This window comes from Stenotrophomonas sp. GD03877 (genome assembly GCF_029840555.1).
GTDB classification, from domain to species: Bacteria; Pseudomonadota; Gammaproteobacteria; order Xanthomonadales; family Xanthomonadaceae; genus Stenotrophomonas; species Stenotrophomonas geniculata.
The window spans coordinates 112,054-167,939 of the sequence record NZ_JAOCCT010000008.1 but is presented as its reverse complement, the minus strand read 5'-3'; the positions used below and the strand labels follow the sequence as shown (position 1 = coordinate 167,939).

Here is a 55,886-nt window from a genome sequence, read left to right as displayed (position 1 = left end):
GCCGGCCTGTATTGGGCCATGAGCCACGCCACCGGCCAGGGCGAGGACGTGATCGCCAAGCTGCTTCGCAAGGTGCTCTACGTCGGTGCGTTCGCCTACATCATCGGCAACTTCAACTGGCTGGCCGGCATCGTGTTCCGCTCGTTCGCCGGCCTGGGCCTGACGGCCACCGGCTCGGCCATCACGATGGAGAACTTCCTGCAACCGGGGCGGCTGGCGAAGACCGGCATCGACGCGGGGGCGCCGATTCTGGAACAGATCGGCGACATGGCTGGCTTCCCCGAAGTGTTCACGAACATCGACCCGATCGTGGTGATGTTCCTCGCGTGGCTAGTGGTGATCCTCTGCTTCTTCGTGCTGGCCGTGCAGCTTTTCATCACGCTGATCGAGTTCAAGCTGACCACGCTCGCCGGCTTCGTGCTGGTGCCGTTCGCCTTGTGGAACAAGACCAGCTTCCTGGCCGAGAAGGTGCTGGGCAACGTGGTATCGGCCGGTATCAAGGTGCTGGTGCTGGCCGTGATCGTCGGCATCGGCTCGGGGCTGTTCGCCGAATTCCAGACCGTGCCGGATGAGCCTTCCATCGACCATGCCCTGGTGGTGATGCTGGCCTCGCTCGCTCTGCTGGCACTGGGCATCTTCGGCCCCGGCATCGCCACCGGCCTGGTGTCCGGGGCGCCGCAGCTTGGCGCGGGCGCGATGGCCGGTGCCGCTGTCGGCGCTGTCGGCACGGGCGTTGCCATCGGTGCCGCCGCGACCGGCGTAGGTGGTGCCGTAGCAGCCGGGGCGCGCATGGCGCCAGCCGCCGCCAAGTTGGCCGGCGCTGGGGCGCGTGCCGCCACGTCGGCGGCAGGCAGCGCCCGGTCGGCGTTCCAGGCCGGCTCCGCCGCTGCGGGCGGCGGGGCCAAAGGCGCGGCGGCTGGTCTTGGCAACATCGCCAAGACCGGCGCACAGGCCGCTGGCCGCCGTGCCGCGTCGGGCGCGTCCGCCGCCGGGCAGAAGATGACCAGTTCCTTCCGTTCCGGCTGGAACGGATCTTCGGGCGATGACGGCGCAGGGGCCGCGTCCGGCCAATCCGCCGCAGGCGACGGCGCGGACGGCGCCGCCGGCTCGCAGAAGCAAGAGCAGCCCGCCTGGGCCAAGCGGATGCACCGCCGCCAGCAGATCACCCATGCCGCGACCACCGCCGCCCACACGCTTCGCGGTGGCGACGGCGGCGGCTCGGGGCAAGGCCCGAGCCTGCGCGATTCCGATACCTGACCACCAAGGAGAACCCTTATGCGATTCAAGCGACCGCAGGTGCGCTATGCCGATACGCCGCAGCCTGCCACCCCGTATCAAGCCGCCGCCCAGGTGTGGGACGAGCGCATCGGCTCGGCCCGCGTGCAGGCGAAGAACTGGCGTTTGATGGCCTTCGGTTGCCTGGTGCTGGCGCTGCTGATGGCCGGCGGCCTGGTCTGGCGCTCGGCGCAGTCCATCGTGACGCCCTACGTCATCGAGGTCGATCAGGCCGGACAAGTGCGTGCGGTCGGCGAGGCCGCCACGCCATACAAGCCGGCTGATGCGCAGATCGCCTACCACTTGGCGCACTTCGTCAGTCTGGTGCGCTCGCTGTCCATCGACCCCATCGTCGTGCGGCAGAACTGGCTCGATGCCTACGACTACACCACCGACCGCGGCGCGGCCGTGCTCAACGATTACGCCAGCAAGAACGATCCGTTCGCCCGCGTCGGCCGCGAATCGGTGACGGTGCAGATCACCAGCGTGGTTCGCGCCAGCGACACATCTTTCAACGTGCGCTGGACGGAACAGCGGTACGTCAATGGCGCACCCGCCGGCACCGAACGCTGGAACGCCGTGCTTTCCACCGTCCTGCAAACCCCGCGCACCGAGCAGCGCCTGCGCAAGAACCCGCTGGGTATCTACGTCAACGGCCTGTCGTGGAGCCGCGAACTGGATTCTTCCGAAGGAGCCAAGCCATGAACCTGCCTTTCCGCTTTTACGCTTTGCCGTTGATCCTGCTGGCCTCGACTGTCCTGTTCTCGGGCTGCGCCACTCAGGGCAAGCCGCCGCCAACCATCTCGCTCGATGAGCCGGTGCAGGCCCAGCCGCTGCCCGAACCGCCCCAGCCGGTGGAGGTTGTTGCCATTCCCGAGCCGCTGGCGCTGCCGGCGCAGCTAAAGCCGCTGCCGGAGGTGGACGAGGCCAAGCCCGCGCCGGAACCGGCCGACGAGACCGTGCGCGTGTCGAAGGCCAATGCAGAGGCGCGCATCGCGCCCACACGCGAAGGCTACGTCAATGCGATTCAAGTCTGGCCCTTCACCGATGGCGCGCTCTATCAGGTCTATGCCGCGCCGGGGCGTGTGACCGTGGTTTCGCTCCAGCCCGGCGAGGAACTGGTGACGGTCGCGGCCGGCGATACCGTGCGCTGGATCGTGGGCGACACGTCCAGCGGCAGCGGCGACGAGTTGCGCGTCAATGTGCTGGTCAAGCCGATCCGTTCCGGGTTGAAGACGAACCTGGTCATCACCACCAGCCGCCGGACGTACCTGCTGGAACTGACTTCGACGGAAAGGGCGTGGATGGCGTCGGTGTCCTGGGACTACCCGAAAGACCGGATGCTGGCCTTGCAGCGCCAGTCGCAGGCCGCACAGGCGACCGCGCCGGTGGATACCGGCCTGTCGCTGGAGAAGATCCGCTTCCGCTACGCGATCAGTGGCAGCAATCCGCCGTGGAAGCCGCTACGCGCCTTCGATGACGGCGAGAAGGTCTATATCCAGTTCCCGGCGGGCATCGCCCAGGGCGAGCTGCCGCCGCTGTTCGTGATCGGCGCGCAGGGCGACGGGCAACTGGTGAACTACCGTTTCCGCTCGCCGTACTACATCGTGGATCGGCTGTTCGGCGCCGCCGAACTGCGCCTGGGTGGAGACAAAGGCGACGTGGTGCGGATCGAGCGCACGGATGGCGTGGCACGGAGGAACTGACCATGACCCAGGACGACACTCCCGACCTCGCCACGCCGCAGGCGGGGAAGATCGCGCCCGAGGCGGTGGCGCTGCGCGCCCAGCCGCGCCCGGTCACGCGCCTGAACCGGCGCACGCTGGCCATCCTCGCCGGCGTCCTGTCGGTCGCCGTGCTCGGCGCGCTGATGTGGTCGCTGCAACCGCAGCGGCGCGGTGCGGGCGAGCAGACCGAGCTTTACAACGTCGATCGCGTCTCGAAGTCGGAAGGGCTGGATGCGCTGCCGACGGACTACTCCAAGCTGCCGCCGGCCTTGCCGCCCACGGTGCCGGAGCTGGGGCCGCCGTTGCCCGGCGATCTTGGCCCGGCCATCGTGAACTCGCAGCAGCCGGTGACGGCCGCCTACGCGGCCCCCGGCCACGACCCCAACGACGCGCTGCGCAAGGAGGCCGAGTCAGCCGCAGCCTCGCCGGTGTTCTTCCGTTCGGGTGCGCAGGACGCCGCGCCGGTGGCGCAGTCGCAGGTCGCCGCCGCGCCGGGCTTCGCCGCCAATGCGGCATTCGACCCGATGGCGGCCGGGCCGGCCTCGACGGCGGCCCAGCCCGCCGACCCGACGGCCATACAGAACCGGCAAGACCAGAAGGAGGCGTTCCAGCAAGCCGGAACCACGGAAACCCGTAATTCCGGCAATCTGACCCTGCCTGCCTCGCCGTATCAGGTCATGGCCGGAACGGTGGTCGCCGGGGCGCTGGTGACGGGCATCAAGTCGGACTTGCCGGGCGACGTGATCGCCACGGTGACGGAGCCGGTCTATGACACGGCCACCGGGCGCTTCCTGCTGATCCCGCAGGGTTCGCGCATCCTGGGCCGCTACAACAGCCAGGTCAGTTACGGGCAGAGCCGCGTTCAAGTCGTCTGGAACAGGATCATTCTGCCCGACACGTCTTCGCTCACGCTCGACAACCTGGCCGGCACTGACCCGGCCGGCTATGCCGGCCTGGAGGATGGCGTTGATTGGCATTGGGATCGCATCTTCGCCGGTGCGGTGCTAACCACGCTGCTGGGCGTTGGCGCCGAGCTGGCCGCGCCGGAGAACCGCCAGGACGGCGACCGCATCATCATCGCCGGGCGCGACAGCGCGCAGGACAGCATCAATCAGGTCGGGCAGGAGATGACCCGGCGCAACCTCAACATCCAGCCCACCTTGACCGAGCGGCCGGGCCTGCCGGTGCGGATCATCGTTGCGCGCGATTTGACGCTTCGCCCCTACCAGCCGCTCATGTTCAATCGAGGAACATCACGATGAGCACGCCAACCAAGAAATTGCGGCTGGGGCCGCTGCCGTCCAGCAGCAGCGTCAAGCTGACTTTTACATGCCCGGCCAGTCTGAAAGACGAACTCGACCGCTATGCGCAGCTCCATGCGCAAACCTATGGCGAATCTGTCGATGCAGCGACGCTGATCCCGCACATGCTGGAAGCCTTCATGGCGGGGGATCGGGGATTCAGGAAAATCCGAAAATAGATATATAAATTTAGCATCTTAAGAGGACTCGGAACTCATCTCCAATCCGAGCTTAGCTCTGACTCTATAACTGGCAAGTACCTATAAACTTGCTCTCGATCACTATTTTTCTCTTCATCGCTTAGGCTTGTATATGGGGTGGCTATTTGCTTTTCCCAACGCTCTGCAAGCTTGGCGGGAATTATAAGCGAGCCATCTTCTTGACGCACACATTGCTCATGCAGATAGCTTTGCCAATGAGCCCAGCGTTCATGTTCAATAGCGGCTAGTTTCTCTATGAGATCTTTGCGTGACAATAGAGATAAGTTGTCTGTCATTTCAAGACCTATATTAAGCCTTCTTTTACGAGATTCCAATAATGCTGACCTAACACTGTTAACTCGCAAGCTTTTCTCTGCATGGCAGCGTGCCACATATGGGGTGCGCCAACAGGCCGAACAAGATTAACTTTTACATATCGCTGAAGGATGGCGAATATAGCGTTATTCACTGGATTGGGCGCTGGAATGGTTGGGTCATTGCGCTGTTCCTCGGAGCGTTCCGGCTCATATGAGGGATCTAGGGGTAATTGATAATCTGCACTCGGGAAATGCCTTATTATGGCCTGGAGATCGGCCAGGCCAATTGGAGGTGCAGCCTTCCTTAGAGAAACAAAAGTTTTAACGTTTGTCTTAAATACAGGACGCTGCGCCCATGGGCCAAGTGATTGATCAATGTGAGCGTAGACGCTACCTGGGGTAACATCGCCAACAAGGTTCGCAGCAGCCCCGCCAAGCGCATCAACAAATAAGTTTGTAAAAACACCAGAGCCGCCGCCCGGAGCTTCCATGGCATATTGCTCTGCTGTTGATGCAGTGAGGATTGTTGTTCCTTCTTTTATTTCAGCAAATCCGGCCAGATTCGAGGTGTCTCCTGCAATACCACTATGGCAGCTGTCCAGAATAATGACTTTATTCTTTGCCCTAGAGTTGTTGGCTAGAGTCATAACTTCCGACAAAGCAAGTCCATCATCGCCCGTTCTGCAATCTCCTGCGCAAAGGAAGCCGCCGGTATCCTCAATGTATCCATGCCCGGCAAAATAGAACAGCGCAATATCTGCATCGCCGCTAAAAAGCTCTCGTACAGCATCTTTGAGGAAATGCTTTTCAACAATGTCGGCTGGACCTGTTCCAGTTATCACTCGGGGAGTTGCAAAATTGACAGTCCCATCGGCGTGTCGCTCCAAAACCGCCTTGACAGAGTGGGCATCGTTAACGCAGCCGCTGAGGGAATTTATATTTGCGTAATGATCAATCCCTACTATTAGTGCTTTGCGCATGACCTTGACCTATAGCGAGTCGATAAAATCGCTAATATTCTTGTCACTCCACGCATAAGTGGTAACGCCAGAAATTTGTGTTCGATCTGTCGAATAGGCCCAGATTCCACGAATCGGCTTATTTTCCTCTTTGGCGCATTGAATTTCCCATTTCTGACCGCTTGAATTGAGAGAATTTTTGCTCACCAGCACTATTACACCGTGAGACCGTCTGATGCGAGTGCGGACGCGATCTTTCCAATCCTTGTCATACGGTTCTTTAACCGACATATCTACAAATTCGTAAGGAGCTCGTGGACTCAACGATTGTCCTTTAAGGAAATCCCTCTGCCTCTCGTCCTCGATAGCGAATGCAATGAAAACTACTTTTTTATCAGCCATTTTTCCCCCTATGGTGACCGGAAAGATACAGTGAACTTTTGCTGCTCTTGACTATACACCTTGTTGCATGTCCCTCAAACGGTGTTGCGGACACTTTTTATGCATTGGAGCAGAAGTCAAAGCCGATCTCGCCGGCTCAGGTCAAGCTGTTGATTAGGGTTCGGGGCTACCGCCATCCTTTGAAGGTTCCGCCAACGCTGCACGTTCTTAGTTCTGGAGCGCAGCCAACCATTGGGCTATGATGACCGAATAAGCCCACCGTCCCTTGGCAATCGTCACCGCTACAGCGCGACCCGGCTTGCTTTCCCAGGGCTCTCATGTGGCTCCCAGCCCACAACGCCGCATCCCCTGCAAGCGGCACGAAACAGAGCTAACCTATTGCCCCGTATATGGTTTCAAGCCTCGCGTGATTTGCACGAAGGGCTTGACACCGGCCCTTTTTTGTATCCAGCGCCCGGCGCGCCCGCATGACGGGACCTTGCCGGACCGCACACGTACAATGGCCGCGCTGCCGGCCCACCTGCAGCCCCCCCACCTGCCGCTTCGGCGTAGACCGATGCCGGCGCTGCATGCCGTTGCCGCAGCGTGCGACACCTGCAAGGACCACCGATGAGTTCCTCCACTTCCGATTCGCCGTCGCTGCTGCACGGTCGCGTCCTCGCGTTTGCCGCGATCCTGCTGGCAGCAGTCAACCTGCGCACTGCGGTCACCTCGATCACCCCGCTGCTGGACGTGCTCGGCCAGCAGTTCGGCTTCGGCACCACCATGACCGGCGTGCTGGGCATGCTGCCGACCGCCTCGTTCGCGCTGTTCGGCGTGGCCACGCCGGCACTGGCGCGGCGCCTGGGCCTGGAACGCACCACCCTGCTGGCAATGGTGATGGCAATGGCCGGCCTGCTGCTGCGTTCCAGCGCCGGCAACGTCGGTACGCTGTTGCTGGGTTCGGTGCTGGCGCTGGCCGGCATGGGCATCGGCAACGTGGTGGTGCCGCCGCTGGTGAAGCGTTACTTCGCCAACAAGGTCGGCACCATGAGTACGCTCTACATCAGCGTGCTGCAGCTGGGCACGATGCTGCCGGCGCTGCTCGCGGTGCCGATGGCCAACGCTGCCGGCTGGCGCGTGTCGCTGGGCATGTGGGCGCTGCTGGCACTGGCCGCCGCACTGCCCTGGCTGGTGCTGGCCAAGCGCGCGCCGAAGCCGCAGGCCGACGCCACCGACCCCACCGCGCAGCCGCATGGCAAGGTCTGGCGCACGTCGCTGGGCTGGAGCATGACGCTGATGTTCGGCATGACCTCGCTGATGACCTACTCGATGTTCACCTGGCTGCCGCGCATCGTGGTCGAGGCCGGTGGCACGCCCGCGTTCGGCGGCGTGATGGTGGCAGTGTTCTCGGCGCTGGGCCTGCTGCCGTCGCTGGTCATTCCGTCGATGGCGGTTCGCATGCAGAACCCGTTCCCGCTGGTGCTGATCGGTTTCTTCTCGTTCGTGATCGCCTTCACCGGCCTGCTGCTGGCCCCCATGAAGGCGCCGCTGCTGTGGGCCTGCCTGCTCGGCGTCGGTCCGTCCACCTTCCCGCTGGCGCTGACCCTGATCAACCTGCGCACCCGCACCCCCACCGGCTCGGCGGCGCTGTCCGGGTTCATGCAGGGTGTGGGCTACAGCTTCAGCTGCCTGGGGCCGTTCCTGGTCGGCTGGCTGCACACCGTCAGCGACGGCTGGACGATCCCGTTCAGCTTCCTGTTCGGCTGCGCCACCCTGATGCTGTGCGCCTCCTGGGTGGCCTGCAAGCCACGCAAGCTGGAAGACCTCTGGTAAGCCGTTGAGGGGCCGCACGCCGGCCCCGCCTACCGCTCGTCAGCCCGTTTGCGCATTTTGACGCCGGGCTGACAATTCCGGGCGGATAGTGCCCACGAATGCCCATCCTTGCCGTGTGCCGGCATCGGGCATGGGGGCGGCAGCGCCGCCCAGGCCACCACTCGGTGTGCGGGGGACTCTCGTTTCAGACAAGACATTGCAGGTCGCTGTCCTGGTTCCGCCCATCCCTGCTGGATGGGAGTTCGCGAGGGGAGTGACGCAGGCCACGGCCATCCCAAAATCTGGCATGTGATGTGCGTCACATTTTTCAGGTTGTCTGGTTCGGAAGCCAAGGGGGTCCCCAATGGTTGTCCACCGCCGGCTGGCGCTCTGCGTCGGCCTTGCCTGTACCGCCCTGGCCTGGGCCAGCAGTGCTGCCCCGCCCGACCGCGAGGCGGCCCTGGCCGAGATCGGCCGCTACCGCGACCAGGCCCGCTGGCTGGATGCCCTCGGTGCGATCGAGCGCGCCAGCCAGCAGCAGCCCAACGACGATCTGCTGTTCAAGCTGCGCGTCCTGACCCTGGGTGACATCGGCAATGCCTGGCGCGCCTGGGAGCTGCTCCAGCAGCGCCCGCAGCTGTTCGACGCTGCACAGAAGCAACGCATCGAAGGCGACTACCTGGCCAAGCTGGTGGTCTGGAGCCTGGCCTACAGCAGCAGCGAAGACAGCCGGCTGGAAGAGGCCGAATCAACCCTGGCGCGCATGCAGCGCTACGTCGGCGCAGAGGGCACCCCACCCGCGCAGGCGCCACTGCGCATCCGCCTGGACCGGCTGATCCTGCTCAACCGGCTGGGCCGCCATGCGCAGGTGCGCGAGGAAGCCCGCGCACTGCAGGCCGAAGGCCATGCCCTGCCCGACTATGTGCTGCCCGCAGTGGGCGATTCGTTGATGGGCACCCTGCATCCTGAGGAAGCCATTCCGGTGCTGCAGGCGGCCGTCGCCGGCGATCCAACGCGCGACGCCTCGCATTCGGAACTGGCTTACGCCTACCTGGAAAGCGAGCAGCAGGAAAAGGCCGTCGACCTGCTGCAGGCATGGCGCGACAAGGAACCTGCCTGGCGCTGGAGCAACGGAAAGTCGCCGTATCCAAACTGGTCGCGCTACGAGGCCGACCTCAACCTGGCGATGGTGCGCGCTTACAGCGGTGACCTGCCCACCGCGCAGCGCGATCTGGAATCGATGGTCGACATCGCACCGGGCAACGGCGGCCTGCAGAGTGCGCTGGGCAGCGTCTACATGATGCGCGGCTGGCCACGCAGGGCGCTGCAGCGGCAACAAATGGCGCATGCACTGGACCCGCGCGACATCGAGCCACGGCTGGGCATGCAGGAAGCCTACGTCGCTCTGCAGCGCGATGACCTGGCGCGACCGCTGCACGACGATCTGCTTGCACGCTACCCCACCCAGCCCGCCGTCGAACGCATGGACCAGGCCTGGCGCGCGCATCGCGGTTGGCAGCTGAAGGCATGGACCGACATCGGACGCAGTTCCGGCGGTGGTGGCACCTCGCCGCTGGGCAACGACGACCGCCGCTATGGCATGGAGATCCAGACACCTGTACTCGACGATCGCTGGCGGCTGTTCGCCTTCGCCGACCGGCGCTCGGTCGATTTCCAGGACCAGCGCATCGACCCGCTGTGGCTGGGCGCGGGCGTACGCTACCGCTTCAGCCGGCTGGATGCGGAAGCAGCGGTACTGCGCGCCAACGACCACATTGGCGATACCGGGCTGCGCGTCGGCGTGGGCTGGCAGTTCAACGACTACTGGCATGCCGGACTGATCGCCGCACGCAATGATCCGGAAGCATCGATGCAGGCGCGCGTGGCCGGCATCACCGCTGACAGCGTCAGTGCGCAGGTCGACTATCGGCGCAGCGAACGCACGCACTGGGTGTTCGGCGCCAGTCGCTTCCGTTACGACGATGGCAACCATCGCGAACTGTTCAGCACCGCCCTTGAACAGCGCCTGCTGACCCGCCCACGGTGGCTGATCGATGGCCTGGCCAGTGCCTACACCAGTCGTGGCAGCCGCGACGATGCCCCCTACTTCAACCCGAAGCGCGACCGCATGGTCGAGATCGGCCTGCGCATCGACCAGCAGCTGTGGCGCCACTACGAACGTCACTTCCGGCACCGGCTGACCGTCTCGCTGGGCGACTACTGGCAGGACGGCTTCGGCAGTGCGCTGGTGCCGTCGGTGTCGTACATGCACGAGTGGCAGCTGGGCCAGGGCCGCGTGTTCGAGTATGGCGTGCGCTGGTCGCGGCCGGTCTACGACGGCCATCGCGAACGCCATATCGGCTTCGAAGCCGCACTGCGCTGGGGAGACTGACATGGCCCGCATCCTGCGACTGATCGTGCTCCTGCTGCTCGCCAGCGCACCGCCGGCATTCGCGCAGCAGGCCCTGCATCTCGATGCGATCGACAACGGCCTGCTGATCCTCAGCTACCACGACATCCGCGACCAGGTCGCAGCCAAGGGGGATGCCGATACCTATGCGGTGAGCACGCAGAACTTCGCCGCCCACCTGGACTGGCTGGGGGCACACGGCTACCACCCAGTGTCGCTGTCGCAGGTGATCGACGCCTCCCAGGGACGCGCCACGCTGCCTCCGAAACCGGTACTGCTGACCTTCGATGACGGCCTGCGCAGCGTCTACGACAAGGCCTTCCCGCTGCTGCAGGCCTACCGCTATCCGGCGCTGGTGGCGGTGATCACCGACTACGTGGACATGGCACCGGGCCGCACCATCGACTATGGCTACCGCCCGTTCGGCCGCGACGACTTCATCACCTGGGCACAGCTGAAGCAGATGCACGACAGCGGCCTGATCGAGGTGGCCAGCCATACCGACGATCTGCATCACGGGGTGCTTGCCAACCCGCAGGGAAATTCCACCCCTGCTGTCGTGACCCGCATCTACAGCCCGGCTACGCACAGCTACGAGAGCGAGCCACAGTACGAGCAGCGCCTGCGCGCCGATCTCGGCCGCAGCGTGCAACGCATCCAGCAGCACCTGGGCGTGCGCCCGCGCGCCATCGTCTGGCCCTATGCCGCCTACAACCAGCTGAGCAACGACATCGCCGAGCAGCTGGGCATGCCGGTGTCCTTCGATCTGGAAGGCCGCAGCACGCCGGTGGCCAGCGACCTGCATGGCCTGGCGCGCTTCCTGGTCAGCGACAACCCGACCGTGGAGGGGCTGGCCTACGAACTGCGCCGCGACGTCGCGCTCGATGGCATCCGCGCCCTGCAGATCGACCTGGATGATGTGTACGACCCCGACCCCGCACAGCAGGCGCGCAATCTGGATGCACTGATCGAGCGGGTCAAGCGCATCGAGCCGACGCACGTCTACCTGCAGGCGTTCGCCGATCCGGACGGCAACAACACCGCCGATGCACTGTACTTCCCGAACCGCCACATGCCGATGCGCGCGGACCTGTTCAGCCGCGTTGCCTGGCAGCTGAAATCACGCGCGGGCGTGAAAGTGTATGCGTGGCTGCCGGTGCTGGGTTTCGAGCTTCCCGACCCGGTGCAGCGCAAAGCGCTGGCGATCCACAACGGCGATCCTGACGGCATGTACCGGCTGGACTTCACCAAGCCGGAAGCGCGCCAGATCATGCTCGACATCTACGAGGACCTGGCGATCAATTCCTACTTCGAAGGCCTGCTGTTCCATGACGATGGCTATCTGCGCGACACCGAGCTGCCCACGCTGGCGGCCGGCGATGGAGGCAGCGCACGCACGCAGGCATTGATCGACTTCACCCTGGCACTGCGCAACAGCGCGCAGCGCTGGCGACCGAAGCTGGCCACGGTGCGCAACCTGTACGCGGAGCCGGTACTGCGCCCGCAGAGCGAAGCCTGGTTCGCGCAACGCCTGGACCTGTTCAACAAGGCCTACGACCAGACCGCACTGATGGCGATGCCGTGGATGGAAGGCAGCAAGCGTCCGGAACGCTGGCTCGACCAGCTGCTGGCCGCGGTGCGTGCGCATGACCCACAGCTGCAGCACACCCTGTTCGAACTGCAGACCGTCGACTGGCGCAGCGGGCAACCGATTCCCGCCGAGCGCCTGCGCGCGCAGATCCGCCAGCTGCAGGCGCAGGGCGTGCACCACTTCGCCTGGTACCCGGACGACTTCATCGCCGACCAGCCCTCCACCCGCGATGCCCGCGCGGCCATGTCCGCCGGCAACTTCCCGTACCCGGAGAAGTGACATGGACATGCATCCGTTGCTGCAGGTCCTGTTCCAGTTCGCCTTCTACTACCCGATGGTGATGGCGTTCTTCTGGATGTCGGGCGGCCTGTATTACTACTTCCGGCGCGAACGCCATTCGCGTCCACGCAACGACCCGCCGCTGATGGTCGATCCACCGTTCGCGAGCCTGCTGATTCCCTGTCACAACGAGTCCGCGAACCTCGACGACACGCTCGGCGCGGCGCTGGCACAGCGCTACCCGGCCGACTACGAAGTGATCGCCATCGACGACGGCAGCAGCGACGACACCGGTGCGCGGCTGGACGCCCTGGCGGCAAAGCACCCACGTCTGCGCGTGCTGCACCTGGACCGCAACCTGGGCAAGGCCAATGCGCTGCGCATGGGTGCACTCGCCGCGCGTTCGGAGTACCTGGTGTGCATCGACGGCGACGCGATGCTGGAGGAGCACGCGCTGCACTGGATGATCTGGCACCTGGTAAGCGGCAACCGGGTCGGCGCGGTGACCGGCAATCCGCGCATCCGCAACCGCTCCACGCTGCTCGGGCGCCTGCAGGTGGCCGAGTTCTCCTCGATCATCGGCATGATCAAGCGCGCGCAGCGGGTGTACGGGCGCATATTCACCATCTCCGGCGTGATCGCCGGCTTCCGTCGTACCGCCCTGCATCAGGTCGGCTGGTGGTCGGACGACATGGTGACCGAAGACATCGACATCAGCTGGCGCCTGCAGCGGGCGCACTGGGACATCCGCTACGAACCCAACGCACTGTGCTTCATCCTGATGCCGGAAACGCTGAAGGGGCTGTGGAGGCAGCGGCTGCGCTGGGCCCAGGGTGGCGTGGAGGTGATGCTGCGCCACGCCCGCTCGCTGCTGCACTGGAAGGAGCGGCGCATGTGGGGCGTACTGCTGGAGTACGTGCTGAGCGTGATCTGGGCTTACACCATGTTGTTCATCGTGGTGCTATGGGCGCTGGGCAAGTTCATCGAACTGCCGCCCCAGCTGCATATCGCCAGCCTGCTGCCGGAATGGCATGGCGTGATCCTGGCCCTGGTCTGCCTGCTGCAGTTCGCCAGCAGCCTGATCATCGACCGTCATTACGAAACACAGATTGGACGCAACTACTTCTGGGTCATCTGGTACCCGATGGCGTACTGGTTGATCAGCCTTTCCACCACCCTGGTGGCGTTGCCGAAAACCCTTCTGCGCCGTCGCGGCAAGCGCGCCACCTGGACCAGTCCCGATCGGGGGATCCGATGAACGCACAACGCCCGTCCAACCGCTTCGACTCGCGGATGATCCGCAAGCCGCATCGCCAACCACGCTTCCAGCGCACCGCCTGGGGCTTCGTCACCCTCGCGTTCTGGGGGTTCTACTTCTACCTGTGGGCACCGTTGGTGACCCTGGTGTCGTGGCTGATCGGTGGACAGCTGGCCTGGCGGCAGCTGTACGAACGACAGAACCAGTTCGACCCGTACGTGCTGGTGGCGCTGCCGCTGATGCTGCTGTGTGCCAGCGTGCTGCTGATCGGCTGGGCCGAGTACAACCGCGCGCGCTTCCGTGGCCACGACCGGCGCCTGCCGCGGCCGCTGGCCAGCCTCAACGAAGTGGCCGCCGACCTGGGGGCCAGCACCGGCCTGGCCGAGCGCCTGCTCGGCTGCAAGGCCGCCACGCTGCACATGGACGATCACGCGCGGCCGATCGGCATCCGCCGCGAGGTGGTGTAGCCCGACAACCCGGTGGGTGCCGACCCTGGTCGGAACTTGCCTTGGTAGATGCCGACCTTGGTCGGCGCTTGGGCCTGGTGGGTGCCGACCTTGGTCGGCACCGGGGTCTACCGCGAAGAGCATCCATGCATGGCGTGGATCTACTTGCGCGTCTGCCCCTCACCGCGCACGACAAATCGTTCGACGGTGAGTGCCTCCAGGCCCATCGGGCCGTAGGCGTGCAGGCGCGTGGTGGAAATACCGATCTCGCTGCCCAGGCCCAACTGCCCACCATCGGAAAAGCGCGATGAGGCATTCACCATCAACACCGCCGAGCGCAGCGCGCTGACGAAGCGCTCGGCGTGGCCCGCGTCTTCGGTCGCAATCACTTCGGTGTGGTCGGAGGTATAGCGGCGGATGTGCGCGATGGCCGCATCGAGGTCATCCACCACCCGCACGGCCAGCACCAGATCCAGGAACTCGGCGGCGTAATCCGCATCGGTGGCTGCGGTGCTACCCGGCAGCAACGGCTGCGCAGCCTCGTCGGCGCGCAGCTCCACGCCGCGCTCGCCGAGCGCCTGTGCCACGCGCGGCAGGAACGCTTCGGCCACATCGCGGTGCACCAGCAGGGTCTCCAGCGAATTGCAGGCCGACGGACGACTGCACTTTCCGTCCACCAGTAGATCGATGGCTTTGCCGAGGTCGGCGCTGGCATCCACGAACAGGTGGCAGACACCCTTGTAGTGCTTGATCACCGGCACCCGCGCATGCTCGGCAACGAAGCGGATCAGGCCTTCGCCGCCGCGCGGAATCGCCAGATCGATCAGTTCATGCAGCTGCAGCAGTTCCAGCATTGCTTCGCGGCGCAGGTCGGTCAGCACGGTCACCGCCGCCGGTGGCACGCCATTGGCCTTGAGCGCGCCCGCCAACGCCTGGGCGATGGCTGTGTTGGAATGGATCGCTTCGGAGCCACCGCGCAGGATCACGCCATTGCCGGCCTTCAGGCACAGCGCAGCCGCTTCGGCGGTCACGTTCGGGCGCGCCTCATAGATCATTGCGATCACACCCAGCGGCACGCGTACCTTCTGCACGCGGATGCCGTTTGGACGCACATCGTCGCGGGTGATCTGGCCGACGGGATCGGGCAGCGCGGCGACCTCACGCACGGCTTCGGCCATCGCGAACAGGCGTGCCGGGTCCAGCGCCAGGCGGTCGAGCATGGCGCTGCCAACGCCCTTGTCGCGCGCGGCGGCGAGGTCACGTGCATTACCGGCAAGGATCAGCCCGGCATTCACTTCTAGCGCCTGTGCCATGGCCAGCAGCAGCGTGCGGCGGGCCGCACTGTCGAGGCCGGCAACGATCTGGGCCGCGTCACGGCAGGCACGCGCCTGCGTTTCGATGTCGCTCATCGGGGAGTCCTTCAAACCGGTCATGGCAGCACCAGATCGTCGCGATGGACGACGCTGCCGCCGTAGTTGTAGCCCAGCACGGCCTCGATGTCGCGCGAATGGCGGCCGGCGATCCGGCGCACATCATCGGCCGCGTACTGGCTGACGCCGCGCGCGACGCAGACACGGCCCTGCGGCGCGTTCCAGCACACCTGCACCATGTCGCCACGGCGGAACACGCCCTCCGCGCCGGTGATGCCACCGGGCAGCAGCGAGGCGCCCTTCTCGCGCATGGCCTGCGCCGCGCCGGCATCGATCACGATCGCGCCCTCGACCAGCGGCGCGTGCCGCAGCCAGTGCTTGCGTGCGGCCTCGCGGCTGCGCGCAGCGTGGATACGGGTGCCGAACAGGCGATCCTGTGCCAGCGCGCGCACCACATCGCCACTGCGGCCATTGAACAGATAGGTTTCGATACCGAGGCGACCGGCCTTGGCCGCCGCCTCCAGCTTGGTCCGCATGCCACCGGTACCAGCCCGTGAGCCGGCGCCACCGGCCATCGCCAGCACCTCGTCACTCAGTTCCGGCACGTCGTGCAACGGCCGCGCGTCGGCCACGGTGCGCGGGTCGGCGCTGTACAGGCCGTCGATATCGGTGGCGATGAACAGTGCATCGGCATCGACCAGCGCCGCCACGGTCGCGGCCAGGTTGTCGTTGTCGCCGAGCTTGAGCTCGTCCACCGACACGGTGTCGTTCTCGTTGACCACCGGCAACGCGCCCAGCCGCAGCAGTTCGTTGAGGGTAGCGCGTGCGTTGAGGTAGCGGCGGCGGTTGCGCAGGTCGTCGTGGGTCAGCAGCACCTGCGCCACCGGGCGCTCGAAGAAGCGCTGCCAGAGCCCGATCAGCTGGGCCTGGCCGAGCGCGGCCAGCGCCTGCCGCGCCGCCATCGCCGCACCGGGCTCATCGGCCCGCGGCAGGATCGCGCGCCCGGCAGCGACCGCGCCGGACGACACGATCACCACCTCGCGCCCGGCCAGTACATTGGCCGAGACGAACTGAGCCAGGCCCAGCGCGTGGCGTGGCGACAGGCCACCGCCATCGGCAGCCAGCAGGCTGCTGCCGACCTTCAGCACCGCACGCCGCCATGGTGGCAGCGCTTGTTCGGGGAACGGCGAGGCGACATGGGCAGCGTGCTGGATCATCGGTCAGGCTCTCAGCGAGTGTTCCATTCGTGCACGGTCAGGTCGGAGGCCTGCATCGTCACCAGCGGATCGGTGGCGACGATGGCCTGTGCCTGCGCCAGGCTGTCCACGTTGCACAGCACATAGGCGCCACCGCTGCCATCGGCGAAGCCGCCGGTCAGCTGCAGCTTGCCCTGCGCCTGCAACGCATCGAGGAAGTCACGGTGCGGCTGCACGGCAGCGGCATTGAAATCGGGCCGGCGCATGGCCAGCACCAGGTAGACCGTGCCCGCCATCAGGACAGCGCCTGCCAGCGCGCGCGCAGTTCATCCAGGCGCAGGTCGGCCGCCGACCCCGGCGACACACGGGCGGCCAGGCTGCCTTCCGGCGTGCGCCCCTGCCCTGCACTATCGGCACCGGCCGCAGCGGCCTTGTAGGCCTCGCGGAACGGCACGCCAGCCACGGCCGCTTCCACGGCAACGTCGGTGGCATACATGCCCGAGTCGATCGCTGCGCGCAGCCTGTCGTCACGCCACTCCAGGTTGGCCAGCAGCGCCGGCAGCAGCTCCAGCGCGGCCAGGCCGCGGCCGAAGCCGTGGAAGATGGCGCCCTTGGACGACTGCAGGTCGCGATGGTAGCCCGACGGCAGCGACAGCAGCTGTTCGATCTCAGTGCGTGCGGCGGCGACGCTGGCATGGGTGGCGCGCATCAGCTCGATCACATCCGGGTTGCGCTTGTTGGGCATGATCGAGCTGCCGGTGGTGTACTGCGCCGGCAGCGCGACGAAGCCGAACTCGGCGCTGGTGAACAGCGACAGGTCCCAGGCGATGCGGCGCAGGTCCAGCGTGGCGCCACCGAGCGCTTCCAGTGCGGCCAACTCGAACTTGCCGCGCGACAGCTGCGCGTAGATCGGCGAGATCTGCATGCGCGCGAAACCGAGCGCAGCCGTGGTGTGTTCGCGGTCCAGCGGCAGATTGACGCCATAACCGGCGGCGGTGCCCAGCGGGTTGGCATCGATCAGTGCATGGGTGTCACGGGCGCGGATGGCATTGTCGATGAAGGCCTCGGCCCAGCCCGCCCACCACATGCCGGCCGAGGACACCACGGCACGCTGGATGTGGGTGTATCCGGGAATCGTCAGGTCCTTCTCGGCCTGTGCGCGGTCCAGTGCGACCTTGGCCACCTCGGCGCTGAGCTGCGCCACGCGCTGCAGCTTCTCCTTAAGCCACAGGCGGGTGGCGACCAGGATCTGGTCATTGCGGCTGCGGCCGGTGTGGATCTTGCGGCCTGCGTCGCCGAGGCGTTCGGTCAGGCGCGCTTCGATCGCCGAGTGGCCATCTTCGTACTGCGTATCCAGCACGAAGCGGCCTTCGCGGAAGTCCTGCGCCAGGATCTCCAGTTCGCGCAGCAGGCCGGCCAGCTCGTCGGCGCTGAGGATGCCGATGTGCTGCAGGCCCTGTGCGTGCGCGGCGCTGGCGGCGATGTCGTGCAGGAAGAACTCGCGATCGAGGATCACGTCGTCGCCGGCGAGGAAGGTCTGGATCTGGGCGTCGACGGCGACGCCGGGCTTCTGCCAAAGAAGGTCTGCCATGGGGGCTCCGGAATGCGTGTTCAGTGCGGGATCGACGTCAGTTCGTCGATGCCCAGCGCGAGGTTGAGGTTCTGCATGGCCTGGGTGGCCGCGCCCTTGAGCAGGTTGTCCAGCGTCGCCACCACCACGACCCGCTTGCCGCCCGGGGCCAGGGTGAAGCCACCGACCTGGGCACCGTGGCGACCGGCAATGCGGCTGACCCACGGCGCTTCATCCACCACTTCGATCAGGGGTTCGCCGGCATAGGCCTGCTGGAAGCGCTCGACGATCTGCTCGCGGGTCTGCACCCGGTTCAGCCACAGATTGGCGGTGAGCGTGATGCCACGGAAATGCGGCGCGACGTGCGGCATGAACTCGACCGCCACGCCCAGCTGCACGGACACCTCGCGCTCGTGCACGTGGTTGGTCAGCGCATACGGCATCAGGTTGTCGGCCAGCAGTTCAACGTTGTTCTTGTCCGACGGCGTGGTACCGGCACCGGAGTAGCCGGAGACACCGAAGCACTGCGGCGGACCGGCCAGCAGGTCCAGCAGCGGATGCACCGCCAGCTGCATTGCCGTGGCATAGCAGCCCGGGTTGCTGATGTGCTTCTGGCCGTTGTAGCGGCCGCGGGTCAGCTCCGGCAGGCCGTAGTACCAGCTGTTGTCGAAGCGGTAGTCGGCCGAGAGATCGACGATGACAGTGTCCGGCTTCGCGGTTTCAAGCGCGGCCACGAACGGCGCGGCCAGGCCATTGGGCAGGGCCAGGATCACCGCATCCACGCCCTTGGCGGCCACCGCGTCGGCGTCCAGGTTCTCGTACTGCAGGTCACCCTGGAATTCCGGATGGTGATCGGACAGGCGCTGCCCGGCGCGCTCGCGCGAGGAGACGAAAGCCAGCTTCAGCCGCGGATGGGCGGCCACCAGCTTGATCAGCTCGGCACCGGTATGGCCGCGGGCACCGACGATACCCAGGGTGAAAGTCGAATCGTTCATGCGTGACTGTCCAGGCGGTACTGCAGGTGGCGCTTCACGCCCTGCCATTCCGCATCGATGATGGAGAAGATGACGGTGTCGCGCGGCGTGCCGTCGGCATGCCGCTTGTGGTTGCGCAGCACGCCGTCCTGCTTGGCGCCGAGGCGGGCGATGGCGGTACGCGAAGTAAAGTTGAACCAGCTGGTTTCCAGCACCACGCTGATGCAGCCCATGGCCTCGAAGGCGTGCTGCAGCAGCAACAGCTTGGCTTCGGTGTTGGCGCCGGTGCGCTGCACACGCGGCGCATACCAGGTGTAGCCGAGACTGAGCTTGGGCACCCCGGCATCCATGTCGTAGAAGCGCGTGCTGCCGATGATCTCACCCGCCGCATCGCGGATCACGAAGGGCAGCACCTTGCCTTCAGCCTGCGCCTGCAGCGCGGCCTGCACATAGTGCTCGACCCGCTGCGGTGACGGCACCTGGGTGTACCAGAGCTGGTCCAGGCCGCTGCCTTCAAGCGCATCGCGCAGGCCCGGCACGTGCTCCATCTGCAGCGGCTGCAGGGTTACGTGCTGGCCGCGCAGGGTGGGAACCGTGTTCCAGGCATCGAGGTTGCTCATCGCTCAGCCCTGCAGGCTCGGGGTGCGCTGCGCGCAATGATCGACATAGGTCTTGATCCGGTCGATGCCATCGGCACCGAACCAGAACACCTTCCACTGATCCTGCTTGTAGCAGCCATCGGACTCGGCGTAGTAGAAGTGATTGATCGGGTTGCCGTGGCGCGAGCGCCAGAACAGCTGCGGGGTTTCCTCCAGCATCACGTTCCATACTGCGCGGCCCAGGCCCTCGCCCTGCGCGTCGTCGAGCACGGCGAACTTGTCCAGGTACACGCCCTCTGCCTCGTCGGTGAGGATCACCGCGGTGCGGTAGTTCTCGCTGACATAGGCACGCAACAGCTTGGTCTTCTCGAAGTAGTCCGGCACCAGGGTGCGGCCGAAACTGGATTCGATCAGGCCCTTCAGGCGCGGCAGGTCCAGTTCGTCCCAGGCGGTGGCGCGCAGTACTTTCTCGCCCTTGCGTACCAGCGTGCCCGAGCCCTTGTGGGTGAACAGTTCCTTGGCCAGGTCGGCCGGACGGGTGATCGACACCGACGATTCCAGCGGCAGGCGATCAAGCAGATCCTTGATCTGTTCGATCTTCACCTTCATGCCGCCGTGGATCCACGGCTGCGCGATCAGGTGGTCGTACTCGGTGGACAGGTTGATCGAATCGATCACGTTGCCCTGCTCGTCCAGCAGGCCGCCGGTGCCGGTCAGGAAGATGATCTTGTACGGCTGCAGTTCCTGCACCAGCTCGTTGGCGGCGAAGTCGGCGTTGACGTTGAGGATCTGGCCGCCGGCGGTCTCACCCAGGCTGGTGATGACCGGGATCGAACCGGCGCGCAGGCTGGCCTCGATTGGCGCCAGGTTGACCTTCTTCACCTCGCCGACCAGGCCGTAGGTGTCCACGTCCAGGTACTCGGCCTCGAACACACCACCGGTGATCGAGGTGGCGCGCGCGCCGTTCTGCTGCAGCGCCTCGACCAGGCGCAGGTTGGACTGCTGGAACACCCGGCGCACGATCGCCAGCGCTTCCGGCGAGGTCACGCGCAGGCCGTTCACGGTCTGCTTCTCGATGCCGGCGGCCGACAACTCGGCATCCAGCTGCGGGCCGGCGCCGTGCAGCACGATCGGGGTCAGACCGACCTCCTGCAGGAACGACAGCGAGGAGGTCAGCGCGTCGAGGTCGTCGCGCAGCACCGCGCCGCCGACCTTGACCACGGCGAAGCGCTTGGCATCCAGCTGCGAAAAGCGCTTGAGGTACTGGCTGATCTCCTTCGCGCTGGCCATGCTGGAAAGCAGGCGCACGATGGTCTGGCGGGTCTGGCGGTGGGGCTGGAGGGCAGGAGACATTTCGGTTTCGTCGGAAAGGGAAGAATCAGGCGCCGGCGGCGATGATGCGGTGCACGGCGTCGGTGTAGCGCTGCAGCTGCTCCAGCGTCACGAACTCGTCGGCGGTGTGGGCCTGGGCGATGTCACCCGGGCCGAACACCAGCGTGGTGTAGCCACCGGCCGAGAACAGCGAGGCCTCGGTCCAGAAGTCCACGGCATTGCCGATCGGCAGCTCCAGCGCATCGGCCACGTCGCGTGCCAGCAGGCGGCGGTTCTCGGCCTCGGCGATGTCACCGGCCGGCAGGCTGGGGCCACGGAAGGTTTCGGTGAACAGCGCGGCTTCCGGTTCGGCAAAACCGGCGAAGGTCGCCAGCAGGCCATCGATGTCCATCGACGGCAGCGGACGGAAGCCGAAACGCACTTCGGCGGCCGGCGCGATCATGTTGGCCTTGATCCCACCTTCGACGCGACCGATGTTGAAGCGCAGGCCGGTCAGCCCGCCGAAGCGCGCAGACGCCAGCGATTCCACATGGTCCAGCGCGCGGTTGCCCCAGCGCATGGCCTGGTGCAGCGCGCTGGCGGCGGCATCCTGCTTGCCCGAGGCATGCCCCGCGCGGCCAGCGAACTGCATCAGCACCGAGCTGATGCCACGGTGCGCCAGCACCGCCTCGCTCATGGTCGGCTCGGCCACAAGCACCGCTTCGTACGGAATGCCGCGGGCCAGGAACGCGGCGATGCAGCGCGGATCGTTGGCTTCTTCATCGCTGGAGAACAGGAAGGCCGCGTCACCGTCGCTGGCATTGGCTGCGGCCACCAGTGCGGCGGCCGCGCCCTTGATGTCACACACGCCCAGGCCGACCACGCGGTCGTCCAGGCGCCGCATCACGTGCGGGTCGGCACTCCAGTGCGGCGAATCGGGCACGGTATCCAGGTGCACGTTGAACAGGTACCTCGGCGTCCCGCGCACGGCGTACAGGCTGACCGCACCGGCGCCGTGGTCGATCACCTCGACGTTGAAGCCGGGCAGGTTCGCGCGCAGGTAATCGAAGATGCCACCGGTGGTGATCGCACGCGGCGGGTTGCGGGTGTCGAAGGACACCAGCGCCTGCAGGTGCGAGATCGTCTGTTCAAGCATGAATCAAAGATCCTGTGGAATTCCGCCGGGCATGGCCCGGCGCTACCGTAATGCGTCTGGTGGAGAGCCCCCTTCTTGTTGAAGGGGGCGCGCCAACGGCGCAGGGTTAAGACGGAATGCGTGGTCAACCGCTCAGCGGTTGACTTGCGCGTAAAGCGTCGAACTCATGCCGAACAGCTTGATGAAGCCCTCGGCCTCTTCCACGCCCCAGTCGGCCGACTGCGCGTAGGTGGCACCCTTGGTGTTGAGCAGGTGCGGCGACTTCACCGCCACTGCGTCGACGCGGCCACCACGCGTTTCCAGCACCACTTCACCGTTGACCTTGGCCTGCGAGGACTTCAGGAACGCTTCGATGTCGGTCTTCAGCGGGTCGTGGTAGAAGCCTTCGTACACCAGCTCCACCCACTTGCGTGCCACGTCCGGCTTGAAGCGGTTCTGCTGCTTGGTCAGTACGGCGTCTTCCAGCGCGCGGTGCGCGGCCAGCAGCGAGACCAGGCCCGGCGCCTCGAACACGATGCGACCCTTCAGGCCGATCACGGTGTCGCCGGTGTAGACGCCGCGGCCAACGCCGTACGGAGCGAACAGCTTGTTGAGCTGGGCCAGGATCTGGTCACCCGGCAGCGCCTTGCCGTTCAGTTCGACGGCTTCGCCTTCGACGAACTTCAGGGTCACGGTCAGGGCCTGTTCCGGCCACTCGCTCCGCGGTGCGCACCAGCCACGGGCGCCCTCGCCCGGGGCTTCCCAACGGTCGATCTCGCCGCCGGACATGGTCAGGCCCAGCAGGTTCTCGTTGATGGTGTAGGCCTGCTGCTTGGCGCGCACGCCGAAGCCACGCTCTTCCAGGTACTTCTGCTCGTAGGCGCGGGTCTGGGTGTGTTCCTTCTGGATCTCGCGGATCGGCGCGATGATCTGGTAGTCGCCCAGGGCCTTCACGGCCAGGTCGAAGCGGACCTGGTCGTTGCCCATGCCGGTGCAGCCGTGGGCGATGATGTTGGTGCCAAGTTCGGCGGCACGCTTCAGCGCGGCATCGACGATCAGGTAGCGGTCCGAGACCAGCAGCGGGTACTGGCCCTGGTAGCCTTCACCGGCCCACACGAACGGCTTGACGAAGCCTTCCCAGATGGCCGGGCCACCGTTGACGGTAACGTGGCTGGCCACGCCCAGCTCGGCGGCGCGCTTTTCGATGAAATCGCGCTCTTCATCATCCACGCCGCCGGTGTCGGCGAACACGGTGTGCACGTTGTAGCCGCGCTCCTGCAAGTACGGCACGCAGAAGCTGGTATCCAGGCCGCCGGAGAAGGCGAGAACGACGTCTTTGCTCATGGGGGTAATGTCCAATCAGGTTGTGTAGAGTCGAGCCATGCTCGACTGATGCTTGATCAAAAAACAATCAGCGCCCGGCAACCGCGGCCATGATCGCCTTCTGCACGTGCAGGCGGTTCTCGGCTTCGTTGATGGCGATGCACTGCGGCGAATCCATCACCGCATCGGTGGCCTTGACGTTGCGGCGCAGCGGCAGGCAGTGGCTGAACACACCGTTGTTGGTCAGCGCCATCTTCCGCTCGTCCACGATGAAGTGCTTGAACTGGTCGCGGATCGGCTTTTCCGGCTCCCAGTTGCCGAAGAACGGCAGCGCGCCCCAGCTCTTGGCATAGACCACGTCGGCGCCGGCGTAGGCGCTGTCGATGTCATGGCTGATCTTCAGCGAACCGCCGCTCTCGGCCACGTTCTGCTCGGCCCAGCCCATGTAGCGGTCGTCGAGGATGTAGTCGGCGGTCGGGCACAGCAGGGTCACGTCCATGCCCATGCGGGTGGCGATGGTCAGCGCCGAGTTGGCCACGGCGGTGTTCAGCGGCTTGGGGTGGTAGGTCCAGGTCAGCACGTACTTCTTGCCACGCAGGTCCTGGGTGCCGAAGTGCTCCTGCAGGGCCATGATGTGGGCCAGCTCCTGGCACGGATGGGTGATGGTCTCCATGTTGATGACCGGCACCGGCGAATACTTGGCGAAGCTGTTGAGGACGATGTCCTGGCGGTCGTAGGCCCAGTCGATGAACTTGGGGAACGCGCGCACGGCGATGATGTCGCAGTAACGGCCCAGCACCTTGGCCACTTCAGCGATGTGCTCTTCGGTATCGCCATCCATCACCGTGCCGAGGTTGAACTCGATCGGCCACGCATCCTTGCCCGGCTGCAGCACCACCGCGTGGGCGCCGAGCTGGAACGCGCCCAGTTCGAAGCTGGTGCGGGTGCGCATGGACGGGTTGAAGAACACCAGCGCGATCGACTTGCCCTTGAGCTGGTCGCCGAGCTTGTTGCGCTTGAACAGCGCGGCCTGGGTCAGCAGCGCGTCGAGATCGCTGCGGCTCCAGTCCTGGGTGTTCAGGAAGTGCTTGGGGGACATCATCTTTCCTTGCGTGGCGGCGCCGGGTTCGACGCGGTGGAAGGGAAAACAGGAAGCAAAGGTGGAACGAAAAGGTTGCAGTTGCAGCTTTCAGAACGCAGAAACGAAAAAACCCAGCCGGGCGGCTGGGTTTTTTTCGGACGAACAGCAAAAAGCTCCGGTTACCCAGCGAGAATGTGGGGTTCCGGTCGACGCGCACGCGAGGTCATGCCCGACGCCTGTCGGGCTGCGCTGCTGTCGTGCTGGAAGTCGGTGAGCTTCATGGTCAACCATCTTTGCATGCGGCCGGGGCCGACGCAAGGGGCCGGGGTCGCAGAATCAGGGATTGCCCGTGGCGCCCTGCTCGGGGCCGACCCAGGGGGTGATCGACACCCGGATCTTGAGCCGGTTGCCGGGGTCTTCCGGCAGCCGTGAGCGGTACTTGGTGCCCTTGTAGACGTAATCCACGTCGTAGGCGATGGGCCTGCGGAATTCACGCCCCACCGGCACGATACGGCAGTCACGGGTCAGCATCGGGCCATTGTTGGCCGGTGCCGGCGCCGGGGCGGGTGACTCGGCGGCGGTGTCCTCGGAGACCTCTTCATCGCTGCGCTTGAACATCGAGCGCACCGAGTCCCAGAAGCGGCTGATCCGGCCCTTGTCCTCAACCGGCTCCTCGCCGGTGACATTGACCGGCGCCAGGGTCCGGGTCGAGACCGGCTCGCAGTGTTCTTCGGTGCGGGTCGCGCGCAGGGTCTGGAACACGGGCTCGACGTTCAGCACCTGCGCGTAGTCGAACTTCACGTTCTCCACGATCACCACCCGGTTGCGGGGCTCGGCCTCCTGCGCCTGGGCCACGGCGGCCAGCGCCGACAGGCAGGCCAGGGTCAGCAACGCGGTGGATTTCATTGGCGAAGGGAGCAAGGACACGGCAATAGTGTAGGCAGTGGCGAGCGCAAGGGGCTGAACATTACCCGTCCACGCTGCTCCTGCCCACCCCACCTTGGATGGCCCCGGCGTCCACCGGTGGCAGGCGGTGCCCCCAAAGGGGGCCGACACGTTCTAAAATCACAGGCTTGTCCCCCAGCCACAGCCCCATGACCCTGCGCCTGCACAACAACCTGACTCGCCAGCTCGAACCGTTCACCCCGCTCGACCCGGCCTGTCCGACCCTGTATGTGTGCGGCCCCACGGTCTACAACTACGTGCACATCGGCAACGCCCGTGGCCCGGTGGTGTTCGGCGTGCTGGCCGACCTGCTGCGGCGCCGTTTCGGTGGCCTGCGCTACGCGCGCAACATCACCGACGTGGACGACAAGATCAACACCGCCGCGCGTGAGCAGGGGGTGCCGATCAGCACCATCACCGACAGGTTCGCCGCCGCCTACCGTGAAGACATGGCCGCGCTGGGCGTGGTGCCGCCGGATATCGAGCCGGAGGTGACCGCGCACATTCCGCAGATCATCACCATGATCGAGCAGCTGATCGCCAATGGTCATGCCTACGCCGCCGAAGGCCACGTGCTGTTCGCGGTGGCCAGCTTCGAAGGCTACGGCAAGCTCTCGCGCCGCGACCCGGACGAAATGCTGGCCGGCGCCCGCGTCGACGTGGCCCCGTACAAGCGCGACCCGGGTGATTTCGTGCTGTGGAAGCCGTCCAGCGACGACCTGCCCGGCTGGGCGTCGCCCTGGGGTCGTGGCCGTCCGGGCTGGCATATCGAATGCTCGGCAATGGCCGCCGCTCATCTGGGCGAGACTATCGACATCCATGCCGGTGGCGTCGACCTGCAGTTCCCGCACCACGAAAACGAGCTTGCGCAGAGCGAATGCGCCCACGGCGGCAAGATCTTCGCTCGTTTCTGGCTGCACAACGGCATGCTCAACTTCGGCGGCGCCAAGATGAGCAAGTCGCTGGGCAACATCGAGCGCGTGCACGACCTGGTGCGCCAGCATCCGCCGGAAGCGCTGCGCCTGGCCCTGCTGTCGGCCCACTACCGGCAGCCGCTGGACTGGTCCGATGGCCTGATCGAGCAGTCGGTGCGCACCTTGGATCGCCTGTACGGCACCCTGCGCGAACTGGCGTCGGTCGAGGCGGTCGTGGTGATCCCGGCCACGGTCGAGGCGACCCTGGATGACGACCTGAACACCCCGCAGGCGCTGGCCGAAGTGGCCCGCATCGCTGCCGACGCACGCCGAGCCACCGACCCGCCCGAACAGGCGCGCCTGAAGGGCGAGCTGCTCGGTGCCGGCCTGGCCCTGGGCCTGCTGCAGGCCGACCCGGCACAGTGGTTCGGCACCGCCGCTGGCGATGACGGCGACGATGCCCGCATCCAGGGCCTGATCGACGAGCGTGCCGCTGCCAAGAAGGCGCGCGACTTCGCCCGTTCCGATGCCATCCGCGACCAGCTGGCCGCCGAAGGCATCGTGCTGGAAGATACCCCGCAGGGCGTGCGCTGGTCGCGCAAGCGCGGCTGACCTGCCCTGCCCCGTGGCCGGTACGCCGGCCACGCCCCACCGTAGAGACTGTTGTGACCGACTCCCCGTTCCCGCTTGAACCCACCGCTGCCGAGGCCCAGGCCGCCATCGCCGAGGAATTCGGCTTCTTCGGCGACTGGTCCGAGCGCTACCAGTACCTGATCGACCTCGGCCGCAAGCTGCCCGCCTTCCCGGAAGAATGGAAGACCGAAGAGCACCGCCTGCTCGGCTGCCAGTCGATGGTCTGGATCGTGCCGGAAGGCAACGCACAGTCGCTGCGCTTCCACGCCATCAGTGATTCGGCCATCGTCTCCGGCCTGATCTTCCTGGCCCTGCGCGTGTACTCGGGGCGCTCGGCGCAGGAGATCCTGGATACCGAGCCCAGCTACATCCAGGACATCGGCCTGGCCCGACACCTCTCCCCCACCCGCAGCAACGGCGTGGCGGCGATGCTGGCCTTCATCCGCGAGACCGCGCAGGCCCAGCTGCAGCGCGACCCGTCGTGAGCGAGCCTGCCACAGCCGAAGACACCGCGCTGGGCCTGCTGTCCCGGCCCGGCTTCGCCAAGCTGCTGGCCTACCGCATCTTCGCGATGCTGTCCTACCAGGTGGTGGCAGTCACCGTCGGCTGGCACATCTACGAAGTCACCCGCAATCCGTTCTCGCTGGGCCTGATCGGCCTGGCCGAGGTGCTGCCGTTCTTCTGCGTGGCGCCATTCGCCGGCTACCTGGTCGACCATCTGCCGCGGCGCCGGTTGGGCATGGCGGCCTGTTCCGGGCTGATCGCCACCGCGCTGGTACTGACCAGCGTGGCCAAGGGCTGGCTGCCGTTTGAAGGCGTGTGGCCCATCTATGCAGCCATTGCCCTGACCGGCATGGTCCGCGCCTTCCTGTCGCCGATCTACAACGCGCTGTTCGCCCGCGTGCTGGCCCGCGATCAGTTCGCGCGCGGCGCCGGACTCGGCGCGGTGGTGTTCCAGGCCGGCATGGTGGCTGGTCCGGCACTGGGTGGCGTGCTGGTCGGCTTCGGCGGCAAGGGCCTCTCCTACGCGGTGGCTACGGCCTTTGCGCTGGTGGCGATGGCCTGCCTGGCTACATTGAAGGTGGAAGAACCGGTGCACACCGGTCCCGCCGCGCCGATCTTCAAGAGCATCGCCGAAGGCGCGCGCTTCGTGGTCGGCAACCGGATCATGGTCGGGGCGATGGCGCTGGACATGTTCTCGGTCCTGCTCGGCGGCGTGGTGGCGATGCTGCCGGCGTTCCTGCACGAAATCCTGCACCACGGCCCGGAAGGCCTGGGCATCCTGCGCGCGATGCCGGCGCTCGGTTCGGTGTGCGTGGGCCTGTGGCTGGCCCGCCACCCGCTGCACCGCAATGCCGGCCGCGTACTGCTGTTCGCGGTGGCCGGTTTCGGCCTGTGCGTGATCGGCTTCGGCCTGTCGCAGCACTTCTGGCTGTCGGCGCTGATCCTGCTGTTCTACGGGGCCTTCGATGGCGTCTCGGTGGTGATCCGATCGACCATCCTGCAGTTGGCCACGCCGGAAGAGATGCGCGGACGGGTGTCGTCAATCAACGGCATCTTCATCAGTTCGTCCAACGAGCTGGGCGCGTTCTATGCCGGCACGATGGCGAAGCTGCTCGGCCTGGTGCCGGCCGTGGTGCTGGGTGGGTTCGCGGTGCTGAGCGTGGCCGGGATCACGGCGTGGAAGAACCCGACATTGCGGAAACTGAATCTTCGCGACCTGCAGTGACGCTGCGAACAGCGGATTCGGCGGCGCCGGGCGTTTGGCTGGGGCCGTTGCTCTCCCTCGATGATTGGGCTTGTCACTTTCTTTTCGCGAAAAGAAAGTAACCAAAGAAACGCTCCGCCATCCGCGAGCCGGTGCTGCGCACCGGTGCCCTGCGCTCCTCGGCGAATCAGGGGACGGCGCGGAACTCGCTTCGCTCGGACACCCGCGCCTCTTCGCCCCTGATTCCCCTGCGGTGCTCGGCTCGCTACAAGGCGGACTCAACAGCCGCGAGCGCACGCATGACCGCTCCTGTCGGCCTGAGCCGAGCGTGGACTCGACTCTACATCGGCCGCGCACGCAGGAAACCGTCGAGAGCCTGCGGGTGGGTCCGGGCGGGACCGTCCGCGGCATGGATGCCGCGGCCGAGCTTACAGGGATGTACTTGCAGCGTGTCCTGCCCGGCCCCACCCGCAGGCTCCACCCGATACCCGGAAGGCGCTGCTCTACACAGCCAACTCGAACCCAACAAAAAACCCGGCCGAGGCCGGGTTTTTCGCATGACCATACAACGAGCAGGAATCAGTCGCCCTGCTGCTTCTGCAGGTGCTCCCAACGCTCCTGGGCGTCGATGGTGCGCTCGGCGGTCAGGCGCGCTTCCAGGCGCTCCAGGCCGATTTCTTCGCCGGTGTCGACGCAGTAACCGTAGTCGCCCGCTTCCAGGCGCTTCAGGGTGCTGTCGATCTTGCCGATCAGCTTGCGGTAGCGGTCGCGGGTACGCAGTTCCAGCGAGTTCTCGGTCTCGCGGGTCGCGCGCTCGGCTTCGTCGCCGATGTCACGCACTTCCTCACGAAGATTCTCGATGGTCTGCTTGGACTCTTCCACCAGGTCCGCGCGCCAGTTCTGCAGACGCTGACGGAAGTACTCCTGCTGCAGCGGGCTCATGTATTCCTCTTCCGAGGACGGCTTGTAGCCAGCCGGCAGGATCGGGCGGCCGGTGGCCTCGTCGGTCTTGTACTCGACCACCTTGTACTTGCTGCGCGGGGCCGGTGCAGCCGAGCGGGCGGCGACGGCCACGGCAACCTTGCCGACAGGGCGCGACACGGTCTTCGGGGCGGAATCGGATTTCACGGCGGTTTTGGCAGGCGATTTCGAAACGGGCACGGGATTCTTGGATTGCGGGGCCTTCGAAGCGGCAGGAGCGGCGGCCGGGGCCGGCTTGGAAGCCGGTTGGGCTGCTGCCACTGCCACGGTCTTGGCCGGGACAGGCTTGGCCGGAGCCGGCTTGGCAGCAGGCTTCGGTGCGGACTTCACTACTGGGGCCGGGGCCGGCTTGACGGCCGGCGCGGCAACATTCTTGGCAACCTTCTTTACAGCGGCAGGCGTGGCAACCGGTTTAGCTGCAGCGACCTTCTTTGCCGCAGGCTTGGCGACCGGCTTGACCGCAGCCTTCTTCACCACCGCCTTCGGCGCCGGCTTGGCTACGGCCTTCTTCGCCACCGGCTTGGCGGCGGCCTTCTTCACCGGCGCGGCCTTGCTGGCGGCCTTCTTCATCACCGGCGCCTTCTTGCTGGCAGCGGCAGGCTTGGCCTTGGCGGGCGCAGCAGCCTTCTTCGCCACCGGCTTGGTTGCCTTGACCGGCGTTTTCTTTGCGGTGGCCTTCCTGGCCGCCGGTTGCGAGGACGCTGCCTTGGTCGCCGGCTTGCTGGCCGGTTTCTTGGCAACGGGCTTTGCCGCCAACTTCTTCACAACAGGCTTGGCGGTTTTCTTGGCGGCCGTTGCGGCCTTCTTTGCAGTTTTTTTAGCAGCCACGAAACGCTCTTCCTTGGATTCCCCGAGGCCCGGGAAAGCGGGCCTTTATAGCCTACCCGACCCGCAGCAGCAACCTCGACCCCCTGCTCCATTCAGTCCTGGAGTCAAGGCGCCCTTGGAGGCAGTCCGACGAACACGGACCGCCTTGCGCGGTACGGAACCTGGCCAGCACCCGAAGGTGCTGGTACCGGTCGCAGGCCATCGGCGACATGCGACCAACGGCCCATCCTGCACAAATGCGGCCTTCATGCCAACTGGCATAAGATGACTGGGTGATCTCGCGCCTGCTCATTGCCCTGCTGCGCTTCTACAAGCGCTTCATCAGCCCCCTGCTGGGGCCACGCTGCCGTTTCGTGCCGAGCTGTTCTGAATACGCGATGGAAGCCATCTCGCGGCACGGCCCGCTGCACGGCAGCTGGCTGGCTGCGCGCCGGCTGGGCCGCTGCCACCCGTTCCACCCCGGCGGCTTCGACCCGGTGCCCGAATCCAACCACGCCCCCTCTTGCCGTTGCACAGGAAAACACTGACATGTCCTCCACCCTCATCACCAACGCCCGGATGGTCAACGAAGGCCGCACCTTCGACGGCGACCTGCGCATCGAGAACGGCCGCATCGCGCAGATCGGCAGTGGGCTGGCGCCGCGCGATGGCGAGCAGGTGGTGGACGCGGCCGGACGCTGGCTGCTGCCTGGCATGATCGATGACCAGGTGCACTTCCGCGAACCGGGCCTGACCCACAAGGGCGACATCGCCAGCGAATCGGCGGCGGCCGTGGCCGGTGGCCTGACCAGCTTCATGGACATGCCCAACACCAACCCGCCGACCCTGGATTCGACGATCCTGGAAGCCAAGTACGAACTCGCGCGCGGCCGCGCCTGGGCCAACTACGGCTTCTACCACGGCGCCAGCAATGACAACCTCGAAGCGATCCGTGCGCTGGACCCGAAGAAGGCCCCGGGCGTGAAGGTGTTCATGGGCGCCTCCACCGGCAACATGCTGGTGGACAACCCGGAAACGCTGGATGCGATCTTCCGCGAATGCCCGACCCCGATCATCACGCACTGCGAAGACACGCCGATGATCGATGCCAACCTGAAGGCCTTCCAGGAAAAGTACGGCGACGCGCTGACCCCGGACATGCATCCGGACATCCGTTCGCGCGAGGCCTGCATCAAGTCGACCCGCCTGGCGATGTCGCTGGCGCGCAAGCACGGCACCCGCCTGCATGTACTGCACATCTCCACCGCCGACGAGCTGGCGCTGTTCGAAAAGGGTCCACTGATCCGCGCCGACGGCAGCCGCAAGCAGATCACTGCCGAAACCTGCGTGCACTTCCTGCACTTCGCGCGCCCGGACTATGCGACCAAGGGCAACCTGATCAAGTGCAACCCGGCGATCAAGGAAGTGTCCGACCGCGAAGCAATCACCGCTGCGCTGGCCGACGACGTGCTGGACGTACTGGCCACCGACCACGCCCCGCACACCTGGGAAGAGAAGCAGAAGCCCTACGCGCAGGCGCCGTCGGGCCTGCCGCTGGTGCAGTACGCGCTGGTGGCCGCGCTGGAGCGCGTGCACGAAGGCAAGCTGACCCGCGAGCAGGTGGTGCAGAAGTTCGCACACGCACCGGCACAGCTGTTCGACGTGGAAGAACGCGGCTTCCTGCGCGAAGGCTACTTCGCCGACCTGGTGCTGGTGGAAGACGTGCCATTCACCGTCAAGCGCGAGGACGTGCTGTCCAAGTGCGGCTGGTCGCCGTTCGAAGGCACCACCTTCCGTTCGCGCGTGGCCTCGACCTGGGTCAACGGCCAATTGGTGTGGGACGGCAGCAAACTGGTGGGTGAACCGGCCGGCCAGCGCATGACCTACGACCGCTGATGCGCAAGGTATTTCTGTTCGGGGCGCTGCTGCTGGCCGCGCCCCTGTTCACCGCACCGGCGGCGCAGGCGCAGGATGGCATCGGCAGCCTGATCGACAGTCGCGTGGTGTTTCCGGCCAGCGCGTCGCAGGGCGCGCTGGTGATCGGCAAGGTGCCCGCCGGCAGCCGCGTGCAGTACGCCGGCCGCCAACTGCGGGTGAGCGGCTATGGCAGTGTGGTGTTCGGCATCGGTCGCGACGAGAAGGGCCCGTTGCGCGTGCAGGTACAGCGCCCCGATGGTGGCAGCGAGACGGCGACCATTGCGGTGACGCCGCGCGACTGGCCCACCGAGCGGATCAACGGCGTGCCGCCGAAAACGGTGAACCCGCCGCCGGCGATTGCCGAGCGGATCAAGCGCGAACAGGCGCAGGTGACCGCGGCACGTGCCCGCGATGACGACCGCACTGATTTCACCCAGACCTTCATCTGGCCGGTGCAGGGCCGCATCAGTGGCCGCTTCGGCAATGCGCGTGTCTACAACGGTCAACCTGGTGCCGGTCATTCCGGCATGGACATCGCGGTGCCGACCGGCACCCCGGTGAAGGCACCGGCCGCCGGCATCGTCACCTTCGCCGGCCCGGACCTGTACCTGACCGGTGGCACGCTGCTGCTCGACCACGGCTTCGGGGTCAGCTCCAACTTCCTGCACCTGTCGCGCATCGACGTGAAGGTCGGCGACCGGGTGGAACAGGGCCAGGTGATCGCCGCGGTCGGCGCCACCGGTCGCGCCACCGGCCCGCACCTGCACTGGGGCATGAACTGGTTCGATACCCGCATCGACCCGTTGCTGGTGCTGGAACGCAAATAACGCGCGCAACGCGCTGTGGTAGGTGCCGACCTTGGTCGGCACAACCTCATGGAGCGTGCGGACCAAGGTCCGCACCCACCAGAATCGATCAACCGCGGGCAGCCCACCACACGCGCAGCAGGGTGCGCACCGGGGTGGCTTCGATCGGCTTGCCTGCGGCCTGCGCCGCCACGCGTGCGCGCGCCAGGCTGGACCACACACGGCGCGGGCGCGGGCCGGGCACGCGACTGCCCCACCCCTTCAGCAGGTACTGCGCCCAGCGCTGCGCAGCCGTGCTGGAATCCTCATCCAGCAGGCTGCGCGGTACACCGGCCACGCCGGCATCCTGCAGGCGCTGGGCAAGGGTCTGCAGCTGCACCGCACGACCAGCGCCGGTGCGCGGCTTGTCGTTGAACAGCGCCGCTTCCACCGCGGCAACCGCGTCGGCGTAATTGGCCAGCGCACGCTCGGCACCGGCCGCATCCAGCGCGACCGTGCGCGCTTCAACCAGATCGGGCAGCGCTTCGGCCAGCTGCGCCCACGGCGCACGCACCGGCTCCAGCAGGCGACCCAACGGGTGGCGCGACCTGTGCGCAGCCCAGCTGCGCAGCTCCTCGCCCCACCACGCCAGCTTGGCGTCGGCCGGCAACGGATCGCCGCCGGTATTGAGCATGTCGTCGAACTCCTGCAGCAGCGCAAACCACGCCACTGCAAGCTCGCGTTGCGATTCGGCCACGAACGGGGCGGCCACCGACCATTCCGGCCAACGGCTGCGCCACTTGTCGAGGAAACTGTCCAGCGCGGTACTGCTCACTACATCATTCCTTACGGCTGGGCCGGGGCTGCCGGCCGGGTCGGCCAGAGACTGGCCAGTTGCAGAAGTCCGGCGTTCTCGACCAGCACGTCGGCCTGCCAGGCCAGCGGGTCGTCGCTGTGCAGGCGATAGCCCCACAGTGCCGCCACCGACGGCATGGCCGCGGCACGCGCGGCGATGATGTCGCGCTCGTCGTCGCCCACGTACACGCAGTCTTCGGCGGCAACGGCGATCGCCTGCGCCGCGTGCAGCAGCGGCAGCGGATGCGGCTTGCGCTCGGCCAGGCTGTCACCACCCACCAGCACCGCACAGCGCTGCTGCCAGCCGTGCTGCGGCAGGATCAGGCGCGCCAGGTACTCGGGCTTGTTGGTGACGATGCCCCACACCGTACCGGCGGCATCCAGTGCAGCAAGCATGCCGGCCACGCCATCGAACAGCACCGCATGCTGGCCGATCAACGCCTCGTAGCGCTGCAGGAACTCCGGAATCAGCGCATCACGCGCCGCCGTGTCCAGTTCGGGGAAGGCTGCCGAGACCATCGCGCGCGAGCCCTTGGACACCACCGGGCGCAGCAGTGCCGGATCGATCGGCGCACGGCCACGCTCGGCCAGCATCGCATCACACGTGGCGACGAAGTCCGGCGCGCTGTCCAGCAGGGTGCCGTCCAGATCGAACAGCACCGCGCGCGGGAAGCGGGCGGAGGTCATGCCGGCTTGACCGCGTAGGCGAGGTAGTTGATGTCGGTGCGGCTGCTCAGGCGGGCATGGTTGCGCCACGGCTCGTAGGCCATGCCGCTGACATCCACCAGCTGCATGTCGGCCTCGCGCAGCCAGCGTGCCAGCTCGGCCGGCTTGATGAATTCCTGGTAGTGGTGCGTGCCCTTGGGCAGCAGCCGCGCCACGTACTCGGCGCCAACAATCGCCACCGCGAATGCGGCAGCGGTGCGGTTGATGGTCGACAGGAACAGGTGGCCGCCCGGCTTCAGCAGGCGCTTGCAGGCCTCGATGATCGCGCCCGGATCCGGCACGTGCTCGAGCATTTCCATGCAGGTGACCACATCGAAACTGCCCGGCTGCTCGGCAGCCAGGTCCTCGGCGGCCTGGACGCGGTAGTCGAGCTTGGCGCCGCTTTCCAGCGCATGCAGCCGCGCGACCTTGACCAGTTCCGGGGCCAGGTCGATGGCGGTGACGTCGGCACCGGCCTGGGCCAGCGCTTCGCTCAACAGGCCGCCACCGCAACCGATGTCGAGCACGCGTGCGCCGCGCAGCGGCACGCGATCGGCCACGTACTTCAGGCGCACCGGATTCAGCGCATGCAACGGCTTCTGCGGGCCATCAGCGTCCCACCAGCGGTTGGCCAGCGCGGCGAACTTGTCCAGCTCGGCCTGATCGAAATTGGAGGATGCGTGGGGGGCAGTCATGGGGTAGTCCTTGCAGCGCCAGGGTTCAGGCACGGATATGACGGATACGCTCGCGCCACTGGCGCGCATTGGCGATGATGCCCGGCAGGTCCATGCCGACCAGCTCGCGCTGCACCAGCTTCGGCTTGCCAGCAATCCACACATCGCTGACCTGCTGGCGGCCGGTGGCGTACACCAGCTGCGACAGCACGTTGTGCAGCGGCTGGGTTTCCAGCGCCGAGAGGTCAACGCAGACCAGGTCGGCCTGCTTGCCGACTTCGATCGAGCCGATGCGCTCGCCGAAGCCCAGCGCGCGGGCACCGCCCAGGGTGGAGGCGCGCAGCGTGGTGGCTGCATCCAGCGCGGTGGCGTCGTCGGCCACGGCCTTGGCCAGGATCGCCGCAGTGCGGTTCTCGCTGAACATGTCCAGGTCATTGTTGCTGGCGCAGCCGTCGGTGCCTATCGCCAGGTTCACGCCAGCACGCTGCAGGGCGCAGGCCGGGCAGAACCCGGAGGCCAGCTTCAGGTTCGATTCCGGGCAATGCACCACGCTGACACCACGCTCGGCGCACAGGTGGATTTCCGCATCGGTCAGCTGGGTCATGTGCACCGCGATCAGGCGGTCGTTGACCAAGCCGAGGCGATCCAGCCGCGCCAGCGGGCGCTGGCCGTGCAGCTTGATCGAATCGGTGATTTCCTGCGCGGTCTCGTGGGTGTGCAGGTGCACCTGCATGTCGAGCTGGTCGGACAGCATCCGCACCCGCTCGAAGTTGGCATCGTTGACGGTGTACGGCGCATGCGGCGCGAACGCGGTGCCGATCAGCGGATCGGTGCGCCACTGGTCATGCAGTTCACCGGCCTTGGCGAAGTACTCGTCGTCGGTCTTGGCCCAGGCGGTGGGGAAATCGATGATGACCGCGCCGACCAGCGCGCGGAAACCGTGCTTCTTGTAGACCGCGGCCTGCACGTCGCCGAAGAAGTAGTTCTCGTTGGCGCAGGTGGTGCCGCCGCGCAGCATCTCGGCGATGGCCAGGGTGGTGCCGTCGGCCACGAATTCCGGCCCGATCACCGCCGCTTCCACCGGCCAGATGTGCTGCTGCAGCCAGGTCATCAGCGGCAGGTCGTCGGCGACACCGCGCAGCAGGGTCATCGGGTTGTGCGTGTGCGCGTTGACCAGGCCCGGCATCAGCGCGGCCTCGGGGCGGCTGACCACCTGTGCGGCGCGGAAACGCGCACGCGCCTCGGCACGCGGCAGGATCGCGATGATCTCGCTGCCACGCACGGCCACGGCATGGTCTTCCAGCACCACCGCATGCGGCTCGATCGGAACGACGTAACCGGCTTCGATGAGCAGGTCGCAGGCTTCGGGGAGGTGCGGGCTATCGCTCATGCGGGCTCACTGGCTGGGGGGGCGGCGAGATACTTCTGGGGGACACGCCCCTGAATCAGGGGCTGCCGCGAAGCGGCGGGGTCTGGAGACTCGTGAAGCGGGGCCCATGATCTGCCGAAGCAGATCATGGGAGCGCCAGCGCGAATGCGATGGCGCTTACCCGAGCATGGCTCGGCTCTACAGTAAGGTCGGCCTACGGCCGGGACCTTACTTGACGCGTGCGGAGTATTCGCCCGAACGGGTATCGACGCGGATCACTTCGTCCTGGTTGACGAACAGCGGCACGCGGACCACGGCGCCGGTTTCCAGGGTGGCCGGCTTGCCGCCGCCGCCCGAGGTGTCGCCACGGACGCCCGGATCGGTTTCGGTGATCTTCAGTTCGACGAAGTTCGGCGGCTGCACGAAGATCGGCTCACCGTTCCACAGGGTGACCACGCAGGACTCTTCGCCCTTCAGCCACTTCTCGGCGCCGCCCATGCCGGCCTTGGTGGCCTGGACCTGCTCGAAGGACTCCGGGTCCATGAAGTGCCAGTACTCGCCGTCGCTGTACATGAAGTTCATGTCGGTATCGACGACGTCGGCTGCATCCAGCGAGTCGGTCGACTTCATGGTGACTTCCTGGGTACGGCCGTCCTTGATCAGGCGGTACTTCACGCGGGTGAAGGCCTGGCCCTTGCCCGGCTTGACGTATTCGGTGTCGATGATGACGGCCGGTTGGTTGTTGACCAGGATCTTCATCCCGTTCTTGACGTCGTTCATGCCGTAGCTGGCCATGCGTAAACTCCTGAGTGGCAAAAACGCCGCGGGTGCGGCGAGCCGTTAGAATGGAAAGCCCACCGGATGCCGGTGGGCGACTGTTTTTCTGCCCCCATGATAACCGCAGGCCCCCTCTCCATGCAGCTTTCCGCCTTCCCACGGCCCCAGTCGCCAGGTGCGCCCGCGCGCTGGCAGCAGCTCTGGCGCCAGGCGCTGCGCGACCCGCACGCGCTGCTGGCCCGGCTGCAGCTGGACCCGGCCGCGCTGGGCGTCTCGGAGGCGGCCATGGCCCAGTTCGCGCTGCGCGTGCCGGAAGGCTTCGTGGCCCGCATGCGCCCTGGCGATGCGGCCGACCCGCTGCTGCGCCAGGTGCTGCCGATCGACGAGGAAATGCGCCCGGCGCCCGGGTTCAGCTTCGATGCGGTGGGCGATGGTGCCGCCAAGAAGGCCACCGGCGTCATCCAGAAGTACCGTGGCCGTGCCCTGCTGGTCGCCACCGGCAGCTGCGCGATCAACTGCCGCTACTGCTTCCGCCGCCACTTCGACTATGGGGCGGAGAACGCCGCCAAGGGTGGCTGGCAGGAGGCCGTAGCCGCCATCGCCACCGACCCGGACATCGACGAGGTGATCCTGTCCGGCGGCGACCCGCTGTCGCTGGCCACGCACAAGCTGGTGGAGCTTACCGGCGCCCTGCGCGCGATCCCGCATATCCGCCGCCTGCGCATCCATACCCGGCTGCCGATCGTGCTGCCGGAGCGCGTGGATGATGAACTGGCCTCCTGGCTGGGCAGCCTGCCGTGGCCGCTGGCGATCGTGGTCCACGCCAATCATGCCAATGAATTCGATGCCAGCGTGGACGCGGCGATGGCCCGCCTGCGCGGCATCGGCGCCCAGCTGCTGAACCAGGCGGTGTTGCTGCGCGGGGTCAACGACAGCGTGCAGGCCCTGCAGGACCTGAGCGAGCGCAGCTTCGCCGCCGGCGTGCTGCCCTACTACCTGCACCAGCTGGACCGGGTCGAGGGCGTGGCCCATTTCGAAGTGGACGATGCCCAGGCCAAGGCACTGATTGCCGGCCTGACCGCACGCCTGTCCGGTTATCTGATCCCGAAACTGGTGCGCGAACTGCCCGGCGACCCGAGCAAGCGCCCGGTGTAACAAAAAAGGGGACGGAGGGGATTAAGTCGCTTATGCATTTGCGACTTAATCCCCTCCGTCCCCTTTCTTTTGTCGGTCAGACGCCCGACTCGATCATCCGCACTACTTCGGTGGCGGTCACCGGGTGGCTCAGCCAATAGCCCTGGCCAAGGTCGCAGCCGCGCTGCGCCAGCAGCTCGAACTGCGCCTGCTGTTCGATGCCTTCGGCCACCACGGTGATGCCCAGCGCGTGGGCCATGGCGATGATCGCCGTGGTCAGCGCGAGGTCATCGGGGTCACGCTGCATGTCGGCCACGAAACTCTTGTCGATCTTCACCCCGTCCACCGGCACCTGGCGCAGATGACTGAGACCGGAGAAGCCGGTCCCGAAATCATCCAGCCAGACCTTCACGCCGGTGCGGTGCAGCTTGTCCAGCAGCTGCGCGGCAACCATCTCGTCGCCGATCACGGCGGTTTCGGTCAGCTCCAGATGCAGGCGCGACGCCGGCAGCCCGGACTCATGCAGGCACTGCGCGACCAGTGCCGGCAGCTCACCGCCGCGCAACTGCCGTGGCGACACGTTGACCGACACGAACAGGTCGTCCCCGGCTACCCCGCGCGGCCACTGCGAGGCCTCCATGCAGGCCGCACGCAGGACCTTCGGGCCGATGATCTCGATCAGCCCACTCTGCTCGGCCACCTCGATGAACACCGAGGGCGGGATCGTGCCCAGGGTCGGGTGCTGCCAGCGCAGCAGTACTTCAACGCCGACCATGCGGCGGTCGCGCATGCGGAAGATCGGCTGGTAGGCCAGGCGCAGTTCGCCGCGCTCCCAGGCACCGCGCAGTTCCTGTTCCATATGCACGCGACGCTCGACCGCATGGTCCATCGCCCGGCTGTAATAGCGATAGCAGTTCTTGCCGGCCATCTTCGCCTGGTACATGGCGATGTCGCCGTTCTTCAACAGAGTGGTCGCATCGGCCGCATCGTCGGGGAACAGGGTCACGCCGATCGAGGTGCCCAGGAACAGTTCCCTGCCCTGCACCACCAGCGGCTTGCCCAGCTCCCGCACCAGCACTTCGGCCAGCAGGCGCGCGTTGGCGGCCACATCGCCGTCGCCCACCAGGATCACGAACTCGTCACCGCCGAAGCGCGCCAGCAGGGCCTCATCGCCCCCGGCCTCGGTGACCGCGCGGCCGATGCGCTGGGCGAACTGCAGCAATGCCTCATCGCCGGCCTCGTGGCCAAGGGTGTCATTGACCCGCTTGAAGTCGTCGATATCGGCGAACAGCAGGCCCAGCCGGTGATTGGCGGCACGGGCGGCCATCAACCGATGATCAAGCGCCTCGCGGAATGCCAGCCGGTTGGTCAGCCCGGTCAGCGCGTCGGTATAGGCCATGCGCCGCACTTCGCGGTCATGGCGGGCGATCGCATCGCGCATCCGGGCGAAACCGCGTACCAGTTCGCCGACCTCGTCGTCGCGGGTGTTCTCGGCCAGGGGCGTCTGGTAGTCACCGGCCTCGATGCGACGGGCGGCGACGGCAAGATCACGGATCGGCGCGACCAGGGTGCGCTGCACGTACAGGATCACCACCACGCCGATCACCACCAGCAGGCCCAGCATCAGCAGCAGCCAGCCCAGGTGACGGCTGCCGACCTGCTGCAGGCGCTCGCCCAGGGTGGCGTTGGCCGCCTGCTCGCGCTGCTGCACCTCATCCAGCGCCATGCCGACCCGGACGCCGCCAATGCGCTGGTTGCCGATCATGATCGGCATGGTGTTGTCGAGCACCTTCGGCGATTCCTGCACGACCAGCATCTGCGCGGCTGCGGCCTTGGGTGCCAGTGGATCGGCCATCGGCTGGCCGAATCCGGATACCTCGACCGAGCCGTCGTGTACCAGCCGGCCGCGTTCGTCGAACACCAGTACATAGCGCACCACGGGCTGGCGCGCGGTACTGCGTACCAGTACGCCGACCTGGTCCAGATCGCGGTAGTACAGCGGGTTGGCCAGGGCGTCGGACAACTCACGCGCCATCGCCTCGCCGCGGCTGCGCACGCTGCGGTCGAACAGTTCATGGATGACGCCGCCGCTGAGGTTGCGCACCTCGCCCTGCATCGCCGTCTGCCGCCCCAACAACACTGCAAGGATCGCGATCACCACGACCATCGCCCCGCCCATCGCGAGCAGGAACCGGGCCTGCATCCCCGAGCCAAGCCACTTCATTCCACTTCCATCCGCACGCGCGTCAATCCTTGTTTCAATTCATCCAACCGCTGCTGCGCATGCGCATCGACGCGGTGGAACCCGGAAGTGCCAAAAAACCGATGCAGCGCCCCCTGTGCCTGCGGGTCGCTGGCTGCCTGCAGCAGCACTTCCTGCAGGCGATCACGCACGCGTGGATCAAGGTCGGCGCGGACCATCTCCACCGCACGCGGGTAGGGTTCGGTGCGCAGCAGCTCTCGGAAGTCGCGCCGGAACGCTGCCGGCATCCGCCGCTCGTCGTTCCAGTCCACGCTGCTCACCGCTCCCACGTCAACCACCCCCTTGTGCACGAACGTCGCGATGTTCAGCTCGCTGCGTGCAAATACGTAACCCACACTGTCCCGGCCCGGCATGTCCCATGCACCGGCCAGGATCTGCGGCGACAGGCCCTCCTGCAGCAACGTCATCACCGGCACCAGATAGGCACTGGTGGACGCCGTGTTCTGCAGGGCCAGGCGATAGCCCCGCAGATCCTGTACGCGCTGGATCGAGCTGTCGCGGCGCACGAAGAACACCGTCTGGTAATCACGCACGCCGTTGCGCTCGGTCAGCAGCAGTGGGCGGGCGCCACTGCGCTGGCCCAGCGCCACCGCCGTACCCGAGGTTTCGGTGACCCAGTCGACCCTGCCCCGCCGCAGATAGCTGGCCATCTGCTGCGGGTCGCGCGCCATCAGGATCCTCCCCTCCTTGATGCCAACGTCGTGCATGCGCGCCACCACGTAGTCCAGCAAGGGCTGCAGCTGTTCGTAATGGGCCTTGGGATCATCGCTGATCCGGCCCAGCACCAGTACCGGGTCCGGTGCTGCACGCACCGTCCCGGCCAGCAGGACCATGGCCAGGCTCAGCAGTCCCCCCTGCATTGCCTTTCGCAGACCCGACACAGGCTTCATCCCCCCTGGGTATCCGGACAGACTACCCGAAAAAATGAGAACATCGTCAGCTGTCCTTGTTGCCCGCTTGCGCCAGTCGCGCCATGCGCTGGGTGTCGGCGAGGATGCCGCGCAAAAGGCGCACTTCCTGCTCGCTGGGTTCGCTGCGCAGGAAGAGGCGGCGCAGTTTGCGCATCGCCGATTCCGGGGCGCGGCCCTTGTGGAAATCGATCTCGTCCAGCGTGTCGCCAAGCTGGGCGAAGAAGCTCTCCATCTGCTCGTGGCTGGCCGCCTGTTCGCGGAAGCCCGGCTCGGCGTCGGCTGCAGGCTGCGCACCCAGCAGCTGCATGCGCGTTTCATAGGCCAGCACCTGCACGGCAGCAGCCAGGTTGAGCGAGCTGAACTCCGGGTCGGACGGGATATGCACCGCTGCATGGCACAGCTGCAGTTCCTCGTTGGTCAGGCCGGTGCGCTCACGGCCGAACACCAGCGCCACCTCGGCACCCTCGCCGGCCTTGGCCACCGCGCGGGCAGCGGCATCGGCCGGCAGGTACTCCTCCAGCTGGACACGGCGGGCACGGGCGGTGCAGCCCAGCACCAGGCGGCAGTCAGCCACGGCCTCGGCCAGGGTGGCCACCACCGGGGCGTCCCCCAGTACGTCTTCGGCACCGGCCGAGCGCCGGAAGGCCTCCTCGTCCAGCGGCTTTTCGGGAGCGACCAGTACCAGGCGGGCCAGGCCCATGGTCTTCAGGGCACGGGCGGCGGCCCCCATGTTGCCGGGGTGCTGGGTACCGACCAGGACGAATCGGAGGCGGGTGGCGGCGGGAAACTGGGACATGAACAGGGAAAAGGTCGAGCTGGACGATGACCAATGGTAAACTGTGCGGCCGGCCACTGCGCCGGACCCGCTCTTTTCCCCCGCCAGTCCATCTCTTCTGCCTTTCCGGGAGCCCACGCCATGCAGAAACCCGCCGTAACCGTCATGGTCAAGGCCGCCCGCCTCGCCGGCAACGTCCTGTTGCGCAACATCAACAAGCTCGAGGCACTGAACGTGGTGCAGAAGGGCCGGATGGACTACGCCAGCGAAGTGGATGCGGACGCGGAAAAGGTCATCGTCAAGGAACTCAAGCGCGCCTACCCGGACTACGGCATCTTCGGTGAAGAAGGTGGCGTGCAGGGCGAGCGCCGCCAGATGTGGGTCATCGACCCGCTGGACGGCACCAGCAACTACCTGCGCGGCGTGCCGCACTACTGCGTGTCGATCGCCTTGGTCGAAAACGGCGAGCCGACCGATGCGGTCATCTTCGACCCGCTGCGCAATGAACTGTTCACCGCCAGCCGTGGCGCGGGTGCCGTGCTGAACGACCGCCGCATCCGCGTGGCGGATCGCAAGGACCTGGAAGGCACCATGATCCACACCGGCTTCGCGCCGCGCGAGCGTTCCCGCGCCAGCGCCCAGCTGAAGGCGGTCGACGCCCTGCTGGTGCACGGCGAGGACATCCGCCGTACCGGTTCGGCGGCACTGGACCTGGCCTATGTGGCCTGCGGCCGTGCGGACGCCTACTTCGAAGCCGGGGTGAAGGCATGGGACATCGCTGCCGGCCTGCTGCTGGTCCGCGAGGCGGGCGGCAAGGTCTGCGACTTCAAGGGCGCGACCCTGGGCCGCATGGACAACCGTGGCCCGGACACCCATCAGATCGTGGCCGGCAACCTGAAGGTGGCCGAGTCGCTGCAGAAGGTGCTGGTGAACACCGGTTACGCCGCTGAGTTCGACGCGAAGTTCTGAGGTTCCGTGTAAAGCGGTTCATGGAGACGGCACCTGCGAAGGTGCCGTTTTCGTTTGTGCGCACGGAGAGTCGTTTCCGCGACCGCGGAGGGGTGTCACTTTCTTTGCGCGCAAAGAAAGTAACCAAAGAAACGCTCCGCCAGCCGCGAGCCGACGCTACGCGCCGGTACCCTGCGCTTCTCGGCGAATCAGGGGACGGCGCCGAACTCGCTGCGCTCAGACACCGGCGCCTCTTCGCCCCTGATTCCCCTGCGATGCTCGGCTCGCTCAAGGCGGACTGGAAGGTCAAGAGCAAGAGCAACAGCATCCACGCGTAGCATGGATCAACCGGGTGCCGCTGTGGCATTTGACCTTGGGTCCGCCCTGAGCGAGCCGAGCACCGCAGGTCCGGCGAGGGCGAAGAGGTGCGGGTGTCTGAGCGCAGCGAGTTCCCGCACCGTCCCTCGACGGGCCGAGGAGCGCAGGGTACCGATGCGCAGCATCGGCTCGCGCCCTGGCGGCGTGTTTCTTTGGTTACTTTCTTTGCACGAGCAAAGAAAGTGACACCTCTCCGCAGGCGCGGAAACGATACGCCGGGCATGGCCCGGCGCCACCAATGCGTCGGCGCGCAAACAAAAACGCCCGGCGCGAGGCCAGGCGTTCCTGCACTACCTTGAAAGCAGAAGCTCACGCCACCGTCGAAGCCCGCAGCGCGGCGATGCGCTCTTCCAGCGGCGGGTGGCTCATGAACAGCTTCTTCGCCGTCGAACCGGCAATACCAAACGCCGCGATCTGGGTCGGCAGCGTGCTCTGGCCGTGGTTGAGCTGCAGGCGCTCCAGCGCGGCGATCATCTTCTGGCGGCCGGCCAGCGAGGCACCGCCGGCGTCGGCGCGGAACTCGCGGTGGCGCGAGAACCACATCGAGATCATGGTGGCGAACAGGCCGAACACCATCTCCAGCACGAATACGATGATGTAGTAGGCGAAGCCGCGGCCGCCACCTTCGCGGTTGCCCGACAGCGCGCTGTCGATGATGCCGCCGACCACGCGGGCCAGCACGATCACGAAGGTGTTCAGCACACCCTGCAGCAGCGCCATGGTGATCATGTCACCGTTGGCGACGTGGGCGATCTCGTGGCCCAGCACCGCTTCGGCTTCGTCTTCGCTCATGTTGTGCAGCAGGCCGGTGGACACCGCGACCAGCGCGTTGTTGCGGTTGGCGCCGGTGGCGAAGGCATTGATCTCCGGGCCTTCGTACACGGCCACTTCGGGCATGCCGATACCGGCCGCCTTGGCCTGCCGCTCGACCGTGGCCAGCAGCCAGCGTTCGGTCTGGTTGCGCGGCTCGGTGATCACAACCGCACCGGTGGAGCGCTTGGCCATCCACTTGGACAGCAGCAGCGAGATGAAGGAACCACCGAAACCGAAGATGCCGGCCATGATCAGCAGACCGCTCATCTTGCTCGGGTCGGTTCCCAACAGCGACATCACGATGCTGGCGAGGATCAGGACCGCGAAATTGGTCGCCAGGAACAGGGCAATGCGGGTAAACATGGGAAAATCCGGCTCGGAAGGGGTCGATACCGGTCAATTTGCGGTGTGGTCAGCTTGAATTCAAGCGCCAACCTGACCGACGATTCAGCCAGCATGACCTCCCCCATTCCCTGCGGCCGCTTCGCGCCCTCGCCGACCGGCCTGCTCCACCCCGGATCCCTGCTCGCCGCCTTCGGCAGCTGGCTGCTCGCGCGCCATCACGGCGGCCTGTGGCGGCTGCGCATCGAAGACGTCGACCCGCCGCGCACCGTGCCCGGAGCCGCCGAGTCACAACTGCAGGCACTGGCGGCGTTCGGCCTGGTCCACGATGGCCCGATCTTCTGGCAGAGCGCGCGCGGCGAGGCCTACCAGGCTGCGCTGGATTTACTGCTGGCCAGCGAGCAGGCCTTTGTCTGCCATTGCAGCCGCAGCGACCTGGCCGCCAGCGGCGGCATCCACCATCACTGCGTCGCCCGGCAACCGCGACCGGACCCCGCCGTCCGTTTCCGCGTGCCACCGGGCAGCATGGTGCACTTCGACGATGGCCTGCGTGGCCCGCAGCAGCAGGACGTGCATGCCGACGTCGGCGACTTCGTGCTGCGCCGCGCCGATGGCTGCTGGGCCTACCAGTTGGCGGTGGTGGTCGATGACGCTGCGCAGGGGGTGACCGAAGTGGTGCGCGGCGCCGACCTGCTCGACTCCACGGCACGGCAGATCCTGCTGCAGCAGGCACTGGGGCTGGCGGTGCCGCGCTACTGGCACCTGCCGCTGCTGCTCGATGCCCCGGGCCACAAGCTGTCCAAGTCGCTGGCGGCGCTGCCGGTGGACAGTTCGCGCCCGCTGCCCGTGCTGCGCCAGCTCTGGCAACTGCTCGGCCAGGCACCTGAAGCGCTGGAACCTGCGCACGATCTGGACACGCTGCTGGCGGCCGCTCGGAATGCCTTCGACCCAGCGCGGCTGCCGCGTACCGACATCCTGCTGCCAGCCGGCGCACTTTCCGCGCCGATGTTGCAGAATCACCCTTCCCCCACCTGATACCCGGACAGCACTCCATGACATCTCGCGTCGCACTGGTCACCGGCGGAACCGGCGGCATCGGTACCGCCATCTGCCAACGCCTGGCCGACCAGGGCCACCGGGTCGCCACCAACTACCGCGACGAGGCCAAGGCCCGCGCCTGGCAGCAGGCGATGACCGAACGCGGCTACAGCGTGTCGATCTTCCCGGGCGATGTCTCCGATCCGGGCAGCGCCGAAGCACTGGTGCGCGCCGTCGAAGCCGCGCTGGGCCCGGTCGAGATCCTGGTCAACAACGCCGGCATCACCCGCGACACCACGTTCCATCGCATGCGCGCGGACCAGTGGCACGATGTGATCAACACCAACCTCAATTCGGTGTTCAACGTCACCCGCCCGGTCATCGAGGGCATGCGCCGACGCGGCTGGGGCCGGGTCATCCAGATCAGCTCGATCAACGGCCTGAAGGGCCAGTACGGCCAGGCCAACTACGCGGCGGCCAAGGCCGGCATGCACGGTTTCACCATCTCGCTGGCGCGCGAGAACGCCGGCTTCGGCATCACCGTCAACACCATTTCGCCCGGCTACGTGGCCACCGACATGGTGATGGCGGTTCCAGAGGAAGTGCGCGCCAAGATCATCGCCGACATCCCCACCGGACGCCTCGGCAAGCCGGAGGAAATCGCCTACGGCGTCTCGTTCCTGGTCGCCGACGAAGCCTCGTGGATCACCGGTAGCAACCTGGACATCAACGGCGGCCACCATATGGGTTGGTAAGCCGCGCAGCGGGCCCTTTCGGCGAACGCCGCCGGCCCCTGCCAAGAGTCATGCTGCGCAGCACGCAAACCCTTGTTGCGCAACATGATCGCCGCCGAAAGCCAAGCCTGGCGGGGGCTGAGGCGGTTGCAACGGCTGCTGCACTGCGCCATGCTGCGCGTCTACTGTGACGAGTACCGCTTCATGGCTGCGACCCGCATCATCAAGAAGTATCCGAACCGCCGTCTCTACGACACCGAGATCTCCAGCTACATCACCATCGAGGACGTGCGCCAGCTGATCCTGGACGGTGAAGACTTCGAAGTCCGCGACGCCAAGAGCGGCGACGACCTCACGCGATCGGTCCTGCTGCAGATCATTGCCGACCAGGAACAGGACGGCGAACCGATGCTGTCCACCCAGCTGCTGAGCCAGCTGATCCGCTTCTACGGCGATTCCCTGCAGGGCTTCATGGGCAATTACCTGGAGCGCAGCATGCAGGTCTTCCTCGACCAGCAGCAGCAGTTCCGCCAGCAGATGGGCAACCTGCTGGGCCAGACCCCGTGGGCGATGATGAACCAGCTGACCGAGCGCAACCTGGAGCTGTGGCAGGAATTCCAGCGCAACATGGGCACGGGCTTCGGCGGCCCGCGCCCGGGCGGCACCGGAACGGGAACCGGCGCAGGTACCGGCAACAAGCCGAACGAACCGGGCACCGGCACCGGCGGCAAGACCCGCCGCTGAGCTGCAGCAACGGTTGATACGAAAACGGCGCGCCCCCTGGCGCGCCGTTTTGCTTGAATCGCGTCAGCGATACATCAGCGTTTCGCCTTGCACGCCGTGCATACACGCTCGACCTTGTAACCCTTCGCCTTCAGCTTCTCGACCACGCCGTCGTTGCCCAGCAGGTGCAGCGTGCCCACCACCACCAGCGTGCCGCCCTGCCCGGCCTGCAGGTACGGCAGCAGCTTCGGCACCCAGGCGTCATTGCGGCCGGTATTGATGCGCTGGTAAAGCTGCGGATACTGCTGGCGCATTTCCGCCGCCATCCGGGTCCACAGCAGGCGCTCGTCACCCCGGCGCCAGGCATCATGCAGCTGGCGCGCCTGCTCGTCGGCCTTGCCAGCCTGGTCCAGCGCCTCGGCCAGCATCTGCCGCTGTTCCTGCAGCGTCATTCCGTCGAGCATGCCGATCTGGGTGTCGATGTCTTCCAGTCCCGCGGTCTTGCGCCCGGTCTTCTGCGCACGCTCCATGAAGTGACGGTCCAGGCCCAGTGCGGGGTCCAGGCCCAGCTTCTGCATCTGCCCGACCGAAATGCTCAGGCCGACAAACCACGGCTTCATGCCCTGCATCTGCGCCAGCGGCAGCTTGTTCTCGGTGGCGAACACCTGCAGCTTCTGCCAGGTCGCAGCATCCAGGTCACGCTTGAGTTCGCTGCCATCGGTGCGGACCGCTGCCTGCACCATGCGGCTGGCCAGCTGTGGCGACTGCATGTCTTCCGGCGACAGTTCGAACACGACCCGCTGCGAGGCCTCGAACGCCTGTTCGACATCGGGCGACAACGGGTAGTCCTGCGGCTTCAGCAGGTGGAAGGAACCGAGCAGGTAGAGGCGCGAGTCGCCTGGTCCAGTCACTTTCCACAGCAACGGCACCGGCGGCTTGGCCGCCGCTGCGCCAGCGGTGTCGGCTTGCGCGGTACGCGCTGCAACCAGTGGTGCCAGCGCACAGGCCGTCAATACAACGGCGGTACGCAACAGGGATCTGATCGGCATCTCAGCCTTCTCCTTCAGGCAGGTGGTAAGCCTTCTCGCCCGCTTCCACGCGCAGGTCCAGCCGGTTTTCCGGCGGCGCCAACGGGCAGGTCGCGTAGGCGGTGAACGCACACGGCGGGTTGTAGGCATGGTTGAAATCGATGCGCACCGTGCCATCGGCTGCCGGCGCATCGGTGTCCAGGTAACGCCCGGCCGGATAGCTGCCGCGGCCACTGGTGCGATCGGCAAAGATGAGGAACAGTGGCTGCCCCGGCGCACCGATCGCCTCCAGCCGCCAGCTGCGGCCATCCCGCTGGAACTCGACTGCGCCGGCATTGGGCATTTCGGTGGTCAGGCCAGTGATATCGACGATCGGCAGGGTTTTGCCCGGCGGGTGCGCGATGAAGCGCGCCTGTACTTGCCAGTCAGGACCACCCGGCCAGTACTCCAGTCCTCCAAAATCTCGGCGTGCCGGCGCGTCGGCATGCTTGACCCGCAGCGCATCGCGCGGGCCGCGGCGGATGATGCTGAGCTGCCCCTTGCCACCATCGAAGGCCAGCAGCGTCGGCTGCGGATCCTTGTCCGTGTCGACACGGATGCGGCCGCGCACCGGCTGCCCGTCATGGCTGACGTCAACGCCGGCCTCAGGCGTGAACCACCATTGGCTGCCTTCGCGGCGCAGCAGGCCCAGCTTGTCCGGCCCGACTGCCAGGCGGATGCCATTGGTCGTGCCGCTGCCGACGAAGTGCGATTTGTTCTGCAGCCAATGCAGGCCGACCAGCGCTGTCCAACCGTCCGGCCGGGTCAGGTCCTGGTAGCGAGCTACCCGCCACTGCTGCTGCCTGGCCGCATAAGCCGGATCTTCAGTAACCGTCGGCGCCGGCGGTGTCGCCGGACTGCAGGCGGCCAACACCAAAGCGGCCAGCAGGCCGCCCATTCCCCGATAACGCATCGATGCTCCCCTCAACGTCCGCGCAGGAACCAGCGGTCGATCTCCGCCAGCGAAAAACGGGCCCAGGTTGGCCGGCCGTGGTTGCACTGGCCCGACCGTTCGGTGATTTCCATGTCGCGCAGCAGCGCGTTCATTTCCGGCACGGTCAGCCGTCGGTTGGCACGCACCGCGCCATGGCAGGCCATGGTCGACAGCAGCTCATCGCGTGCACTCGCCACGCGCCGGCTCTGGCCGTGTTCGCGCAGGTCGGTCAGCACGTCGCGCAGCAGGCCTTCCGGTTCGGCATGCGCCAGCAGCGCCGGAATGCTGCGCACGTGCAGCGCACCGGGGCCGGCACGGGTCACTTCGAAGCCGAGTGCGGCCAGGGTTTCACTTTCACTCTCGGCGGTGTCGGCTTCGCGCTCGCCCACCGCGAGCGTGATCGGCACCAGGAGCGGCTGCGACTGCAGGCCGATGCCATCGTGCGCGTTCTTCAGCCGCTCGTAGCCGATGCGCTCGTGCGCCGCGTGCATGTCGACCACGATCAGGCCTTCGGCGTTCTCGGCCAGGATGTAGATGCCATGCAGCTGCGCGATCGCGTAGCCCAGCGGCGGCACGCCTGCGTCGGCACGGGTGACCGGCAGTCCGTTCTCGGTCGGCATCGGCGGCAGCGCAGCACCGCGCTCGGCGCCGGCCGGTGCGGCATACAGCGCGGCATAGGCAGCCGGTGCATCGGCCACCTGCAATCCCAGCGGCTGTTGCGGGCGCCAGCCAGAGAATCCACCACCGCCGCCACTCGAACCGGCACCCGGTGCGGCACCGCGGACCAGACCGAAACCGGAGGCGCCTGCGCTCGATGCCATCGGTGCGGCAGCGGCGTCCACCTGATGTGCGGGACCAACACCGATGTCCTGCGCCGACATGCCGGCACGGGTATCGGCCAGCGCATCCTTCAGCGTGCGGTAGACAAAATCATGCACCAGCCGCGAATCACGGAAACGCACCTCGTGCTTGGCCGGGTGCACGTTGACATCAACGCGGGTCGGGTCGAGCTCAAGGAACAGCACATAGGCCGGCTGGCGGCCGTGGTACAGCACATCGCCGTAAGCCATCTTCACCGCATGGGCGACACTGCGGTCGCGCACCGAACGGCCGTTGACGTACAGGTACTGCTGGTCGGCACTGGCGCGCGAATAATGCGGCTGCGCGATCCAGCCGTGCAGGCGCAGGCCGGCACCACTGTGGTCGACGCGCACGGCCTGGTTGGCGAAATCCTCGCCCAGCGTTTCGGCCAATCGCGCATCGGAATACAGATCGCCCGGCTTGTAGCGGCGCGAGGCCTTGCCGTTGTGCGACACGCGCAGTTCGACATCCGGCCGTGCCAGCGCCAGCGAACGCAGCCATTCTTCGATATGGCCCAGCTCGGTGCGCTCGGCGCGCAGGAACTTGCGCCGCGCCGGGACGTTGTAGAACAGCTCGCGCACTTCCACCGTGGTGCCCGGCGCATGCGCGCGCGGGGTCACTTCACCGATCTTGCCGCCTTCGATCTGCAGCGCCGAACCGTGTTCGTCATGTGCGCGACGCGAGGACAGGGTGAAACGGCTGACCGAGGCGATCGACGGCAGCGCTTCACCCCGGAAGCCGAGCGTGGCCACCGATTCGAGGTCGTCCAGATCGGCGATCTTGCTGGTGGCATGGCGCGATACCGCCAGCGGCAGCTGTTCCGGCGCGATGCCACTGCCGTTGTCGCGGATGCGGATCAGGCGTACACCGCCCTCTTCAAGATCGATATCAACGCGGCTGGCACCGGCATCGATCGCGTTCTCGACCAGCTCCTTGACCACCGACGCAGGACGTTCGACCACTTCGCCGGCGGCGATCTGGTTGATCAGGATCTCCGGCAACGGCCGGATCGGGCGCGGGCCGGGCGCGCTCATGGGAGAGGAATGGCAGCAGACTTCATGGGTCGATGATAGCGGAGCCACACGTCCGCCGGGCATCGCCCGGCGCTACCCGGCGCGTGGAACGGATTACTTGCTTCCGCCGGCCATGGTGCCGGCGGCGTCGATCTCGGCCTGGGCGCGGGCGGCGTACAGCGTCCCCGGCGGCGGCTGGCGGCTGAAGAAGGTGTGCACACCGTCCAGCACGGCACCGGCGATCTTGCGCTGGTAGGCCGGGTCGATCAGGCGGCGCTCTTCATCCGGGTTGGAGATGAACGCGGTTTCCACCAGCATCGCCGGCATGTCCGAGGTGCGCAGCACCGCGAAGTTGGCGCGCTCGATGTTCGGCTTGTGGTTGTTACCGATCCGCTTCAGGCCGCCCAGCACGTGGCCGGCCGCGTCCTCGGACGCCTTCATGTAGCCGCTCTGGGCCAGGTCCAGCAGGACGTTGGCAAGCGTGCCTTCGGTCTGCTGCAGGCGCACGCCACCGACCAGGTCAGCCGCGTTTTCCTTGTCCGCCAGCCAGCGGGCGCGCTGCGAAGAAGCACCCTTGGTCGACAGCACGTACACCGACGAACCGGTGGCCGAACGGTTTTCGGCCGCGTCGGCATGGATCGAAATGAAGATGTCGGCCTTGTTCGCACGTGCCTTCTGCGCGCGCATCGGCAGCGGGATGAACACGTCGCTGTCGCGGGTCAGGTACGCCTTCAGGCCCGGCGTCGCATTGACCTGGCGGGCAAGCTCACGCGCCACCGCCAGGGTGACATCCTTTTCGCGCTTGCCGGTCGGGCCGATCGCGCCCGGATCCTGGCCGCCGTGGCCCGGATCGATAGCCACCACCAGATGGCGCATGCCGGCCTGCATGCGGATGCGCGACGCATCGCTGGGCATGGCCGGGCGCGGCGGTTCCACCGGCGTCGGTGCCGGTGCGGGCACCGTGGCCGGTGGCGTGGTCACCACCGCTGCGGTGCGCTGCCCAGCCAGGATCGCGGCCGGCGAAGAAGAAGGCGAGCTGCTGGCCACGGTACCGGCCGCCGCGACCTGGGCCGGTGCAGTGGACGGCGCCGGGGTGGGCGTGGCCGGCGCGGCGGCAGTGGCACTGGCCTGCTGGCGCACCTGGGCAGTCAGCAGCGCGGTGGCACGCGCGGCATCGGAACGCGACTGCGCGCTCTCCGCCGGCGTCGGTGCGGGCGTGCTGACCGGTGCCTGCGGCTGCACCGCCGGCGTCGCTGCCGGACGGCTGGCGGCCACGGCCGGGCCATCGCCCGGCCATTCGATCACCAGCTTGGATTCATTGCCCTCGCGCTGCATCTGCGGGCGGAACGGCGCCACCGATTCAGCGAGGTCGAAAACGACACGGAAGGTGCCCGGCACCGGCTGTCCGGTACGCACCGCCGTAACCACGCCCTGCGCGGCCGGCATCTTCAGGTTGCGTATGGCGCTGGAGTCCGGGAAATCGACCACCAGGCGGTTCGGTCCGGCCAGCGACAGGGTTTTGTAACCGCCACTGCCTACCAGCGAGATTTCGGCACGGGTGCCGGTGGCGCCGGTATTCAGCAGGACCTGGCGGACTTCACCGGCCCACGCACTGACGCTCGCCAGACCCAGTCCGACGGCGGCACAGATAGCGATGAGACGGTTCCCCGGGCGCATGGCTCAGGATTCAATCACCGCGCTGAACGGAATGCAACACCTTTTTCCTTAATAATCCGTAACCTGCCGGTCTTTGTTCTCGTCAGCCGACAGAAATGGCCTGCAAGTCAGCCCCTTGGGGAAGCCGTTTCAGCCATTCATGTCCGACGTCGCTGGCGCCAGTGAGGCGGACGCGACGTCCCTGCCCCTCGATCTCCAGCGCCACCACCAGGTCGGTCGGCGGCAGCGCGCCAGCGCCGCGTTCCGGCCATTCCACCAGCCACAACACCGCGCTGCCTTCGTCCAGGCCCAGGAAATCGAGTTCGCCGGCCTGGCCGATCCGGTACAGGTCCAGATGCCAGGCCTCGCCACCGCTGGCCAGCGGATAGCGCTCGACCAGGGTATAGGTCGGGCTGCGGATCGCGCCCTGCACGCCCAGCGCGCGCAGCAGTGCGCGTGCGGTGGTGGATTTGCCGGCGCCCAGGTCGCCGCGCAGTTCGACCTGCGCCTGCGGCGGCCGGGTGGCCGCCAGCCATTGCCCGAGCAGTTCAGTGGCATCGCTGTCGGCAAGGAAGAAATCGATCATCGAGAGAGTTCCGGGTTGGCCAGTCGCCGCAACGGCGACAGCAGATCAGTAGGAAGCAGGCCGCGCGCGCCGTCGGCGGCAGCCGCGTCGCCGGCCAGCGCATGCAGCAACGCGCCCGCCGCAGCGGCATCGAAGGCCGCAAGGCCCTGCGCGCGCAGGCTGGCGATGATGCCGGTGAGCAGGTCGCCCATGCCACCCACGGCCATGCCGGGATTGCCTGCAGCGATCAGCCGTGGCGCCTGCCCGGGCGCCGTCACGATGCTGCCTGCGCCCTTCAGCACCACCACGGCGTGGAAGCGTTCGGCCAACGCCTGCGCACAGCGGTAGCGATCGGCCTGGATGTCAGCGGTACTGCAGCCGAGCAGGCGCGCGGCCTCGCCCGGATGTGGCGTAAGGATGGCGTCGGGCAGCGCGCGCGGATCCTGCGCCAGCAGGTTCAGTGCATCGGCATCGACCACCAGCGGCTTGGCGCTGGCCAGCACCCGCGCAAACAGTGCGCGCGCCCATTCGTCCTGGCCCAGGCCCGGCCCGATCGCCACCACCCTGGCCTTGTCCAGCAGCGCCGGCAGCACATCGCCGTCTTCCAGCGCATGGGTCATCGCCTCCGGCAGGCGCGCCAGCAACGGGCCGACGTGATCGCGGCGGGTACCCAGGCTCAGCAATCCCGCGCCCGCACGCAACGCGGCCTCGGCCGCCATCGCGATGGCGCCGCCGCTGCCATGGTTGCCGCCGACGCACAGCACGTGCCCGGATTCGCCCTTGTGGGTGTTGGCGCGGCGCGGCGGCAGCAGTGCCGGCAAGCGGGCCTGGGTCCAGTGCTCCGCGGCGGGTGACACGCCCTGCCATGCGGCCGCGGGCAGCTGCAGCGGCGCCAGCGCCTTCTGGCCGCAATGATCCAGCGCGTCGCCGGTATACAGCCCGCGATGCGGCGCGATGAACTGCAGGGTCAAAGCGGCCTTCACGGCCACGCCCGGTACGGCACCGCGATCGGCATCGACGCCACTGGGCACGTCCAGCGCCAATACCGGTGCCGCCTGCGCGTTGAGCGCGACAATCAGCGCCTGCGTCACGCCTTCCGGCGCGCGATCGAAGCCCAGACCGAACAAGGCATCGACCCAGATATCGGCCTCGGGCAGCACGCCGGCGAAATCGGTGATGGTGCCGCCGCCGGACCTGAATTCCGATGCTGCACGCTGTGCCAGCACGGTTGACGGCGACTTCCCCGGCAAGGCGATCACCATCACCTCACGCCCGGCCTGCAGCGCGTGACGGGCCAGCACATGGCCATCGCCACCGTTGTTGCCCGCACCGACCACCACGCCGATCCGCCGCGCCTGCGGCCAGTGCTGCAGCAGGCACTGCCAGGCGGCCTGGCCGGCCTGCGCCATCAGGCCCCAGCCGCCCTCGGCAGCCAGTGCCGAGGCCTGCGCATCAAGCGCACGCGCGGCAGCGGAATCGAACAGATCGGCAAGGTTGGCCATGCAGGGATTTTATACTGGTGCACATGTCCCCTGCCCCCACCCCTGTCGATCCGGCCCAGGCCGTGCAGCGCATCCGCGAACTGGCCCGTGCGCATGGCTTCCAGCGCTGCGGCATCGCCGGCATCGAGCTGGGCGAGGATGAAGCGCACCTGGCCGACTGGCTGGGCCAGGGCCTGTACGGCACGATGGACTGGATGGCGCGCCACGGCACCCTGCGCGCGCGCCCGGCGGAGCTGCTGCCCGGCACCATACGGGTGATCTCGGTGGGCATGGACTACAGCCACAAGGACGACACCGAAGCCTGGGCGACCCTGGCCGACCCGGGACGTGCCTACGTGGCGCGCTACGCGCTGGGCCGCGACTACCACAAGCTGATGCGCAACCGCCTGCAGAAGCTGGCCACGCAGATCAACGATGAAGTGGCACCGCTGGGCTACCGCGTGTTCGTCGATTCGGCCCCCGTTCTGGAACGCGCACTGGCGCGCAATGCCGGTCTCGGCTGGATCGGCAAGCACACCTGCCTGATCGATCGTCATGGCGGCTCATGGTTCTTCATCGGCGAGATCTACATCGATATCCCGCTGCCGATCGATGCCCCGGCCACTGCACATTGCGGTACCTGCACGCGCTGCATCGATGTC

52 protein-coding genes (2 of these 52 only partly in view) are annotated in these 55,886 nt (G+C 66.7%); 22 read left to right on the top strand and 30 right to left on the bottom strand.

From position 1 onward, the window contains the following. The 5 genes in view from trbL to N5D20_RS08710 are tightly spaced (at most 18 nt apart) and all read left to right on the top strand, a layout consistent with a single transcriptional unit that may run on beyond the window. Positions 1-1,257, top strand: the 3' portion of a protein-coding gene (gene trbL, locus N5D20_RS08730) for a P-type conjugative transfer protein TrbL (protein ID WP_058158355.1). It extends 129 nt beyond the left edge of the window; 1,257 of the gene's 1,386 nt are visible here — the last part of the coding sequence; its start codon lies beyond the left edge, outside the window; the stop codon is at positions 1,255-1,257. Positions 1,258-1,275: 18 nt separating this feature from the next. After that, positions 1,276-1,980: a conjugal transfer protein TrbF gene (gene trbF, locus N5D20_RS08725; protein WP_044316453.1), complete on the top strand. Its 705-nt coding sequence runs from the start codon at positions 1,276-1,278 to the stop codon at positions 1,978-1,980. Then, entirely contained in the window at positions 1,977-2,981 is a 1,005-nt protein-coding gene (trbG, locus tag N5D20_RS08720) for a P-type conjugative transfer protein TrbG (RefSeq protein ID WP_058158354.1), read from the top strand. Before trbF ends, trbG begins: the two co-directional genes overlap by 4 nt. A gap of 2 nt (positions 2,982-2,983) precedes the next feature. Beyond that, positions 2,984-4,264 carry a TrbI/VirB10 family protein gene (locus N5D20_RS08715; RefSeq protein ID WP_058166405.1) on the top strand — a complete coding sequence of 427 codons (1,281 nt, stop codon included), beginning with the start codon at positions 2,984-2,986 and terminating at the stop codon, positions 4,262-4,264. After that, the gene (locus tag N5D20_RS08710; RefSeq protein WP_033938303.1) at positions 4,261-4,482 is read left to right on the top strand and encodes a DUF2274 domain-containing protein; all 222 of its coding nucleotides are present in this window, start codon (positions 4,261-4,263) and stop codon (positions 4,480-4,482) included. Before N5D20_RS08715 ends, N5D20_RS08710 begins: the two co-directional genes overlap by 4 nt. A gap of 35 nt (positions 4,483-4,517) precedes the next feature. Here N5D20_RS08710 and N5D20_RS08705 read toward each other — a convergent pair whose 3' ends face one another. The 3 genes from N5D20_RS08705 to N5D20_RS08695 are packed head-to-tail and all read right to left on the bottom strand — an operon-like array spanning position 4,518 to position 6,181. Next, positions 4,518-4,799 (bottom strand): hypothetical protein, encoded by a 282-nt coding sequence (locus N5D20_RS08705; protein ID WP_071540639.1) that lies wholly within the window; start codon positions 4,797-4,799, stop codon positions 4,518-4,520. Between the two features lie 8 nt (positions 4,800-4,807). Further along, entirely contained in the window at positions 4,808-5,800 is a 993-nt protein-coding gene (locus tag N5D20_RS08700; protein WP_071540640.1) for a caspase family protein, read from the bottom strand. 9 nt (positions 5,801-5,809) lie between these two features. Then, positions 5,810-6,181, bottom strand: a complete 372-nt coding sequence (locus N5D20_RS08695; protein WP_071540641.1) for a TIR domain-containing protein — start codon at positions 6,179-6,181, stop codon at positions 5,810-5,812. A 609-nt stretch (positions 6,182-6,790) separates the two neighbouring features. Here N5D20_RS08695 and N5D20_RS08690 point away from each other — a divergent pair. The 5 genes from N5D20_RS08690 (at position 6,791) to pgaD (ending at position 13,980) form a co-directional block, all read left to right on the top strand. Beyond that, the gene (locus tag N5D20_RS08690; protein WP_197578439.1) at positions 6,791-7,996 is read left to right on the top strand and encodes an MFS transporter; all 1,206 of its coding nucleotides are present in this window, start codon (positions 6,791-6,793) and stop codon (positions 7,994-7,996) included. A gap of 343 nt (positions 7,997-8,339) precedes the next feature. Next, positions 8,340-10,367, top strand: coding sequence for a poly-beta-1,6 N-acetyl-D-glucosamine export porin PgaA (gene pgaA, locus N5D20_RS08685; RefSeq protein WP_197578440.1), 2,028 nt, complete (start codon positions 8,340-8,342; stop codon positions 10,365-10,367). A gap of 1 nt (position 10,368) precedes the next feature. Continuing rightward, positions 10,369-12,255: a poly-beta-1,6-N-acetyl-D-glucosamine N-deacetylase PgaB gene (gene pgaB, locus N5D20_RS08680; RefSeq protein ID WP_197578441.1), complete on the top strand. Its 1,887-nt coding sequence runs from the start codon at positions 10,369-10,371 to the stop codon at positions 12,253-12,255. Between the two features lies 1 nt (position 12,256). Then, positions 12,257-13,513 carry a poly-beta-1,6-N-acetyl-D-glucosamine synthase gene (gene pgaC / locus N5D20_RS08675; protein WP_197578442.1) on the top strand — a complete coding sequence of 419 codons (1,257 nt, stop codon included), beginning with the start codon at positions 12,257-12,259 and terminating at the stop codon, positions 13,511-13,513. Further along, on the top strand, positions 13,510-13,980 hold the full coding sequence (gene pgaD / locus N5D20_RS08670; RefSeq protein ID WP_054172182.1) for a poly-beta-1,6-N-acetyl-D-glucosamine biosynthesis protein PgaD: 471 nt from the start codon (positions 13,510-13,512) through the stop codon (positions 13,978-13,980). The genes pgaC and pgaD overlap by 4 nt, the downstream gene beginning before the upstream one ends. A gap of 140 nt (positions 13,981-14,120) precedes the next feature. Here the strand turns inward: pgaD and N5D20_RS08665 are convergent, their stop codons facing one another. From N5D20_RS08665 to N5D20_RS08615, 11 genes are all read right to left on the bottom strand, one after another. Then, positions 14,121-15,392, bottom strand: coding sequence for a glutamate-5-semialdehyde dehydrogenase (locus N5D20_RS08665; protein WP_197578443.1), 1,272 nt, complete (start codon positions 15,390-15,392; stop codon positions 14,121-14,123). Beyond that, positions 15,389-16,546: a glutamate 5-kinase gene (proB, locus tag N5D20_RS08660; protein WP_057503879.1), complete on the bottom strand. Its 1,158-nt coding sequence runs from the start codon at positions 16,544-16,546 to the stop codon at positions 15,389-15,391. Before proB ends, N5D20_RS08665 begins: the two co-directional genes overlap by 4 nt. 11 nt (positions 16,547-16,557) lie before the next feature. Beyond that, positions 16,558-16,821 (bottom strand): YciI family protein, encoded by a 264-nt coding sequence (locus tag N5D20_RS08655; protein WP_103281852.1) that lies wholly within the window; start codon positions 16,819-16,821, stop codon positions 16,558-16,560. Further along, positions 16,821-18,116: an argininosuccinate lyase gene (argH, locus tag N5D20_RS08650; RefSeq protein ID WP_197578444.1), complete on the bottom strand. Its 1,296-nt coding sequence runs from the start codon at positions 18,114-18,116 to the stop codon at positions 16,821-16,823. The genes N5D20_RS08655 and argH overlap by 1 nt, the downstream gene beginning before the upstream one ends. Positions 18,117-18,136: 20 nt before the next feature. Further along, a complete protein-coding gene (gene argC / locus N5D20_RS08645; RefSeq protein ID WP_043400943.1) occupies positions 18,137-19,090 on the bottom strand; it encodes an N-acetyl-gamma-glutamyl-phosphate reductase in 954 nt (317 codons plus the stop codon). Continuing rightward, complete coding sequence (locus N5D20_RS08640; protein ID WP_010486646.1) at positions 19,087-19,689, bottom strand: GNAT family protein; 603 nt, start codon at positions 19,687-19,689, stop codon at positions 19,087-19,089. The genes argC and N5D20_RS08640 overlap by 4 nt, the downstream gene beginning before the upstream one ends. Positions 19,690-19,692: 3 nt before the next feature. Next, on the bottom strand, positions 19,693-21,021 hold the full coding sequence (locus tag N5D20_RS08635; protein ID WP_010486643.1) for an acetylglutamate kinase: 1,329 nt from the start codon (positions 21,019-21,021) through the stop codon (positions 19,693-19,695). Between the two features lie 25 nt (positions 21,022-21,046). Then, on the bottom strand, positions 21,047-22,135 hold the full coding sequence (locus N5D20_RS08630) for an acetylornithine deacetylase (protein ID WP_197578445.1): 1,089 nt from the start codon (positions 22,133-22,135) through the stop codon (positions 21,047-21,049). Between the two features lie 132 nt (positions 22,136-22,267). Then, on the bottom strand, positions 22,268-23,458 hold the full coding sequence (locus N5D20_RS08625) for an argininosuccinate synthase (RefSeq protein WP_049435090.1): 1,191 nt from the start codon (positions 23,456-23,458) through the stop codon (positions 22,268-22,270). A gap of 67 nt (positions 23,459-23,525) precedes the next feature. Next, positions 23,526-24,536: an N-acetylornithine carbamoyltransferase gene (locus N5D20_RS08620; RefSeq protein ID WP_014037861.1), complete on the bottom strand. Its 1,011-nt coding sequence runs from the start codon at positions 24,534-24,536 to the stop codon at positions 23,526-23,528. A gap of 318 nt (positions 24,537-24,854) precedes the next feature. After that, complete coding sequence (locus N5D20_RS08615; protein ID WP_043400934.1) at positions 24,855-25,424, bottom strand: hypothetical protein; 570 nt, start codon at positions 25,422-25,424, stop codon at positions 24,855-24,857. Between the two features lie 188 nt (positions 25,425-25,612). On the opposite strand from N5D20_RS08615, the gene cysS reads away from it, so the two are divergent. The 3 genes from cysS to N5D20_RS08600 are packed head-to-tail and all read left to right on the top strand — an operon-like array spanning position 25,613 to position 28,739. Further along, positions 25,613-26,989, top strand: coding sequence for a cysteine--tRNA ligase (cysS, locus tag N5D20_RS08610; RefSeq protein ID WP_197578446.1), 1,377 nt, complete (start codon positions 25,613-25,615; stop codon positions 26,987-26,989). A 53-nt stretch (positions 26,990-27,042) separates the two neighbouring features. Further along, on the top strand, positions 27,043-27,495 hold the full coding sequence (locus N5D20_RS08605) for a SufE family protein (protein ID WP_197578447.1): 453 nt from the start codon (positions 27,043-27,045) through the stop codon (positions 27,493-27,495). Continuing rightward, positions 27,492-28,739 (top strand): MFS transporter, encoded by a 1,248-nt coding sequence (locus tag N5D20_RS08600; protein ID WP_049482302.1) that lies wholly within the window; start codon positions 27,492-27,494, stop codon positions 28,737-28,739. The genes N5D20_RS08605 and N5D20_RS08600 overlap by 4 nt, the downstream gene beginning before the upstream one ends. 558 nt (positions 28,740-29,297) lie before the next feature. On the opposite strand, the gene dksA is transcribed toward N5D20_RS08600, so the two are convergent. Beyond that, positions 29,298-30,527 carry an RNA polymerase-binding protein DksA gene (gene dksA, locus N5D20_RS08595; RefSeq protein WP_197578448.1) on the bottom strand — a complete coding sequence of 410 codons (1,230 nt, stop codon included), beginning with the start codon at positions 30,525-30,527 and terminating at the stop codon, positions 29,298-29,300. Positions 30,528-30,799: 272 nt separating this feature from the next. Between dksA and yidD the strand changes: the two genes are divergently transcribed. Genes yidD through N5D20_RS08580 form a run of 3 tightly spaced genes read left to right on the top strand, consistent with a single transcriptional unit; the run spans position 30,800 to position 33,250 of the window. Then, positions 30,800-31,054, top strand: a complete 255-nt coding sequence (gene yidD, locus N5D20_RS08590) for a membrane protein insertion efficiency factor YidD (protein ID WP_197578449.1) — start codon at positions 30,800-30,802, stop codon at positions 31,052-31,054. 1 nt (position 31,055) lies between these two features. Further along, positions 31,056-32,402 carry a dihydroorotase gene (locus N5D20_RS08585; RefSeq protein WP_079222527.1) on the top strand — a complete coding sequence of 449 codons (1,347 nt, stop codon included), beginning with the start codon at positions 31,056-31,058 and terminating at the stop codon, positions 32,400-32,402. Beyond that, a complete protein-coding gene (locus N5D20_RS08580) occupies positions 32,402-33,250 on the top strand; it encodes a M23 family metallopeptidase (RefSeq protein WP_197578450.1) in 849 nt (282 codons plus the stop codon). The genes N5D20_RS08585 and N5D20_RS08580 overlap by 1 nt, the downstream gene beginning before the upstream one ends. 88 nt (positions 33,251-33,338) lie before the next feature. Here N5D20_RS08580 and N5D20_RS08575 read toward each other — a convergent pair whose 3' ends face one another. From N5D20_RS08575 to efp, 5 genes are all read right to left on the bottom strand, one after another. Beyond that, on the bottom strand, positions 33,339-34,043 hold the full coding sequence (locus tag N5D20_RS08575; RefSeq protein ID WP_053443313.1) for a squalene/phytoene synthase family protein: 705 nt from the start codon (positions 34,041-34,043) through the stop codon (positions 33,339-33,341). Positions 34,044-34,054: 11 nt separating this feature from the next. Further along, a complete protein-coding gene (locus N5D20_RS08570; RefSeq protein ID WP_049435098.1) occupies positions 34,055-34,750 on the bottom strand; it encodes a phosphoglycolate phosphatase in 696 nt (231 codons plus the stop codon). After that, entirely contained in the window at positions 34,747-35,463 is a 717-nt protein-coding gene (gene ubiG / locus N5D20_RS08565) for a bifunctional 2-polyprenyl-6-hydroxyphenol methylase/3-demethylubiquinol 3-O-methyltransferase UbiG (RefSeq protein WP_054172192.1), read from the bottom strand. The genes N5D20_RS08570 and ubiG overlap by 4 nt, the downstream gene beginning before the upstream one ends. 25 nt (positions 35,464-35,488) lie before the next feature. After that, complete coding sequence (locus tag N5D20_RS08560; protein ID WP_019336839.1) at positions 35,489-36,832, bottom strand: TRZ/ATZ family hydrolase; 1,344 nt, start codon at positions 36,830-36,832, stop codon at positions 35,489-35,491. A 207-nt stretch (positions 36,833-37,039) separates the two neighbouring features. After that, positions 37,040-37,606, bottom strand: a complete 567-nt coding sequence (efp, locus tag N5D20_RS08555; protein WP_005410381.1) for an elongation factor P — start codon at positions 37,604-37,606, stop codon at positions 37,040-37,042. Positions 37,607-37,726: 120 nt separating this feature from the next. On the opposite strand from efp, the gene epmB reads away from it, so the two are divergent. After that, entirely contained in the window at positions 37,727-38,743 is a 1,017-nt protein-coding gene (gene epmB / locus N5D20_RS08550; RefSeq protein ID WP_197578452.1) for an EF-P beta-lysylation protein EpmB, read from the top strand. A gap of 76 nt (positions 38,744-38,819) precedes the next feature. On the opposite strand, the gene N5D20_RS08545 is transcribed toward epmB, so the two are convergent. The 3 genes from N5D20_RS08545 to N5D20_RS08535 all read right to left on the bottom strand — a co-directional run bounded on the left by N5D20_RS08545 (position 38,820) and on the right by N5D20_RS08535 (position 42,692). Beyond that, positions 38,820-40,946 (bottom strand): EAL domain-containing protein, encoded by a 2,127-nt coding sequence (locus N5D20_RS08545; protein ID WP_279914788.1) that lies wholly within the window; start codon positions 40,944-40,946, stop codon positions 38,820-38,822. After that, complete coding sequence (locus tag N5D20_RS08540; protein WP_279914787.1) at positions 40,943-41,845, bottom strand: phosphate/phosphite/phosphonate ABC transporter substrate-binding protein; 903 nt, start codon at positions 41,843-41,845, stop codon at positions 40,943-40,945. The genes N5D20_RS08545 and N5D20_RS08540 overlap by 4 nt, the downstream gene beginning before the upstream one ends. A 76-nt stretch (positions 41,846-41,921) precedes the next feature. Then, positions 41,922-42,692 (bottom strand): RNA methyltransferase, encoded by a 771-nt coding sequence (locus N5D20_RS08535; protein ID WP_010486603.1) that lies wholly within the window; start codon positions 42,690-42,692, stop codon positions 41,922-41,924. Positions 42,693-42,812: 120 nt separating this feature from the next. Here N5D20_RS08535 and N5D20_RS08530 point away from each other — a divergent pair, with 120 nt between their 5' ends. After that, positions 42,813-43,640 (top strand): inositol monophosphatase family protein, encoded by an 828-nt coding sequence (locus N5D20_RS08530; RefSeq protein WP_049435104.1) that lies wholly within the window; start codon positions 42,813-42,815, stop codon positions 43,638-43,640. Positions 43,641-44,306: 666 nt separating this feature from the next. On the opposite strand, the gene htpX is transcribed toward N5D20_RS08530, so the two are convergent. Further along, on the bottom strand, positions 44,307-45,173 hold the full coding sequence (gene htpX, locus N5D20_RS08525; RefSeq protein ID WP_049457138.1) for a protease HtpX: 867 nt from the start codon (positions 45,171-45,173) through the stop codon (positions 44,307-44,309). A gap of 93 nt (positions 45,174-45,266) precedes the next feature. On the opposite strand from htpX, the gene gluQRS reads away from it, so the two are divergent. The 3 genes from gluQRS (at position 45,267) to phaR (ending at position 47,668) form a co-directional block, all read left to right on the top strand. Next, complete coding sequence (gene gluQRS / locus N5D20_RS08520) at positions 45,267-46,187, top strand: tRNA glutamyl-Q(34) synthetase GluQRS (RefSeq protein WP_197578455.1); 921 nt, start codon at positions 45,267-45,269, stop codon at positions 46,185-46,187. A 17-nt stretch (positions 46,188-46,204) separates the two neighbouring features. Beyond that, positions 46,205-46,945 carry an acetoacetyl-CoA reductase gene (gene phbB / locus N5D20_RS08515; protein ID WP_010486596.1) on the top strand — a complete coding sequence of 247 codons (741 nt, stop codon included), beginning with the start codon at positions 46,205-46,207 and terminating at the stop codon, positions 46,943-46,945. Positions 46,946-47,128: 183 nt separating this feature from the next. Next, positions 47,129-47,668, top strand: a complete 540-nt coding sequence (phaR, locus tag N5D20_RS08510; RefSeq protein ID WP_032130258.1) for a polyhydroxyalkanoate synthesis repressor PhaR — start codon at positions 47,129-47,131, stop codon at positions 47,666-47,668. A 74-nt stretch (positions 47,669-47,742) separates the two neighbouring features. Here the strand turns inward: phaR and N5D20_RS08505 are convergent, their stop codons facing one another. The 6 genes from N5D20_RS08505 to N5D20_RS08480 all read right to left on the bottom strand — a co-directional run bounded on the left by N5D20_RS08505 (position 47,743) and on the right by N5D20_RS08480 (position 55,245). After that, entirely contained in the window at positions 47,743-48,696 is a 954-nt protein-coding gene (locus N5D20_RS08505) for a TraB/GumN family protein (RefSeq protein WP_100446279.1), read from the bottom strand. A 1-nt stretch (position 48,697) separates the two neighbouring features. Continuing rightward, positions 48,698-49,627 carry a DUF1684 domain-containing protein gene (locus N5D20_RS08500; protein WP_100446281.1) on the bottom strand — a complete coding sequence of 310 codons (930 nt, stop codon included), beginning with the start codon at positions 49,625-49,627 and terminating at the stop codon, positions 48,698-48,700. Between the two features lie 11 nt (positions 49,628-49,638). After that, complete coding sequence (mutL, locus tag N5D20_RS08495; protein ID WP_197578456.1) at positions 49,639-51,543, bottom strand: DNA mismatch repair endonuclease MutL; 1,905 nt, start codon at positions 51,541-51,543, stop codon at positions 49,639-49,641. A 93-nt stretch (positions 51,544-51,636) separates the two neighbouring features. Then, positions 51,637-53,199, bottom strand: coding sequence for an N-acetylmuramoyl-L-alanine amidase (locus N5D20_RS08490; protein WP_054172197.1), 1,563 nt, complete (start codon positions 53,197-53,199; stop codon positions 51,637-51,639). Positions 53,200-53,281: 82 nt separating this feature from the next. Further along, the gene (gene tsaE / locus N5D20_RS08485; protein WP_197578457.1) at positions 53,282-53,764 is read right to left on the bottom strand and encodes a tRNA (adenosine(37)-N6)-threonylcarbamoyltransferase complex ATPase subunit type 1 TsaE; all 483 of its coding nucleotides are present in this window, start codon (positions 53,762-53,764) and stop codon (positions 53,282-53,284) included. Continuing rightward, positions 53,761-55,245, bottom strand: coding sequence for an NAD(P)H-hydrate dehydratase (locus tag N5D20_RS08480; RefSeq protein ID WP_197578458.1), 1,485 nt, complete (start codon positions 55,243-55,245; stop codon positions 53,761-53,763). Before N5D20_RS08480 ends, tsaE begins: the two co-directional genes overlap by 4 nt. A gap of 23 nt (positions 55,246-55,268) precedes the next feature. Between N5D20_RS08480 and queG the strand changes: the two genes are divergently transcribed. After that, positions 55,269-55,886, top strand: partial view of a tRNA epoxyqueuosine(34) reductase QueG gene (gene queG / locus N5D20_RS08475; RefSeq protein WP_049437400.1) — the 5' portion only. The gene runs 453 nt beyond the window's last position; 618 of the gene's 1,071 nt are visible here — the first part of the coding sequence; its start codon is at positions 55,269-55,271; its stop codon lies beyond the right edge, outside the window.

What these genes read in the sequence shown, in the direction of transcription:
- trbF (WP_044316453.1), top strand. Translation starts at nt 1,276, where the DNA reads ATGCGATTCAAGCGACCGCAGGTGCGCTATGCCGATACGCCGCAGCCT.
- trbG (WP_058158354.1), top strand. Translation starts at nt 1,977, where the DNA reads ATGAACCTGCCTTTCCGCTTTTACGCTTTGCCGTTGATCCTGCTGGCC.
- N5D20_RS08715 (WP_058166405.1), top strand. Translation starts at nt 2,984, where the DNA reads ATGACCCAGGACGACACTCCCGACCTCGCCACGCCGCAGGCGGGGAAG.
- N5D20_RS08710 (WP_033938303.1), top strand. Translation starts at nt 4,261, where the DNA reads ATGAGCACGCCAACCAAGAAATTGCGGCTGGGGCCGCTGCCGTCCAGC.
- N5D20_RS08705 (WP_071540639.1), bottom strand. Translation starts at nt 4,799, where the DNA reads ATGACAGACAACTTATCTCTATTGTCACGCAAAGATCTCATAGAGAAA.
- N5D20_RS08700 (WP_071540640.1), bottom strand. Translation starts at nt 5,800, where the DNA reads ATGCGCAAAGCACTAATAGTAGGGATTGATCATTACGCAAATATAAAT.
- N5D20_RS08695 (WP_071540641.1), bottom strand. Translation starts at nt 6,181, where the DNA reads ATGGCTGATAAAAAAGTAGTTTTCATTGCATTCGCTATCGAGGACGAG.
- N5D20_RS08690 (WP_197578439.1), top strand. Translation starts at nt 6,791, where the DNA reads ATGAGTTCCTCCACTTCCGATTCGCCGTCGCTGCTGCACGGTCGCGTC.
- pgaA (WP_197578440.1), top strand. Translation starts at nt 8,340, where the DNA reads ATGGTTGTCCACCGCCGGCTGGCGCTCTGCGTCGGCCTTGCCTGTACC.
- pgaB (WP_197578441.1), top strand. Translation starts at nt 10,369, where the DNA reads ATGGCCCGCATCCTGCGACTGATCGTGCTCCTGCTGCTCGCCAGCGCA.
- pgaC (WP_197578442.1), top strand. Translation starts at nt 12,257, where the DNA reads ATGGACATGCATCCGTTGCTGCAGGTCCTGTTCCAGTTCGCCTTCTAC.
- pgaD (WP_054172182.1), top strand. Translation starts at nt 13,510, where the DNA reads ATGAACGCACAACGCCCGTCCAACCGCTTCGACTCGCGGATGATCCGC.
- N5D20_RS08665 (WP_197578443.1), bottom strand. Translation starts at nt 15,392, where the DNA reads ATGACCGGTTTGAAGGACTCCCCGATGAGCGACATCGAAACGCAGGCG.
- proB (WP_057503879.1), bottom strand. Translation starts at nt 16,546, where the DNA reads ATGATCCAGCACGCTGCCCATGTCGCCTCGCCGTTCCCCGAACAAGCG.
- N5D20_RS08655 (WP_103281852.1), bottom strand. Translation starts at nt 16,821, where the DNA reads ATGGCGGGCACGGTCTACCTGGTGCTGGCCATGCGCCGGCCCGATTTC.
- argH (WP_197578444.1), bottom strand. Translation starts at nt 18,116, where the DNA reads ATGGCAGACCTTCTTTGGCAGAAGCCCGGCGTCGCCGTCGACGCCCAG.
- argC (WP_043400943.1), bottom strand. Translation starts at nt 19,090, where the DNA reads ATGAACGATTCGACTTTCACCCTGGGTATCGTCGGTGCCCGCGGCCAT.
- N5D20_RS08640 (WP_010486646.1), bottom strand. Translation starts at nt 19,689, where the DNA reads ATGAGCAACCTCGATGCCTGGAACACGGTTCCCACCCTGCGCGGCCAG.
- N5D20_RS08635 (WP_010486643.1), bottom strand. Translation starts at nt 21,021, where the DNA reads ATGTCTCCTGCCCTCCAGCCCCACCGCCAGACCCGCCAGACCATCGTG.
- N5D20_RS08630 (WP_197578445.1), bottom strand. Translation starts at nt 22,135, where the DNA reads ATGCTTGAACAGACGATCTCGCACCTGCAGGCGCTGGTGTCCTTCGAC.
- N5D20_RS08625 (WP_049435090.1), bottom strand. Translation starts at nt 23,458, where the DNA reads ATGAGCAAAGACGTCGTTCTCGCCTTCTCCGGCGGCCTGGATACCAGC.
- N5D20_RS08620 (WP_014037861.1), bottom strand. Translation starts at nt 24,536, where the DNA reads ATGTCCCCCAAGCACTTCCTGAACACCCAGGACTGGAGCCGCAGCGAT.
- N5D20_RS08615 (WP_043400934.1), bottom strand. Translation starts at nt 25,424, where the DNA reads ATGAAATCCACCGCGTTGCTGACCCTGGCCTGCCTGTCGGCGCTGGCC.
- cysS (WP_197578446.1), top strand. Translation starts at nt 25,613, where the DNA reads ATGACCCTGCGCCTGCACAACAACCTGACTCGCCAGCTCGAACCGTTC.
- N5D20_RS08585 (WP_079222527.1), top strand. Translation starts at nt 31,056, where the DNA reads ATGTCCTCCACCCTCATCACCAACGCCCGGATGGTCAACGAAGGCCGC.
- N5D20_RS08580 (WP_197578450.1), top strand. Translation starts at nt 32,402, where the DNA reads ATGCGCAAGGTATTTCTGTTCGGGGCGCTGCTGCTGGCCGCGCCCCTG.
- N5D20_RS08570 (WP_049435098.1), bottom strand. Translation starts at nt 34,750, where the DNA reads ATGACCTCCGCCCGCTTCCCGCGCGCGGTGCTGTTCGATCTGGACGGC.
- ubiG (WP_054172192.1), bottom strand. Translation starts at nt 35,463, where the DNA reads ATGACTGCCCCCCACGCATCCTCCAATTTCGATCAGGCCGAGCTGGAC.
- N5D20_RS08560 (WP_019336839.1), bottom strand. Translation starts at nt 36,832, where the DNA reads ATGAGCGATAGCCCGCACCTCCCCGAAGCCTGCGACCTGCTCATCGAA.
- efp (WP_005410381.1), bottom strand. Translation starts at nt 37,606, where the DNA reads ATGGCCAGCTACGGCATGAACGACGTCAAGAACGGGATGAAGATCCTG.
- epmB (WP_197578452.1), top strand. Translation starts at nt 37,727, where the DNA reads ATGCAGCTTTCCGCCTTCCCACGGCCCCAGTCGCCAGGTGCGCCCGCG.
- N5D20_RS08545 (WP_279914788.1), bottom strand. Translation starts at nt 40,946, where the DNA reads ATGAAGTGGCTTGGCTCGGGGATGCAGGCCCGGTTCCTGCTCGCGATG.
- N5D20_RS08540 (WP_279914787.1), bottom strand. Translation starts at nt 41,845, where the DNA reads ATGCAGGGGGGACTGCTGAGCCTGGCCATGGTCCTGCTGGCCGGGACG.
- N5D20_RS08535 (WP_010486603.1), bottom strand. Translation starts at nt 42,692, where the DNA reads ATGTCCCAGTTTCCCGCCGCCACCCGCCTCCGATTCGTCCTGGTCGGT.
- N5D20_RS08530 (WP_049435104.1), top strand. Translation starts at nt 42,813, where the DNA reads ATGCAGAAACCCGCCGTAACCGTCATGGTCAAGGCCGCCCGCCTCGCC.
- htpX (WP_049457138.1), bottom strand. Translation starts at nt 45,173, where the DNA reads ATGTTTACCCGCATTGCCCTGTTCCTGGCGACCAATTTCGCGGTCCTG.
- gluQRS (WP_197578455.1), top strand. Translation starts at nt 45,267, where the DNA reads ATGACCTCCCCCATTCCCTGCGGCCGCTTCGCGCCCTCGCCGACCGGC.
- phbB (WP_010486596.1), top strand. Translation starts at nt 46,205, where the DNA reads ATGACATCTCGCGTCGCACTGGTCACCGGCGGAACCGGCGGCATCGGT.
- phaR (WP_032130258.1), top strand. Translation starts at nt 47,129, where the DNA reads ATGGCTGCGACCCGCATCATCAAGAAGTATCCGAACCGCCGTCTCTAC.
- N5D20_RS08505 (WP_100446279.1), bottom strand. Translation starts at nt 48,696, where the DNA reads ATGCCGATCAGATCCCTGTTGCGTACCGCCGTTGTATTGACGGCCTGT.
- N5D20_RS08500 (WP_100446281.1), bottom strand. Translation starts at nt 49,627, where the DNA reads ATGCGTTATCGGGGAATGGGCGGCCTGCTGGCCGCTTTGGTGTTGGCC.
- mutL (WP_197578456.1), bottom strand. Translation starts at nt 51,543, where the DNA reads ATGAGCGCGCCCGGCCCGCGCCCGATCCGGCCGTTGCCGGAGATCCTG.
- N5D20_RS08490 (WP_054172197.1), bottom strand. Translation starts at nt 53,199, where the DNA reads ATGCGCCCGGGGAACCGTCTCATCGCTATCTGTGCCGCCGTCGGACTG.
- tsaE (WP_197578457.1), bottom strand. Translation starts at nt 53,764, where the DNA reads ATGATCGATTTCTTCCTTGCCGACAGCGATGCCACTGAACTGCTCGGG.
- N5D20_RS08480 (WP_197578458.1), bottom strand. Translation starts at nt 55,245, where the DNA reads ATGGCCAACCTTGCCGATCTGTTCGATTCCGCTGCCGCGCGTGCGCTT.